50 protein-coding genes and 1 pseudogene (2 of these 51 only partly in view) are annotated in these 57671 nt (G+C 35.1%); 21 read left to right on the forward strand and 30 right to left on the reverse strand.

The window, feature by feature from the left end; all coding sequences use genetic code 11:
- From ACKXGU_RS12750 to ACKXGU_RS12795, 10 genes and pseudogenes are all read right to left on the reverse strand, one after another.
- Positions 1 to 459: the 5' end (the start) of a T9SS type B sorting domain-containing protein gene (locus ACKXGU_RS12750; RefSeq protein WP_463465664.1), read on the reverse strand. Its footprint begins 1935 nt before the window's first position; the window shows 459 of its 2394 coding nt (coding positions 1-459); its start codon is at positions 457 to 459; its stop codon lies off the left edge, out of view.
- Positions 460 to 469: 10 nt separating this feature from the next.
- A complete protein-coding gene (locus ACKXGU_RS12755) occupies positions 470 to 2923 on the reverse strand; it encodes a T9SS type B sorting domain-containing protein (protein WP_463465665.1) in 2454 nt (817 codons plus the stop codon).
- Between the two features lie 4 nt (positions 2924 to 2927).
- Positions 2928 to 6227 carry a T9SS type B sorting domain-containing protein gene (locus tag ACKXGU_RS12760; RefSeq protein WP_463465666.1) on the reverse strand — a complete coding sequence of 1100 codons (3300 nt, stop codon included), beginning with the start codon at positions 6225 to 6227 and terminating at the stop codon, positions 2928 to 2930.
- Positions 6228 to 6254: 27 nt separating this feature from the next.
- Positions 6255 to 7082: an ABC transporter permease gene (locus ACKXGU_RS12765; RefSeq protein WP_463465667.1), complete on the reverse strand. Its 828-nt coding sequence runs from the start codon at positions 7080 to 7082 to the stop codon at positions 6255 to 6257.
- A 19-nt stretch (positions 7083 to 7101) separates the two neighbouring features.
- Positions 7102 to 7999, reverse strand: a pseudogene (locus ACKXGU_RS12770) (ABC transporter ATP-binding protein).
- Positions 8000 to 8127: 128 nt separating this feature from the next.
- The gene (locus ACKXGU_RS12775; RefSeq protein WP_463465668.1) at positions 8128 to 8643 is read right to left on the reverse strand and encodes an IS1096 element passenger TnpR family protein; all 516 of its coding nucleotides are present in this window, start codon (positions 8641 to 8643) and stop codon (positions 8128 to 8130) included.
- Positions 8644 to 8679: 36 nt separating this feature from the next.
- On the reverse strand, positions 8680 to 9696 hold the full coding sequence (locus tag ACKXGU_RS12780; protein ID WP_463465669.1) for a COX15/CtaA family protein: 1017 nt from the start codon (positions 9694 to 9696) through the stop codon (positions 8680 to 8682).
- On the reverse strand, positions 9683 to 10147 hold the full coding sequence (locus ACKXGU_RS12785) for a GNAT family N-acetyltransferase (RefSeq protein ID WP_463465670.1): 465 nt from the start codon (positions 10145 to 10147) through the stop codon (positions 9683 to 9685). The genes ACKXGU_RS12780 and ACKXGU_RS12785 overlap by 14 nt, the downstream gene beginning before the upstream one ends.
- Positions 10148 to 11566: a CCA tRNA nucleotidyltransferase gene (locus ACKXGU_RS12790; protein WP_463465671.1), complete on the reverse strand. Its 1419-nt coding sequence runs from the start codon at positions 11564 to 11566 to the stop codon at positions 10148 to 10150.
- Between the two features lie 51 nt (positions 11567 to 11617).
- A complete protein-coding gene (locus ACKXGU_RS12795; RefSeq protein ID WP_463465672.1) occupies positions 11618 to 12190 on the reverse strand; it encodes an L-threonylcarbamoyladenylate synthase in 573 nt (190 codons plus the stop codon).
- 35 nt (positions 12191 to 12225) lie between these two features.
- On the opposite strand from ACKXGU_RS12795, the gene ACKXGU_RS12800 reads away from it, so the two are divergent.
- Together ACKXGU_RS12800 and ACKXGU_RS12805 are read left to right on the forward strand one after the other, a co-directional pair.
- A complete protein-coding gene (locus tag ACKXGU_RS12800) occupies positions 12226 to 13107 on the forward strand; it encodes a polysaccharide pyruvyl transferase family protein (protein WP_463465673.1) in 882 nt (293 codons plus the stop codon).
- 9 nt (positions 13108 to 13116) lie between these two features.
- Complete coding sequence (locus ACKXGU_RS12805) at positions 13117 to 14334, forward strand: glycosyltransferase (RefSeq protein WP_463465674.1); 1218 nt, start codon at positions 13117 to 13119, stop codon at positions 14332 to 14334.
- Positions 14335 to 14337: 3 nt separating this feature from the next.
- Here the strand turns inward: ACKXGU_RS12805 and ACKXGU_RS12810 are convergent, their stop codons facing one another.
- On the reverse strand, positions 14338 to 15291 hold the full coding sequence (locus tag ACKXGU_RS12810; protein WP_463465675.1) for a hypothetical protein: 954 nt from the start codon (positions 15289 to 15291) through the stop codon (positions 14338 to 14340).
- 121 nt (positions 15292 to 15412) lie between these two features.
- Between ACKXGU_RS12810 and ACKXGU_RS12815 the strand changes: the two genes are divergently transcribed.
- Entirely contained in the window at positions 15413 to 16288 is an 876-nt protein-coding gene (locus ACKXGU_RS12815) for a hypothetical protein (RefSeq protein WP_463465676.1), read from the forward strand.
- A gap of 9 nt (positions 16289 to 16297) precedes the next feature.
- A complete protein-coding gene (locus ACKXGU_RS12820) occupies positions 16298 to 17056 on the forward strand; it encodes a lipopolysaccharide kinase InaA family protein (protein ID WP_463465677.1) in 759 nt (252 codons plus the stop codon).
- Here the strand turns inward: ACKXGU_RS12820 and ACKXGU_RS12825 are convergent.
- Positions 17036 to 17809, reverse strand: coding sequence for a glycosyltransferase family 2 protein (locus ACKXGU_RS12825; protein WP_463465678.1), 774 nt, complete (start codon positions 17807 to 17809; stop codon positions 17036 to 17038). The two genes, ACKXGU_RS12820 and ACKXGU_RS12825, sit on opposite strands and share 21 nt — an antisense overlap.
- A gap of 9 nt (positions 17810 to 17818) precedes the next feature.
- Positions 17819 to 18883, reverse strand: coding sequence for a glycosyltransferase family 9 protein (locus ACKXGU_RS12830; RefSeq protein WP_463465679.1), 1065 nt, complete (start codon positions 18881 to 18883; stop codon positions 17819 to 17821).
- A gap of 95 nt (positions 18884 to 18978) precedes the next feature.
- On the opposite strand from ACKXGU_RS12830, the gene ACKXGU_RS12835 reads away from it, so the two are divergent.
- Positions 18979 to 19740 (forward strand): glycosyltransferase family 2 protein, encoded by a 762-nt coding sequence (locus ACKXGU_RS12835; RefSeq protein ID WP_463465680.1) that lies wholly within the window; start codon positions 18979 to 18981, stop codon positions 19738 to 19740.
- A gap of 1 nt (position 19741) precedes the next feature.
- Here ACKXGU_RS12835 and ACKXGU_RS12840 read toward each other — a convergent pair whose 3' ends face one another.
- Positions 19742 to 20557: a 2,3,4,5-tetrahydropyridine-2,6-dicarboxylate N-succinyltransferase gene (locus ACKXGU_RS12840; protein WP_463465681.1), complete on the reverse strand. Its 816-nt coding sequence runs from the start codon at positions 20555 to 20557 to the stop codon at positions 19742 to 19744.
- Between the two features lie 290 nt (positions 20558 to 20847).
- On the opposite strand from ACKXGU_RS12840, the gene ruvX reads away from it, so the two are divergent.
- The 5 genes from ruvX (at position 20848) to mazG (ending at position 23747) form a co-directional block, all read left to right on the forward strand.
- Positions 20848 to 21258, forward strand: a complete 411-nt coding sequence (gene ruvX, locus ACKXGU_RS12845; RefSeq protein WP_463465682.1) for a Holliday junction resolvase RuvX — start codon at positions 20848 to 20850, stop codon at positions 21256 to 21258.
- A 189-nt stretch (positions 21259 to 21447) separates the two neighbouring features.
- A complete protein-coding gene (locus tag ACKXGU_RS12850) occupies positions 21448 to 21693 on the forward strand; it encodes a hypothetical protein (RefSeq protein WP_463465683.1) in 246 nt (81 codons plus the stop codon).
- A 117-nt stretch (positions 21694 to 21810) separates the two neighbouring features.
- Complete coding sequence (def, locus tag ACKXGU_RS12855; protein WP_463465684.1) at positions 21811 to 22401, forward strand: peptide deformylase; 591 nt, start codon at positions 21811 to 21813, stop codon at positions 22399 to 22401.
- A 52-nt stretch (positions 22402 to 22453) separates the two neighbouring features.
- Positions 22454 to 22873: a DUF5606 family protein gene (locus ACKXGU_RS12860; protein ID WP_463465685.1), complete on the forward strand. Its 420-nt coding sequence runs from the start codon at positions 22454 to 22456 to the stop codon at positions 22871 to 22873.
- Between the two features lie 94 nt (positions 22874 to 22967).
- A complete protein-coding gene (gene mazG, locus ACKXGU_RS12865) occupies positions 22968 to 23747 on the forward strand; it encodes a nucleoside triphosphate pyrophosphohydrolase (protein ID WP_463465686.1) in 780 nt (259 codons plus the stop codon).
- A gap of 246 nt (positions 23748 to 23993) precedes the next feature.
- Here the strand turns inward: mazG and ACKXGU_RS12870 are convergent, their stop codons facing one another.
- From ACKXGU_RS12870 to ACKXGU_RS12900, 7 genes are all read right to left on the reverse strand, one after another.
- Positions 23994 to 25985, reverse strand: a complete 1992-nt coding sequence (locus ACKXGU_RS12870; RefSeq protein ID WP_463465687.1) for a DUF349 domain-containing protein — start codon at positions 25983 to 25985, stop codon at positions 23994 to 23996.
- 96 nt (positions 25986 to 26081) lie between these two features.
- On the reverse strand, positions 26082 to 26819 hold the full coding sequence (locus ACKXGU_RS12875; protein WP_463465688.1) for a shikimate dehydrogenase family protein: 738 nt from the start codon (positions 26817 to 26819) through the stop codon (positions 26082 to 26084).
- Entirely contained in the window at positions 26812 to 27831 is a 1020-nt protein-coding gene (locus ACKXGU_RS12880; protein ID WP_463465689.1) for a DUF368 domain-containing protein, read from the reverse strand. Before ACKXGU_RS12880 ends, ACKXGU_RS12875 begins: the two co-directional genes overlap by 8 nt.
- Entirely contained in the window at positions 27832 to 28842 is a 1011-nt protein-coding gene (locus tag ACKXGU_RS12885; RefSeq protein ID WP_463465690.1) for a DUF368 domain-containing protein, read from the reverse strand. It lies immediately after the preceding gene.
- A 51-nt stretch (positions 28843 to 28893) separates the two neighbouring features.
- The gene (locus ACKXGU_RS12890; protein WP_463465691.1) at positions 28894 to 30282 is read right to left on the reverse strand and encodes a tetratricopeptide repeat protein; all 1389 of its coding nucleotides are present in this window, start codon (positions 30280 to 30282) and stop codon (positions 28894 to 28896) included.
- A 141-nt stretch (positions 30283 to 30423) separates the two neighbouring features.
- On the reverse strand, positions 30424 to 31605 hold the full coding sequence (locus ACKXGU_RS12895; RefSeq protein WP_463465692.1) for an aspartate aminotransferase family protein: 1182 nt from the start codon (positions 31603 to 31605) through the stop codon (positions 30424 to 30426).
- 2 nt (positions 31606 to 31607) lie between these two features.
- Positions 31608 to 33428 (reverse strand): OstA-like protein, encoded by a 1821-nt coding sequence (locus ACKXGU_RS12900; RefSeq protein WP_463465693.1) that lies wholly within the window; start codon positions 33426 to 33428, stop codon positions 31608 to 31610.
- 166 nt (positions 33429 to 33594) lie between these two features.
- Here ACKXGU_RS12900 and ACKXGU_RS12905 point away from each other — a divergent pair, with 166 nt between their 5' ends.
- The 4 genes from ACKXGU_RS12905 (at position 33595) to ACKXGU_RS12920 (ending at position 36602) form a co-directional block, all read left to right on the forward strand.
- Positions 33595 to 34410 carry a hypothetical protein gene (locus tag ACKXGU_RS12905; RefSeq protein ID WP_463465694.1) on the forward strand — a complete coding sequence of 272 codons (816 nt, stop codon included), beginning with the start codon at positions 33595 to 33597 and terminating at the stop codon, positions 34408 to 34410.
- A 57-nt stretch (positions 34411 to 34467) separates the two neighbouring features.
- Entirely contained in the window at positions 34468 to 34569 is a 102-nt protein-coding gene (locus ACKXGU_RS12910; protein ID WP_463465695.1) for a DinB family protein, read from the forward strand.
- A 128-nt stretch (positions 34570 to 34697) separates the two neighbouring features.
- Positions 34698 to 35990: an APC family permease gene (locus tag ACKXGU_RS12915; RefSeq protein ID WP_463465696.1), complete on the forward strand. Its 1293-nt coding sequence runs from the start codon at positions 34698 to 34700 to the stop codon at positions 35988 to 35990.
- A gap of 9 nt (positions 35991 to 35999) precedes the next feature.
- Positions 36000 to 36602 carry a class I SAM-dependent DNA methyltransferase gene (locus ACKXGU_RS12920; RefSeq protein ID WP_463465697.1) on the forward strand — a complete coding sequence of 201 codons (603 nt, stop codon included), beginning with the start codon at positions 36000 to 36002 and terminating at the stop codon, positions 36600 to 36602.
- A 37-nt stretch (positions 36603 to 36639) separates the two neighbouring features.
- On the opposite strand, the gene ACKXGU_RS12925 is transcribed toward ACKXGU_RS12920, so the two are convergent.
- The 4 genes from ACKXGU_RS12925 to ACKXGU_RS12940 all read right to left on the reverse strand — a co-directional run bounded on the left by ACKXGU_RS12925 (position 36640) and on the right by ACKXGU_RS12940 (position 41155).
- Positions 36640 to 37911, reverse strand: coding sequence for an adenylosuccinate synthase (locus tag ACKXGU_RS12925; protein ID WP_463465698.1), 1272 nt, complete (start codon positions 37909 to 37911; stop codon positions 36640 to 36642).
- Positions 37912 to 37923: 12 nt separating this feature from the next.
- Positions 37924 to 38376 (reverse strand): Fur family transcriptional regulator, encoded by a 453-nt coding sequence (locus tag ACKXGU_RS12930; protein WP_103051826.1) that lies wholly within the window; start codon positions 38374 to 38376, stop codon positions 37924 to 37926.
- Positions 38377 to 38403: 27 nt separating this feature from the next.
- On the reverse strand, positions 38404 to 40617 hold the full coding sequence (locus tag ACKXGU_RS12935; RefSeq protein ID WP_463465699.1) for a RelA/SpoT family protein: 2214 nt from the start codon (positions 40615 to 40617) through the stop codon (positions 38404 to 38406).
- A 79-nt stretch (positions 40618 to 40696) separates the two neighbouring features.
- Positions 40697 to 41155, reverse strand: a complete 459-nt coding sequence (locus tag ACKXGU_RS12940) for an SRPBCC family protein (protein WP_463465700.1) — start codon at positions 41153 to 41155, stop codon at positions 40697 to 40699.
- 162 nt (positions 41156 to 41317) lie between these two features.
- Here ACKXGU_RS12940 and ACKXGU_RS12945 point away from each other — a divergent pair, with 162 nt between their 5' ends.
- The 5 genes from ACKXGU_RS12945 (at position 41318) to ACKXGU_RS12965 (ending at position 48987) form a co-directional block, all read left to right on the forward strand.
- Positions 41318 to 43261, forward strand: a complete 1944-nt coding sequence (locus tag ACKXGU_RS12945; RefSeq protein WP_463465701.1) for a peptidylprolyl isomerase — start codon at positions 41318 to 41320, stop codon at positions 43259 to 43261.
- A complete protein-coding gene (locus ACKXGU_RS12950) occupies positions 43262 to 44119 on the forward strand; it encodes a peptidyl-prolyl cis-trans isomerase (protein WP_463465702.1) in 858 nt (285 codons plus the stop codon).
- A 10-nt stretch (positions 44120 to 44129) separates the two neighbouring features.
- Positions 44130 to 45524, forward strand: coding sequence for a peptidylprolyl isomerase (locus ACKXGU_RS12955; RefSeq protein WP_463465703.1), 1395 nt, complete (start codon positions 44130 to 44132; stop codon positions 45522 to 45524).
- Positions 45525 to 45526: 2 nt separating this feature from the next.
- The gene (locus tag ACKXGU_RS12960; RefSeq protein ID WP_463465704.1) at positions 45527 to 46480 is read left to right on the forward strand and encodes an AAA family ATPase; all 954 of its coding nucleotides are present in this window, start codon (positions 45527 to 45529) and stop codon (positions 46478 to 46480) included.
- 236 nt (positions 46481 to 46716) lie between these two features.
- A complete protein-coding gene (locus tag ACKXGU_RS12965; RefSeq protein WP_463465705.1) occupies positions 46717 to 48987 on the forward strand; it encodes an aconitate hydratase in 2271 nt (756 codons plus the stop codon).
- Between the two features lie 71 nt (positions 48988 to 49058).
- On the opposite strand, the gene ACKXGU_RS12970 is transcribed toward ACKXGU_RS12965, so the two are convergent.
- The 4 genes from ACKXGU_RS12970 to ACKXGU_RS12985 form a co-directional block, all read right to left on the reverse strand.
- Positions 49059 to 49637 (reverse strand): porin family protein, encoded by a 579-nt coding sequence (locus tag ACKXGU_RS12970; protein WP_463465706.1) that lies wholly within the window; start codon positions 49635 to 49637, stop codon positions 49059 to 49061.
- 72 nt (positions 49638 to 49709) lie between these two features.
- Entirely contained in the window at positions 49710 to 50672 is a 963-nt protein-coding gene (locus ACKXGU_RS12975; RefSeq protein ID WP_463465707.1) for a hypothetical protein, read from the reverse strand.
- Positions 50673 to 50863: 191 nt separating this feature from the next.
- A complete protein-coding gene (locus ACKXGU_RS12980) occupies positions 50864 to 51055 on the reverse strand; it encodes a hypothetical protein (protein ID WP_463465708.1) in 192 nt (63 codons plus the stop codon).
- A 76-nt stretch (positions 51056 to 51131) separates the two neighbouring features.
- Complete coding sequence (locus ACKXGU_RS12985) at positions 51132 to 54671, reverse strand: T9SS type A sorting domain-containing protein (protein WP_463465709.1); 3540 nt, start codon at positions 54669 to 54671, stop codon at positions 51132 to 51134.
- A gap of 365 nt (positions 54672 to 55036) precedes the next feature.
- Between ACKXGU_RS12985 and gmd the strand changes: the two genes are divergently transcribed.
- Together gmd and ACKXGU_RS12995 are read left to right on the forward strand one after the other, a co-directional pair.
- The gene (gene gmd / locus ACKXGU_RS12990) at positions 55037 to 56152 is read left to right on the forward strand and encodes a GDP-mannose 4,6-dehydratase (RefSeq protein WP_463465710.1); all 1116 of its coding nucleotides are present in this window, start codon (positions 55037 to 55039) and stop codon (positions 56150 to 56152) included.
- Position 56153: 1 nt separating this feature from the next.
- Positions 56154 to 57104 carry a GDP-L-fucose synthase family protein gene (locus ACKXGU_RS12995; RefSeq protein WP_463467435.1) on the forward strand — a complete coding sequence of 317 codons (951 nt, stop codon included), beginning with the start codon at positions 56154 to 56156 and terminating at the stop codon, positions 57102 to 57104.
- A 61-nt stretch (positions 57105 to 57165) separates the two neighbouring features.
- Here the strand turns inward: ACKXGU_RS12995 and ACKXGU_RS13000 are convergent, their stop codons facing one another.
- On the reverse strand, positions 57166 to 57671 hold the end of the coding sequence (locus ACKXGU_RS13000) for a nucleotidyltransferase family protein (RefSeq protein ID WP_463465711.1). Its footprint extends 538 nt past the window's final position; 506 of the gene's 1044 nt are visible here — the last part of the coding sequence; its start codon lies beyond the right edge, outside the window — the gene reads right to left on this strand; it ends in the stop codon at positions 57166 to 57168.

Here is a 57671-nt window from a genome sequence, read left to right on the forward strand (position 1 = left end):
CGTTTCCAGTAAAATATTCTTATTACCCGTAATTGCACCCAATCCACTGTCAAAAGACATATTGACTTCTGAATAATGGAGGCCACCAGAACCACCTCGATCATCGACCGTAAAAATATAATAGATGTCCACGTCGTTAGGTTTAGGTACTATGAGTGCGGATTGTGTACTGGATTCATCACCAAGTAAACCCGTTCCGTTTTGCATAACTTGGTGGTTTTTGTTCCAAACGGTAATGCCATCAGAATAAAAGAGGAGATTGCCTAATCTATCTGAAATGGTTGAGCATCCTTCCGTAGTTATTAATTGACCATCTGTTTCGGGTATTGGGTAACCAAAATTAAAGTTTAATCCAGCATTTTGGCCAAAGTACCAATTGGATGCTTCATTTTGAGCTTGAATTTTTGCAATGAAAATTACAAAAGCCAATAATATGCTATATTTTAATTTTATTTTCAATTTGATGCTATTAACGTTTTAATGTGAAATGGTCTTTATATGAACGCCCATCCTCTAAAGTTATTTCAAACCAATAGTCACTTACCGGTAAGGTTTGTCCATTAAATGTACCATCCCAACCTTCGCCAAGTGGCGATAACTCTTTTACAAGCTTACCATAACGGTCAAAAATCAAAATTTTGGAATTAGCCTGAAACACAGATGTTACACCTTTAATATTCCAGGTATCATTAATACCGTCACCATTTGGTGTGAAAAATTTAGGAAAACCAATAACAAATACATCAGCATAGGTATAGCCACAACCATTTTTAATGTCTCTTACGTGAACAGTATAAATACCTCCCAGAACATTGTGAAAAATATTATTTGTTTGAAACGGGGTGAAACTTCCGTGTTCATCAAACAGGGCGTATTCATATTCTCCTTCACCAGATGTTATGATAGTTACTGTATTGTTGTCTGAAGCATCATCTACTTCAATGGATTCAATGGTCGCAAGATTAGAGGCTTCCACTGTTACTGTTCTTGTTTTGCTGCATCCAGTTTGGTTGTTTGTGACTTCAACAGAAAAAATACCTGGTTGATTCACATCAATAGACGGGGTATTCTCACCTGATGACCATTGAAAACTATAATTTAGGTTATCCGAAATGTCTGCATCTATAGTAATAGTTTCTGGAAACGTATTAAGACAGTAATACTTTAAATCTTCAATTATGATATTTGGTAGCTCGTTGATAATCAATTCAACTTCAGAAATGCCGTAACAGTCATTGTCATTTTCAACTCTTGCATAGACTATTTGGTTATAGGCAGTAGTATTGGTATAATTAGAACCAATTGGGTTTATTTCAGTTAGCGCATCCTCCAAACTTTGATAATATTCAATGGTTGGTGTGCCTGGAACTCCTGAAAGTATATCGGCTTCAGCATTGGTTAAATTAAAACTGTAGAAACCATTTTCATTCCCATCATCGTCGCAAACTATAATTTGTGTATTATTGGCAGTGGTGCTGCTAATTCGCAAAATGAGTTCTGATATACCAAAACATTGGGTATCATTATCAATTACCTGAACGTATATTGTTTGGGGATTTGTCGTGTTTGCAAAATTAGTTTCATTATCAATAGCATTTGAGTCATTCAATGCATCTGCAAGCGTTAAGAAAAATTTAGTGCTTCTATTTGCTAGGTTGCCAGTTAAAATTGGATTTGAATCCGATAAATTAAAATTGGCCGAATTGGAATCGCTACATTGTAATTGCTCATCATTAAAAGCATCGGGTACAGGTATGACAATAAGGTTTAGCGTTGTTGTGCTATAACAATCAGGATTGGAAGTATTTTCAATTCTAACGAAAAGGGTTTGTTGGTTAGAAATGGTATTGTAAAATGAATTGTTGACATCATTGATACCTAAATTCGCATCATTTTGAGAAATATGATAGGACACATTCAGATCTGCCGCATTTTGGCCATTTAGAATCTCATTGGTTGATACAGTTAAATCAAATGTGGTTTGACCATTATGGTCATTTCCATCACTACGGTTGTCACAAAGACTATAATCTGATGGTTGATTAAAAGCAGGCCCTGAAGAAACCGATAGTTCAAAAGGAATAACTTGAAAACATCCTGTTATATTGTCCGTAATTTTTGCAAAAACTTCTTGAGGGTTTGAAGTATTGGAGTATAGACCTATTATGGGGTTGTCGTCAATATTGGCATCCGACTCTGTTTCAAAATAAGTAACAGTAACATTTGATTGAGATCCAATAATACCAGGTGTATTAACTGTTAGATCAAAAAGGTCAATTCCATCATCAAATGGAGCAGTTGTATCACAATTTTCCAAATTCAATGCAGTTGCGTTGCCAGACTCATTTACTGGTGGGCTAGCAAATTGAGCCGAGCCAATCCATTCAAGATTAAAGGGGCTATTGCCAATGGGTCTATCAATGACTATATAGTAAGTCTCACCTGCTAAAACATCGAGCCATCTCACAAAACTATTGCCATTGGCACCTGGTCCTTCGGAAGTATCTGTTTGATTACCATCCATACCAGTCAGATTATTTCCTTGATTAGCGGCAAGCGGGTTTGTTGTGGAACAGCGTATAGCTTGCTGAAGATTACCACAGTCCTGATTTGGACCAAACACAAAAAAATCATAATCTTCACTAATGTTGGTGCTATCAGGTGTTAGAATAAAGCCCAAAGTACCGTCTGTGACCAAAGTAACTTTTAACCATAAGCTATTATTCTCTTGACTACTACAATTGTTTAAGCCCCAAAGTTCTTGTGTGCCAATGCCGTTAACATCTAAATTGATTTCGGAATCACCACAAACTGTTATAGCATTAACACAGTCTGTTGGTTGTTGGGCGTAAAGCACGACATTTGAGAAACAAAAAGCAGCTATTAGTAGTGAAGAAATGGGTGTTTTAATTTTTTTTTTCAAGATGTTAGCGCTTTAGAGTAAAATGACTTTTAAACAGGCGGCCATCTTGCAATTGAACTGTAAACCAGTAATCACTAACAGGTAGTTGTTGACCGTTAAATGTACCATCCCAACCTTCGCCAGTTGGGCTTAATTCTTTCAGTAATTTACCGTAACGGTCAAAAATCAATATTTTGGAATTTGGTTGAAACATACTTGAAACACCTTTGACATTCCATCTGTCATTATTTCCATCACCATTGGGTGTAAAGAATTTAGGAAAACCAATTACTGAAACTAATTCCTGAACAATGCCACAATCATTTTTTAAATCTCTGACATGAACGGTGTAAATACCTGGAGGAATGTTCGTAAAAACATTGTCGGTTTGCCAGTAAACAAATAACCCATTTTCATCATAAAGGGCATAATCATATTCACCCTCTCCAGAAACAAAAACAGTTATGGAGTTATTGGGGGAAGCATCGACGATATCAAACGATTCAAAAGTAGCCACATTTGAAGGTTCAACAGTAATATTTCTGGTTTTTGAACAACCAAAACTATTTGTAACGGTTACTGTATAAACTCCTGTTTGATTAATTCCAATTTCATAAGTGTTCTGACCAGAAGACCAATTGTATGTATAGTTGTTTGGGTTATCATTTAACACACCGGCATTAATTTGTGTTGTAATTGGAAATTCATTTAAACAATACAATAAAGAGTCATCTTCTTCCAATTCTGGTAGTGGATTAATTGTTAATAGAACCTCTCCAATACCATAGCAAGCATTGTCATTTTCAACTCTTGAAAAGATAGTTTGACTGTAGGCTACTGTATTGGTAAATGGAGAAACCAATTCATTTTGTTCCAATAGTGCATCATTATAGGATGCATAATAAGAGATAGGGAATGTAAGGCTACTTGCGGCTTGAATGTCTAAAGTAATCGCATCTAAGTCAAATGTATTAATGCCGTCTTCAGAATCCAATTCGTCGCAAACTGAAGGCACTGTATAATCATCAATTTGTGTAGTACTGACTTCCAGAGTTAATTCCGAAATGCTATAGCAGTTTGTATTATTATCAATAACTTTAGCATAAACTGTTTCTGGATTAGCAATATTATTATAGCCCAAGGCGGTCAACATACCAGATCCACCTTCAGCGTCCGATACCGAAGAATAAAACTCAATAAATACGGAGCTGGAATTTCCTGTGATATCACCAAAAGCTTCATTGAGGTTGAATGATGTAAATCCATCAATAGTACCATCCACGTCACATTGAATCAATTCTGAATCAAAGGAAGGTGGTATGGGGTTAACAACGATGGTAAAAGATGTTGTGTCAAAACAGTCCTCCATGTCATTGTTTTCTATCCTTATAAAAACTTCTTCCTGAAACGGTGTTTGATTATAGTACATGAAAGGTAATGCATTATCACCATTTTCGGCATCAATTTGAGAACTGTGATAGGTAATATTAAATTCTGCTGGATTTTGCCCGTCAAGGACTAAATTATCGAAATCTTGTAAGTTGGTGAAAACTTGACCGTTCGTATTATCACCGTCATTAGTGTTATCACAAACTTCCTGTATTGGTACTGTATTAGCTGTAGGTGTATTAAAAACCTCAATATCAAAGCTTATGATATCATAGCAATTAATATTACCATCATTATGAATTCGTGCAAAAATAGTCGATGGGTTATTGGTATTCGAGTATAAACCCAAAATTTCATTCTCGTTGTTCTCGGCATCTAATAATGATTCATAATAATGCACACTGTAAACCGTAGGATCCTGTAAGTTTATAATTTCATTAGTTTTACTAGTTAAATCAAATTCCCATGACCCATCATTATTGTCATCACAAACAAAGAAACCGTCTACTTGATTAGCCATAGGTATTTCAAAATATTCAACGATTGCTTCGCCTTCCAAACGTTCACAATCTGTTGTGTTTAAGTCAATAACAAGCTCGTAGGTTCCCGGTACATTTATTATGAGATCAAAATCTGTTTCAGTTAAGATACGCCCATTCAAAGACCAGGTATAAGTCGCTCCAGGAATATCGTCAGCTATTAGTGTGTATTCATCACCTGTGCAAAGCGGAAGATAAGTAGATTCTTGTCCGTTTCTGATAATATCTATTTTTTCAGTAAAAAAGGATGCTATAAATGGAGGAAGGCCTTGTGTCGAGTTATTGGGTCCTAAAGAAACACTACTGTCTAAATAATCACAATTTAACCCCAATTCATTTGGGTTGTCTATAACACTTAAAAGAGGCAAGCCAATGTCATAAGTTTGAGCCATTGATCTATAAATCTTGCCATCAGGGCCAAGCTGGAGAGCGCTTCTGTAAAGGTCTCTGTTATCAATAATTTGACCTGTACCACTAACATTCGCAGCTGTCAGGTCATACTGTACCAATACTGAATGATGATTGCTTGGAATATCATCTCCAGCACCAAATAAATCATTGGAAGCAGTAGCATACAGAACTTGACTATTTGGTGAAAATTCAACACCATATGGTTGATTATTGCTACTGGGTATTGTTAATTGACGCGCATTGCTTACGCCTCCAGTTTGTGTATCAAAATCAAACAAATACAATCCTCGGTCAACCACGGCACAGGCTAATTTTGTTCCATCGGGAGACAATTTTAAATAGCCTCGCATGTCAAAAAAGCTTAAGCTGATAAAATTGGAAATTACGGCAGTAGTATTAACGCCTTGGTCAGTTACCTCGAAAGCATGAAAGGTGTTCATACCTGAAGTTGAAACTCCATTAAGATCAGATAGTGCTACTACCCAAATAGAACCGGTATCACAATCTTTAAGAACAGCTGCAATTTTTTCGGCACATTGGTTCAAAAGATTGATGTTTTTTAAAATAACTTCGCCGCGTCCATTATCGCGAGTCATGTCTACCACCGAATACTTTAATCCATTGGAAAGTTGGTTAGAACCTACTGTAAAAATGTAATAAATATCAGGGTCTTGAGGCTTTGGAATAACAATGGCCGATTGCGTACTAGAATCATGACCCAATAGCCCATTTCCATTGAGCATGATATTATGCTCTTTATTATAAACGGTTGTGCCATCCGTATAAAACAATAAATTTCCATCATTATCAGAAATCGAGGAACAGCCTTCTTTGGTATTTAATCTGCCATCATCTAATGCCGTAATATTGTTATTATTGTCAAATTGAATGCCTGCATTTTCACCAAAGTACCAATTGGCAGCTTGTCTCTGTCCAAAAGTGGTGAAAAAGCATAAGAAAAACGTATAAAAAAGTAGTCTTTTCATTCCTGATAGCAATAGCTACCAAATATATTACAAATCTCGCTTTTTTAATAATCTATACGATAAAAAGATGAATAAAGCTGTCCAACCTAAAACGATAACAATTTCATACCAATGAACCGCATAATCATAAATTAAGTCTGTTTTTTCAGGGAACTTGGTGATCATGATTCTTTGAAAGGGCTGATCAATAAGTTTATACATGGATTCAAGCGGTAAATAATTCTTGATTTTAAAGGCCGTTTCGGTATCGCCAAAGGTCTCATAGGCTCCCCAGAATATTAACCATTCAACTATGTAAAGTACAAATAAAAATGCCAGTGCAAATGCTGATCGTCTTAATAGCATGCCAAAGAATAAACACAAACTAAAGAACCCAACTAATTTGACAAAATAAGCTAATAAAAAACTGGTTTCTCTAAAAATAATATTTACTTCAGTGTAACTGGAGTAGTAAAGACCAATAAAGAATGATGCTACGGCAATTAAAATCGTCGCTAAAAGAGAGAAAAAGACTATGGTATAGAATTTTGATAAAATGAATTCCTTTTTGCTCAAACCATCAATGAGATTTTGTTTTATGGTTTTATTGCTGTATTCATTGCCAATCATACTCACAACAACTATGGCGAAGAAAAATTTAAAATAGGAGGCAAAGAATGTCGTAATATGCCAAATAATCGGAAAATTGAAAATACCAAGTTCGCCCAATTCCAACGTGAAAAAACCAAAGAAATTGATTTTTATAGACGATAAAACCAATACTGTAAATGGTAAAATAAACGATACAAAAATGAGTATTTTACTGGTTCGGTTTAATAATAACTTTTGTAACTCTAGGTTTAGAAGTCGTAACATAAATGAGTTTTTTGATTGATTAGTTGTTGTCGGTAAGTTGTAAGAACTGTTCTTCCAAACTTTCTTTGCGTTTGACGAGGTGTGTCAATACAATGCCATTTTCAAACATCAGCTTGTTGACGTCCTTGGCATCCATAGGCTCGTTCTAAAAAAGCCGTAATGAGTTCGTCCTCAATTTTAATCTTCCCGAACATCTTTTTGGCTTCCAAAAATTGAACTAAACCATCTGTATTTTCTGCCTTCAATTCTAAATAACCATGACTTGAAATCATTTCGTCAACTCGACCAGAATATAATTTTTCGCCCTTGCGCAAAACAACAACGTGTGTACATACTTTCTCTACTTCATCTAATAAGTGGGAAGCCAATAAAATCGTAGTGCCTTTACTAGCAATCTCTTTGATTAGAGATCTAATTTGGTGAATACCTTGCGGGTCTAATCCATTTGTTGGTTCATCTAAAATTAATATTTCTGGATCATTCAATAGGGCAGATGCTATGGCTAATCGTTGTTTCATCCCCAGCGAGAATGTTTGAAACTTACTATCTTTACGTTCCAGCAATCCAACAATCTCTAATTTCTCATCAATTTTTGAATAATCAACACCTTTGATTTTACAAACCAATTTTAAATTTTGGTAGGCAGACATATAGGGATAGAAATTAGGCCGCTCTATGATTGCACCAACTTTCTTAAGCGCATCGTGTGTGGTTGTGTTCCCATCAAACCAATGAAAGTCGCCACTGGTCTTATTGACTACATTGAGGACTATGCCTAATGTTGTAGACTTTCCACTGCCATTAGGGCCTAAAATACCATAGACATTGCCTTTATTGATAGTAAACGATAAATCTTTGACAGCCGTTAAATAGCCAAATTTTTTAGTCAGATTATTAATGGTTAGAATAGTATCCAATATATATATGTTTGTATACTGAAACGATCAGTATGGGTTGGTATTGTAAGTATGACGAGTTATTGCAGAAATTGTTACATGAATAAATAAAAAAAGCATTCAATTTGAATGCTTTTTTGTTTGTTTATCTAATTCCAATTTTCATCAAAATCCAAACTATCATAATCGTCAATGTCGAGGTCATCTTCAAATTCATTATAATCATCAAAATCGTCTGCCTCAAAGGATTTTTCTGGCGCTTGGTCAGGTATTTGGCCATGTACAAACATCAGGTTTGGGTAGTCGGTTCCCTCTGCTTCTTCAACAATTTCAGCCAACTCCACATAGAATGTCCACATACTCAAAAAATCATAGACATAGATTAATTTGGTTTGAGCTTCATGCACCGTATCACTCAAAATGGTTTTACTCATGAGTTTTACAGGATTCAGTCCATCGCTCATATCAAACAAGGAAATTTCTTCACCTTGATTCCATTCATCATCAGAAACATAAAATGAAGCCATTTCATTGCCATCAAAACCAAACGATTGTGTAATGGCATTATGTAGATCTTCCAAAGTGTCTGTTTCACGGATTTCTAGATCCCTGAAAACGTCATCTTCAGTGTCATTGTCAAGTATAATTCTAAAGCGGTAAATCATATGCTAAATTATGTTGCAAATGTAACTAAATTTAAGTTATTTACTGAATCGGTGCAAGGTAAATGTCATGGCACTTAACAGAAAAAATGCACCTACCTGATGCGCTATTCCTAACCAAACTGGCACGGCATAAATTAATGTCAATACACCCAATAGAAATTGAAGTCCCACTAAAAGAAATAAGGCATTGATGCCTTTTAATTGATAAGCTGTAAGGGTTGTTTTTTTTGCCTTAAACCAAATAACAAGAATAAAAATAACGACGACATAAGCCAGGGTTCTGTGTACAAATTGCACACCACTTTTACCTTCAAAAAAGTTTTTAATTACGGGTGATTGTTCAATGTAAACTGTTTCATGTATGAGTTTGCCTTCACTCATAAATGGCCAAAAATTATGAATAAATCCAGCATCAAGCCCTGCGACAAAAGCACCGTAAATAATTTGAATCAATAGGACTACCATTCCTATTCGTATGAGATTTCGCAATTTAATATTAACCTCTTTTTTTGATGGAAACATCAGGTCCAGTGCTACCCAAAAGGTATATGCAAAAGTGATAAAAGCAGTAGTTAAATGTGCCGCAAGTCTAAAGTGGCTTACGTCAGGCCTGTCAACCAGACCACTTTTTACCATATACCACCCTAAAAACCCTTGAAAGCTGCCCAGAACCATTAAAATCAAGGACTTTTTTATGGTCGGTTTGGTCAATTGCTTTTTAATGAGGAAATACATGAACGGAATGAAGAATACCAATCCAATAAATCTACCAATCACACGGTGTAGCCATTCCCAAAAATAGATATCCTTAAAGTCTTCTAAATCAAAATGATTATTTAGTTTTTGATATTCTGGATATTGTTTATATAAATCAAATGCTTCTTGCCATTCAACCTCATTCATTGGTGGAATAGTGCCGGAAATAAGTTTGTAATTGGAAATGGATAGGCCTGAATGTGTTAAACGCGTAATGCCACCAACTACCACCATTATAAAGATGAGTGCACAACCAGTTAGCAACCAGTATATTACATGTTTGTTATCTTTTTTCATTACTTAATGTCTTTTTAAAACACATACTATTATCCATATTGGCATATTGACCAAAATTAGGAATGACCTGATAATTATTCTTTTTGTAAAATTGAACCGCTTCAATTTGGCGTTTGCCTGTTTCCAGAATTGTTGCGTTGAAGTTTAATTCTTTCGCCCAGTTTTCCAATTCTGATAGAATTTGAGCAGCAATACCCAAATTCCTGTAATCAGGATTGGTGTACATACGTTTAACTTCGACTGTTGAGTCATCATACTTTTTGAAAGCACCACATCCGACAGGAATATTGTTTTTATACGCAACAATAGTATGTTTCAACACATCAATATTATTGAATTGATTGTAAAAGTCATGCTCATCACCGTCAGTTACTTTTAAATAGGCATCCAACTCTTTAACCAATTGTTTGAAGTCTTGATTTTCCGAATTTGTTCGAACAACATTTACCATCTAACCAACTTTTTTTAAACCTAATTTTTCGCCTTCAGCAATCATGAGGTCATAAGCGGCATCATAATCATTGGGAATATCACCTTCTAAAATAGCTTCTTTTATAGCTTCTTTTATAATACCAATTTCCCGTGATGGGTTTAAGTTAAAGGTCTTCATAATTTCTTCACCCGTAATAGGTGGCTGAAAATTGCGGACATGGTCCCGTTCTTCGACTTCAACAATTTTCTGACGAACAATCTGAAAATTATTGTGATATTTTTTGAATTTTTTAGGGTTTTTAGTTGTGATATCGGCTTCACAAAGAGTCATTAAATCATCAACGTAGTCACCAGCGTCGAAGACCAAGCGACGTACAGCAGAATCTGTTACCTCGTCATTAACCAAAGCTATGGGGCGCGAGCTCATAAGTACCATCTTCTGAACAAACTTCATCTTGTCGTTTAGTGGCATTTTTAAACGTTTGAATAAACGGTAAACCATTTTTGAGCCTTCAAACTCATGTGCATGAAAGGTCCAGCCAATTTTTTTATGAAACCGTTTCGTTGGTGCCTTGCCAATATCATGCAAAAGTGCTGCCCAACGAAGCCATAGATTGTCAGTATTTTCACATATGTTATCCACCACTTCCAGTGTATGATAAAAATTGTCCTTATGACGTTGCCCTTCAATTTCGTCAATGCCCTTTAATGCTGTTAATTCAGGCATTATTATTTGTAATAAACCCGTCTTTTCCAATAGGATAAAGCCAATAGAAGGTTTCTCGCTTTCAAGAATTTTGTTAAGTTCTACGACAATACGCTCATTGCTGATGATTTTTATGCGCTCACAATTTCTGGTAATCGCTTTAAGCGATTCGTCTTCAATTAGAAACCCTAACTGGGTTGCAAAACGAATGGCTCGCATCATTCTTAATGGATCATCGCTATAAGTGATGTCCGGGTTTAGAGGTGTTCGGATAATCTTATTTTCTAGGTCCTTCATGCCATTGAAAGGATCCAATAAATCACCAAATTTTGATTCTGCCAGATTTAAAGCCATAGCATTAATCGTGAAATCCCGTCTATTTTGGTCATCATGTAAAGAGCCATCCTCAACAATTGGATTGCGACTATGTTCGTGATAACTTTCTTTTCTGGCACCCACAAATTCAATCTCGATATCATCAAATCGCAACATGGCTGTTCCGTATGTTTTAAACACCTGTACTTTGGGATTTGTCGGAAGATTTTTAGCTACTTGTTTTGCCAATGCGATACCACTGCCAATGGCTACAATATCTATATCTTTTGCAGTGCCTCTGTTTAATATATAATCTCTTACAAATCCGCCTATAGCGTAGCTTTCAACTTGTAATTCTTTAGCAGATTGCGATACGATTTGAAATATGGGATGTTGTAAAGCTTCTTTGTAATTCATTTGAAACAAAAATCCAGCTATATATGGATTTCGATGCTTGAAATTTCTAAATTATTCTCTAATGACTTGAACAGTACCATCTCCATTCAACTTAATAATGGAAGATGGTCGTGTGTCTGTTTTTATATCGGGCAAATTTACGATATAGTCTACACCTTTTAAAATTCCTTCAGATATTTCTTTGAAGCTTTTTGGAGATGGTTCACCACTGATATTGGCCGAAGTAGATACCAAAGGTTTGTTGAATTTACTAATCAAATCATGAGCAAACCCAGAATGAGCTATTCTGATAGCTATTGAGCCATCTTCAGCTAATAAATTTTGAGCAAAGTTACGAGGTTTGTTATAGATAATAGTTGTAGGTTTTTTTGCTTCTCGAATAATTTCTACAACCTCTTCAGAAATGTATTCAACATAGTTTTCAAGCATTTTGAAATCACTTACCAAACAAATGAGCGCTTTACTTTCAATGCGTTTTTTTAAAGTATAGATTTTGGAGACAGCTTTCGGATTTGTGGCATCACATCCAATGCCCCAAATAGTATCACTAGGGTAGAGTAAGGTGTCATTGGAATTTAAAACCTTTAGCGCATTAATGATTTCTTGGGTAATCGAACTGTCCACTTAATTTAATATATTTGGGCGCAAGATAACTATAAATGCAATTAATATCCTACATTTCAAAAAGCGGTAACGTTGGTGATGATTTAAACGATTGGCTTTGGCCTAAAGTTTTTGGAGAAAAGTTTCTAATGGCTCGTCAGGACACGGCTTTTTTTGGAATAGGTTCCATTTTGATAAAGGACTCTCATTTTATTGAAAGAGCTCATCAATTTCCTAAAAAAATTATTTTTGGTACGGGTTTGAGATCCATCAATGAATATATCGAATTGGATGAATCTTGGGAGCTTTATTTTTTACGAGGGCCATTCGGTTCTTTAAAATTAACAAATGATCCATCACATTTTATTTCTGATGGGGCTTACTTTATAATGTTGTTGCCGGAATATCAAAGTTATTTGAAAGAGCCAAAAAAATACCCCATTAGCTTTGTGCCTTATTTTCAATCCATAGAAAAAATAGATTGGAAAAAAATATGTGATAAAATGGGTTGGCATTTAATATTGCCAACGCTGGATGTTGATACGTTTATCAAGGAGATAGCAGCAAGCGAACAGGTTGTTTCAGAAGCCATGCATGGAGCTATTTTTGCTGATATATTGCGAGTGCCATGGAAACGTTTTCGCTTTTATGCACATCACTACGAAGGAGAACAGGTATCTGAATTTAAATGGAACGATTGGTTGTTTTCTATAGAACATTTTAAAAATGAATTTATTGAGGCTAGACTTAAAAAAGACAAAGGGCTTTATAAATTTTATAAACGCAGAAGTCGTTTAAAAAATGAAAAGCATATTTTGGAAGCATTTATAAATCATGAAAATGTAGATTTTAGCTTGTCTTCGAAACTGGTGGTATCCAGAATGATTTCAGAAATGGAAAAAGCCAAATCGAAATTGGTTGCCTATTTGAATTCTTAATTTTCCCGAATGAAAACCAATTTAAAAATACAAATCAAGAATATTTTTTTTGCCAATAAGCTTAAAAAGAAAAAGAAGTATTTGGATGTAAATTCTATAGATACTCAAAGACCGGTTGTTCTAATCGTAGATAATTTAATTCCTGAATTTGATAAGGATTCTGGTTCCAGACGCCTTTTTAAACTTATTCAGTTGATGCTGAAGAACAATTATTCGGTGGTGTTGGTTGCAGATTTAAAAGAATACAAATATCACAGTGATTATATTGATAAATTTCGTGAAAAGGGTGTATTTGTCTATGAACCTTATCTTGATGAAAAAGGTAAGTTTGTTTCAAAGGCTGGTTTTATCAAAAGATTAGCTCATAAGATAGATTTTGTATGGTTACATCGACCGGATATCTTTAAAGGTTATTATCGCTATATAAAATCTGCTCTTCCAGATGCTACGGTAATTTTTGACATGGTTGATTTTCATTATTTGCGTTTAAAACGGGAATATGAGTTGGAACCTAAAAAGGAAACTTTAAATCTTGCGAATGAGTACTTAAGGATGGAGTTGGACAATTGCCAAAAAGCCGATAAAATTGTACTCATTTCAACGGGAGATAAAACCGCTTTAAAGCAATATGATGTCGATTTATCTATAGCTGAAATTTTAAGCAATGTACACCAGTATATAGATCAAGAAAATTTTGTGCCCTTTGAAAAACGACATGAACTTTTATTTATTGGTGGATTTAAGCATACACCCAACGAAGATGCTGTTTTATTTCTACATCAGGAAATCATGCCCAAAATTTGGAAAGTTCATCCAGACTTGGTAGTTAACATTATCGGTAGTTATCCAACAGAACCCGTTTTAAAACTAGATTCACCATTGTTTAAAATTCATGGTTTTGTTGATGATGTAGCACCATTTTTTAAAACAGCCAAGGTTTTTGTAGCGCCACTTCGTTATGGTGCTGGAATCAAGGGGAAGATAGGTCAAAGTTTAGAGTATAGTCTGCCTGTTGTTACAACAGATGTTGGAGCAGAAGGTTTTAATTTTTCGCCTTTTCAAGACATTATGATTGCAGACAACGCTGAAAATTTTGCAAACAATGTTCTTCAAATTGTATCCAATGAAACGTTGTTTTACGATTTAAGTAATCATTCCAAAACTATTTTGGAACCTTTTTCTTTGCAAAAAACTGAAGAGAATTTACTTAAAATATTATCTAAATAAGGTTTAGTTTTTTAATTCGAAAACCGTATTTACCCAATTATCTATCGTGTATTTGTAGTAGATGTTTTCAGGTAAAGGAGCATAAGGTGTATTAAAAAAATCTGAATCCAAGTTTATATTATTTTCATCTATTACTAGAATATTATTTGGATTATAAAAGTCATATTGCGCCACAGTTTTGTTGGTTGTAATTAGCTTTCTTTGATAAGCCAATGACTCAAAAACTCTAAAACTCAATCCATTGTGACCAGGTCTTATTAAATCCAAGAATATCCTAGAGTCATCTAAATAAGCTTTTAAGGTGTCTGGTCTAATTTCTTCTCGTTGATATGTGATTCCTGAATGCAGATTTTTTGGTTCATGTTTACCGACCAAAATAAAGTTGAACGAGATATTTAGAGCCTCAAGCTTTGAGGCAATATTATTTAAAACAGGCGACCTGTCATCAGCAGTCATGACTATAAAAACATCTTGTTTGAAAGACTTTTTTAAGTCTTGTTTTTCTTGATAAATGTAGTTTGAAAGATGTTTAAAATGAAATTGTTCAACATCATCTAAATCAAAAGAGTAGATGTCGTCAAAAATACCGTTGAGTAAATGGTCAATGGGAAATCGTTTACAGCTATCGTAAATGTAGGCAATGTAATGGTCAGTCTGCTCGTTTACAAACTGGTGGGTACTCAAATCTAAAGAATCTGGTCTGATGCATAATATATGATCTTGCTTCCCTAATTTTTTAAGATGTTTCATTACATATTCCTGTGATTTAATACGCTTGATATTTGATTTGGTAAATGTTTTTCTAAAAAAATTTGAAACCCGATCAATTATACCTTTGTATTCATACCTGAAGTTGCTAATGTCGATATGGCTAGCATCAATTCCTTTTTGTTTTAATGCTTCAACAATGTGTTTGTCATAATCCCAATAATCAAAACTTATTAAGCAAATTTTCATACAAAGTGGATAGTAAATAATAAATAATGCGTGTCAAAAGTAGTAATTTTATATCTAAACCTTTCTTATTAAAGATGTCGTATATTTGAACTCGGTTATTTAACGCAAAATCCTAATTACCTTGAAAAAAATACAGGTTGGTTTTTTAGTTTCCTACGACTATGAACTGCTAAAAAATGCAATTCCTTTAATATATTCTGAAGCTGATACGGTTTTTTTGGCAATCGATATTAATAGAAAAACTTGGAACGGTGCCGATATTACGATTGACGACTCTTTTTTTGAATGGATAAAAACCTATGATGTTGACCATAAGATTAAAATCTACGAAGATGATTTCTTTGTGCCCGAATTAAGAACCATGGCTTGCGAAGTTCGCGAACGTAAAATGTTGGCAGGGCAAATGGGAGAAGGAAACTGGATCATTCAATTGGATGCTGATGAGTATTTTATAAATTTTGAAAAATTTGTTCGTTTTTTAAGGAGTAAGAATCATTATCTTGATAATCCAGAAAAGCATAAGATCCAAATAAAACCATTTCATGTAACACTTTACAAAAAACTGGATAGCGGCTATTTGTATATCACAAATACAACCAAAACAGTGGTTGCAACCAATTTTCCAGATTATGTGGATGGCAGAAAAACAACAGGCCGTGTTCACTATGTCAATGCATTAATTTTACACGAATGCTTATCTCGTGATCGTGAAGAATTGGTTACGAAACTGGAGAACTGGGGACATAATGTTGATGTCGATTTTGAGGGTTTCATGAAAAAATGGGATAGCGTTAATAAGGATAATTACCAAGACTTTGAAGGGTTTTATTATATAGAACCTATGAAGTGGAAACATCTAGACTATATTGAAGGGAATGATTTTCAGGAACTCTTTGAGAATTTTAAAGAGCAAAAAGAAGAAGAACTTTACAAATCGAGCAGTTACATTTTAAAGAAGAATTTAGGTCAGTATATTAATTACTTTTTTAAAAAGTAATCCGTTGCTATGAATTGGAAAATTAACAAACAGTTTCAGGACAAGGAGTCAGCACTCTTGAAAATCATTAATGAATTTGATATTTCAGGACAAAATTTTGGAAATCAGGAACGGAATTCGCTAAAACTATTTGATTTTGAAGGAATTATAGTAAATGTTAAATCCTTCAAAATACCCAATGCAATTAATCAAGTTGTGTATAGGTTTTTTAGAAAAAGCAAAGCTCAACGCTCCTTTGAGTATGCTAATAGATTACAGGAATTGGGTATAGGTACACCGCAACCCATTGCATACTTTGAATCAAAAACACCTTTGTTGTTTAAAAAGAGCTATTACATGAGTGAGCAATTGAATTGCGAGTATACGTATAGAGATTTGACTTTTGATTTCAACATTCCAGATTACGAAGCTATTTTACGGGCATTTACGCGATTCACGTTTACATTGCATGAAAACCATGTTTTGTTTTTGGACCATTCACCAGGTAATACCTTGATTAGAATCAAAGATGATGGATTTGATTTCTTTTTAGTTGATTTAAATAGAATGGAATTCAAGCACCTAAACCTTAATGAACGCATCAAAAACTTTGCACGTTTAACCACTCATAAGCAAATGGTGGAAGTAATGAGTGATGAGTATGCCAAATGTATGAATCAACCCTATGAGAAAGTGTTTGATTTAATGTGGCAATACACAAACGACTTTCAAGAGAAATACTATCGAAAAAAGCGTTGGAAAAACAGACTACTTTTCTGGCGTAGCTGACAGGCTGTTTAATCTCTGTAACTCCTTATACCTATGGCTTACTTCGAAGGCATTAAGTTTGGAAATGTCATAGCCAATTTTACCATCAAGAATTCCTAGTCTCATGATATAATGATTAAAAAACCGATATAATGGTTTGACTTTTGATTTGAAAAAGGAAACTGTTTCGCCTTTTTTATGAAGCTCCTTGGCTTTTAAGGTAGCATATTGAGCCATCTTACTTTTGTAATGATCATAATCCCTGAAACTATAATGCAGAATTTTATGTTGTAATGTTGCGGTATTTCCATCAACTATTAAGCGCTCATGCACAGGCCTGGAATCGTCATAACGACATTTGGAAGTTTTGAAAAGTCTAAAGGATTTAGCTGTTTGAAATCCGCTAAATTTTATAGGTTTCTTCCCAAAAAAATACTGAAATTTACAGTAGTAAGCCGATAGGTCTTCGGAAGGTTTTTTTAAAACGTCCAGTATTTCCTGATTTAATCTCGGTGGAATTCGTTCATCTGCGTCAATAAAAAGTACCCAATCGTGAGAAGCCTTTTGGAGGGCGAAGTTTTTTTGATCCGGAAAATTTTTGAATTGACGTTGGTAAGTCCTTACGTTGTGATGACTCTGAAGTTTTTCAAATGTACCATCGTTACTAAAACTATCTACAAAAACAATCTCATCCGCAAAATCAATGTTATTGATCAAATCATCAATATGAATGCATTCATTATATGTGATAACTAATGCTGTTAATTTAGACATCGCCAATTATTAAGTAGTAATAGTTTTAAAAAAAGTATACAATTTTTCTTTAATACCGTCTATAGGATATTCTTCAAAATATTTAAAGGTGTGTTCTTTAATGTATTGCTCATCGTACTGTTGGTAAATTTCGGGCTTGAGATCTTTCAAATGAATGGAGACATTTCTATCATCCTCAAAAATTTGCCATGTTTCCTTATCAACACTAGGAGAAAAAAGGGAGAAAGTTGGGACGTTTAGAGCCTTTGCCATATTTACAGCCCCGCCTTCATTACCAATGAGTGCCTGACATTGTGAAAGTAACCCCAAAAATGATCGCAAACTTTTGGCATATAAATCATAATAAATATGTGATTGTGTTTCGGGTTTACATAAATCGTAAAGCTTTTTGGCTTCTTCGGTTTGTTTGGGGATATAGTTGAAAAGTAAATTGGCTTGCGTTTGCTGAACAGTGTAATCCAATAGTTCAGCCATTTTTTCAAGTGGGTAGGTTTTATACCACTCACTTCCCAAAACACCAATCATAAACGTAGGATTATTGGGTTTTAATGGAAATTTACCCAATAAATTTTTTGCCTCAAGAACTTCATTATTGGTTAGGAAAATTTTTGGCTTGTAATCTGTTATTTCTTTGTCGATTAGTGGAGATAACAGTTTAATTCGGTTTATAATTGCCAACCCTATTTTGGAATTTGTTCCATTGTTTAATCGTTCAATATTATAATTGTAGAAAATTCTTGAATACCCTTTTTTATATGAAATTTTGTTCTTGGCCCCAGAAAACAGGGTTATTAAGTTGGTTTCCAGTTTGCTGTAAACATCAATAACGGCATGGTAATGTTTGGATCTAATTTTAAAAATAAACTTAAATAACGCGCCATAGTTTTTTCGAGTCTTTTCCTTTAAAACAATAATATTGTCAATGTTAGGGTTGTTTTTTAGAACATCAACACAATTTTCATAACACATAAAATCAACAATAGCATTAGGATACTCCTTTTTTATGTTATTCGATATAATAGTAGATGTTAAAACATCACCTATGCGTTTTTGTTGAATGACTAAAAATTTCATTTCGGGAATTTAGTTGCTAAAATATACAACTACAAAATAATATAAAGATGTTAAGAAGATAATTTAACTACTTTTGTAAAAATTCTGAATAATTCATGGCAATAAGCGGACTGGTCATAGCCTATAATGAAGAAAAGAACATTGGAAAATGTGTTCGTGCACTTTTTGAGGTTTGTGACGAGGTTATAATAATTGATTCCTTTAGTAAAAACCGGACGGTTGAAATAGCCGAAAACGAAGGTGCTAAAGTTATCCAACAGGAATTTTTAGGAGATGGACCACAAAGAACTTTTGGATTGCCCTATTGCCAGAATGATTGGATTCTAAATTTAGATGCTGATGAATTTCTGGACACAGATGCCATTAGGTTCATAAAAGAAAAAAAATATCTGGAAGGTAATTATGATGCGTTTGCATTCCGAGTTAAAAATTATCTAGGTGATGAACTGATTGATTTTTCAGGTTGGTATCCAGACAGCAAGGTGCGTTTTTTTAATAAGAAAACGGCCAAGCCTTCAGATGCTGCAGTTCATCAAAAAATATTGACTACCAATGAAAAAAAGGTAGCTGTTCATATTCTACATTATGGTTGGGATTCTTTAGAGCAACTCATAGCCAAAAAAAATCAATACTCAACATGGCATTCACAACAGCTCTTTGATCGTGGTAAGCGTATAAATAGTTTTAAGCCATTGTTGAATGGAACAGTGGCATTTATCAGATGCTACTTTTTTAAAAGAGGTGTATTTAATGGGTTAGATGGAATAACTCTGGCCATGGTACAAGCTTTTTTTTCATATACAAAGTATGCCAAATTACTCAAGCTTCAACGAAAAGAACGTTTATCCAAACCCTAGATTAAACAGCTACATCATATTTACGTAAAGCGTCATTAAGTGATGTCTTTTTATTGGTGCTTTCTTTTCGTTTGCCAATAATTAGAGCGCAAGGGACATTGTAATTACCAGCAGTAAAAGTTTTGGTATAGCTACCTGGAATAACAACTGATCTGGCAGGAACAACTCCTTTCATTTCTTTTGGTTCATCTCCAGTAACATCAATTATTTTAGTTGAGGCTGTTAAAACAACGTTGGCGCCTAAAACGGCTTCCTTTTCAACGCGAACACCTTCAACAACTATACATCTAGAGCCAATGAATGCGTTATCCTCAATAATAACTGGGGCAGCTTGTAGTGGTTCTAAAACACCACCAATGCCAACACCTCCTGATAAATGCACATTTTTGCCTATTTGTGCACAACTTCCAACTGTAGCCCAAGTATCTACCATAGTGCCTTCATCAACATAAGCACCTATATTGACATAGCTGGGCATCATGATGACACCTTTTGAGATATAAGCGCCATGACGAGCTACAGCGTGGGGTACAACACGTATTCCTTTTTCTTGATAACCGGTTTTTAAGGGGATTTTATCATGATACTCAAAAATACCAACCTCAAATGTTTCCATTTTTTGGATGGGGAAATATAAAACAACTGCCTTTTTTACCCATTCGTTTACTTGCCAACCGGATTCCGTTGGTTCAGCAACTCTTAGGGTACCAGCATCCAATAAGTCTATAACATTTCTAATACTGTCGATAGTTATCTTGTCGGTAAGTAAGGAACGGTCTTCCCAAGCCTTTTCAATAATTTGCTGTAGTTGTTTCATAGAAATAGTTTGAAATTTTAATCAAAATGCAAATATACTTCTACTATTTGACATTAATGAGTTGTGATGTTAAAAACATGTGACTTAATTGCTATTAAGGTGTCTATATTAATAGTAGGTAATGATAATATTTCAGTTACATACGATTTGGTTGGTTGATAGTTTGGATAAAAACATTGATTTGGGCTAAGTCAATTAATGAAAAAAATATCCGACTATCACATGTAGACTCCTTTGCAATTTTGCAGGGGAGTTTTTTTTGACTGTTATAAGTTGTAATTTTGCAGTCTATGGGAAGATTGTTGGCAATAGATTATGGTAAGGTTAGAACAGGCATTGCCATAACCGATGAATTACAAATAATAGCTTCGGGTTTAACAACCGTACTGACTAAAGACCTTATTAGTTTTTTGAAAGATTACATTGATCAGGAAAATGTTGATCTTTTTTTGGTTGGAGAGCCTAAACAGATGAACAATCAGCCTTCTGAAAGCGAAACACTAATTATTAAGTTTTTGGAAAAGCTCCAAAAGGCAATTCCTAACATTCCTGTTGAGCGTGTTGATGAGCGATTTACATCTAAAATGGCTTTTCAAACAATGATTGATAGTGGATTATCAAAAAAGAAGCGTCAAAACAAAGCGCTCATTGATGAAATTAGTGCCACTTTAATTCTTCAAAATTATCTGAATTCCAGGTGAATTTTTGGTCTTAATATTTAGACCATCGACGAAATGCACGCTGTGAAGGTCGAAAAACAGTACGTTTATCGATGAAATGCACAGTTTCATCATATCATCGAGTTTTCGTTTTGTTTCATCAAATTTTTTGGGGTTTAGCTTGTTGTCGAACATATATTTGTCCTGTATCTAATAACAAAGATCAAGACAATGAAACAATTTTTATTTATATGTGTTTTTGCCGCTTTAAGTTTTTCAGGACTACAAGCCCAATCTGATTATCAAGTAGTTACTTTAGAGAAAAAGACTGAACATATCACTAAAGAAAACGTTTCTAAAAAGGCCGATGATAAAGTGGCTGCTAAAAAGAAAGATATTTTGAACGCTAAAATAAACTTGAAGCTTAATGGACAAGAAGGTTTATTCTTAGTAAACGATAGACGCATAGTTTGTTAATATTCAACAAATTTTTATATCCATAATTAGAAGAAGCTCCTTTATTTAAAGGAGTTTTTTTATGCATTTAAGTTATAAGAATTGTATTTTTGCGACCAATAAAAGAAAGTTATAATAATGGTATTACCAATAGTCGCTTATGGCGATCCTGTTCTAAAGAAAAAAGGAAAAGAAATAGCCAAAGATTATCCAAAACTACATGAGCTTTTAGACAATATGTATGAAACCATGTATCATGCGTATGGTGTTGGTTTGGCTGCGCCTCAAATAGGGTTGGATATTCGCTTGTTTTTGGTTGACACAGCTGCTTTTGCTGAAGATGCTGATTTGAATACAGAAGAACAGGAGTATTTAAAAAATTTTAAGCGAACATTCATCAATGCTAAAATTGTTGAAGAAACTGGGGATGAATGGGCCTTTAATGAAGGTTGTTTGAGTATTCCAGATGTCAGAGAAGATGTTTTTAGAAAACCAACCATTACTGTTGAATATTTTGATGAGAATTTTGAAAAACATGTAGAAACCTTTGATGGATTGGTAGCGCGAGTCATCCAACATGAATATGATCATATTGAAGGTATTTTGTTTACCGATAAACTATCTAGTTTGAAAAAACGGTTAATCAAAGGGAAGTTGTCCAATATCTCGAAAGGGAAAATTAATGTGGATTACAAAATGCGTTTTCCTAACTTAAAAAAGAAACGATAATATTTGTTTTACAATAGCAAACAAAAGATATTTGCGCACTTAAAAAAATAATATGAGTTTAGATAAAGTTTTATCAATAGCGGGTAAGCCTGGTTTGTTCCAAATGATTGCACAAACACGTACTGGTTTCATAGCAGAATCATTGATTGATAAAAAACGGGTATCCGTTGGGATACATCACAATGTGAGTATATTGAGTGAAATTGCTATTTATACCTTGACTGAAGAGAAACCGTTAAGAGAGGTTTTTGCACTTATTAAAGATAAAGAAAATGGGCAGGAAACGCCAATCAGTCATAAAGACAGCAAGGATAAATTAGAAGAATATTTCTTTGAAGTTCTGCCAGATTATGATGAAGATCGAGTCTATGCCAGTGACATCAAAAAAATTATTCAATGGTACAATTTGCTCCAAAAACACGACCTTTTGCATTTAGATGAAGATGTGGTAGCAGCCGAGGAAGAAGAATAACACCCATTATAATTCATAAAATCCAGTTTTAAACTGGATTTTTTTATACACCTTACTGAAAATATTAATTGTATTTTTAACAAAACTTCAAAATATGAATTCCAGAGCAGACCAATTGAAAGCTTTTGATAGATTGTTGACCATTATGGATGAACTCCGGGAACAATGTCCATGGGATAAAAAGCAAACTATGGAAACCCTGCGTCATCTTACCATTGAAGAAACTTATGAACTTGGGGATGCTATTTTAGATAATGATCTCGATGAGATTAAAAAAGAACTGGGCGATGTATTATTGCATATCGTTTTTTATTCCAAAATAGGTAGTGAAACCAATGATTTTGATATAGCCGATGTCTGTAATACGATTTGTGATAAATTAATTAATAGACACCCACATATTTACGGTGACGTTACTGTGGAGAATGAAGAAGATGTTAAGCGTAACTGGGAGAATTTAAAACTAAAAGAGGGTAAGAGCAGCGTGCTTGAAGGAGTTCCTAAAAGTTTGCCAGCACTAGTTAAGGCTAATAGAATCCAGGATAAAGTAGCTGGAGTAGGGTTTGATTGGGAAGAGCCTAATCAAGTTTGGGAAAAAGTAGAGGAAGAATTAAAAGAATTGCAGGAAGAGATTAAAATTGGAGATAGTAATGCTATTGAGAATGAGTTTGGAGATGTTATGTTTTCAATGGTCAATTACGCCAGATTTTTAAAAATTAACCCAGAGAACGCATTGGAGCGAACCAATAAAAAATTCTCAAAACGTTTTCAATATTTAGAATCAAAAGCTAAAGCCTTGAACAAAAATTTAAAGGATATGACGCTTCAGGAAATGGACGTATTTTGGGAAGAAGCCAAGCAATTACCAAAATAGGTGATTAAAAAAATATAATTTTTAAGTGAAAACATCCAAATACAAAATCTGAACGTATATACTACCAAATGACAACTTCATAAGTAGGTTAATAGCATAATCACAAGAGAGTAATCTCGAATGTCATTTTGGTAAAGGTGGTTGTAATAGTTGGGAAAAGCAACCCTTTAGTTAGTTTAGTTAGAACTAAAATCCCGCTTAAGTTAAACCTTAAGCGGGATTTGGTTTTTTGAGTCATTATATTATCTAATATAAATCCTTAATTTTTCTCAATTTGGTTTTCCAAAGGTCCAATGATTGCTTTTGCTTTTCAATATTTTGGTGGACTTCCTGTACCAAAGGATTGTCGTCATCTACATTACTAAAAAATTGTAGATTGTTTTCCAGTTGGTTTATTTCTGCTTTGACATCATTGATTTTTTTTCTGATAAACGATCGCTCGTTGTCCAAATGTCTTGGGTCTTTGGCATTGTTTAGGGAGTCTAATTTGGTTTCAAATTTAATAAGTTCAGCCTCTTCATGGTTGATATCTAACTTTTTGAAGATTGTATCCAAAACTTTGTTTAATTTTCCTTCAACATATCGCTTATTAGGAGGTACATTACCAATGTCTTTCCATTTTTCAACATACCCTTTTACCTGCTCTAAATCAGTCTCTTTTTTTCCGGAAAGTTCTATATTTTTTAAATCATCCAAGAGTTTAACTTTTTGAACATATGCTTCATTACCTTCTGCATTTTCAGCATCTTTTAGGGCATGAAGTCTGTCAAAGTAATGGTTGCAGGCAGTTTTAAATTGCTTCCATATTTTATCGCTATTCTTTCTCGGAACGTGTCCAATTTTTTTCCAATCACTTTGGATTTTTTTCATCAATGTTGTTGTGGTCTGAAAATCTTCACTATCCTTATTATCTTCAGCAATTTTGATTAAATCCAATTTCTTTTGAAGGTTATCGTATTGCGATTTTTTGAGATTCTTGTAAAACGCATTCTTGTTTCTGTTGAAGGTTCTGACTGAATCCTTAAAACTGGCCCAGGTAGCTTCGTTTACTTTGATGGGAACTTTTCCGGCCCCAAAAAAATCATTGCGAAGTGCCTCCACTTCCTTGATAGCATTTTGCCAAGCATTGTGTGAAGTGGCACCTTTATCAGCAATTGCTTGAATTTTTGAGATTATGTCGTGTTTAATCTCTAGGTTTTTTTCGTAAATTTTATCTAATTCAGCAAAGTATGCCTGACGCTTATCGTTAATTTTTTTGGTGGCTGCTTTAAAGCGATCCCAAATGTCTTCGCGATGTTCTTTTCCTACTGGGCCAAGCTCTTCTTTCCACATTTTGTGAAGGGCTTGTAACTCTCTGAAAGCTCTATTATGATTGTCATCTTCTGCCAGTTCTTCGGCGCGCTCGATAATTTTTAACTTCTGTTCTAAATTATGCTTGAAATCTAAATCACGAAGATCTCTATTCAAGTGTAAAAAGTCGTAGAACATTTCAACATGATGGTGGTAACTATTCCAGGCATTGTTATATTTATCCCTTGGTATAGGTCCTGCATTTTTCCAACGTTCTTGTAACTCTTTAAAATGCTTGTAGGTTGTGTTTATATTTTCTTCAACATTAAAAAGACCTTTAATTTCTTCAATTATTTCCAGCCTATTGGCTAAATTTTCTTTGAGGTTTTTCTCTATGTTCTTATAATGTGCATTTAGTTTGTCACGATATTCAGCGTAAGTTTCCTTGAATTGCTTTTGAACTGGACTAGAATAGTAAAAATCTATTTCATTCCCACCATCGTTCAAGAACTCTTCTTTTTTCTCATCAAGTAATGAATTGAATTTTGATTTGAATTCGGATCGTAAATTTTCTACATGAGACCTAATAGCTTGAACTTTCTCACTCTTCACAAGTTTTTCAAGCTCGCTGACCAATTCATCAAGAGACATTTTATCGTAATCCTTGTGCTCTATATCGTGCCTGTCTTTGTTACCTTCATCTTCAGCATCTTCGGCGTTGGATTCGTCTATTTCATTTAGAACAGATTCATCGTCATCAACATCAGGGTCTTCTGACTTTTCTGAAGGTTTGTCAGAATCAATACTTGGAGTGTTTTCAAGGACCGGTTCTTCTTGAACTTCTTCTGGAGCATCAGTTGTTTCTTGCTCTATGTCTTTTACAGGTTCGCTAATTGCTTTTTTTTCTTCTTTTCCGTCTGCTTGTTGCAGGTTATCATGCTCTGACATTTTACTAAATGTTTAGGTTCGTTATACTACTGAAGTGTTAAAGATAACAACAACTGCAATATTTACAAAGGCTTGAACGATTTTTAATGATATTGTCTAATTGTTCCAAATATTCCAAGCTTTTTTAGCTTGGTACTTTAGCATATTAGAACCGTTAATGATAGTAGCTTTTTGGGCTAGTGCTTTTTTTAAAAAAAGGGTTTGTTCAGGATTGTAAATGAGATCGAACGCTATATGATTTTTCCCGATACCATTGTAGGGAATATTTGGAAATTGATCAACATTTGGATAGGTACCCAATGGGGTACAGTTTATAATTATTTGGTGGGTACTGATAATATCTTCTGTGAGTGCTTTGTAAGTTAATTGTCCTTTTTTTGATGGTTTTCTGGAAACAAACTGATAGTCAATATCCAATGACTTTAAAGCAAAGGCAATGGCTTTACTGGCACCACCTGTGCCTAAAATTAATGCGCGTTTGTGCTTAAACTTCAAAAGAGGTTTTAAGGCTTTTTTAAAACCGTAATAATCGGTATTATAACCTTTAAGCTTACCATTTTTAGTAATTTTTATGGTATTGATGGCGCCAATTTTTTTGGCTTTTTTGTTCAAGGTATCCAAATAGGGGATGATTTGTTCCTTATAGGGTATGGTTACGTTTAAACCAATCAATTCAGGATTGTTGGCAATAATACTGCGGAATGTGTCTAAATCTTCAATATCAAAATTGCTGTAAGAAGCATCTACAATACCTTCTTTTTCAAATTTTCTTTCAAAAAAGTTTTTAGAAAAAGAGTAGGCGATATTCTTACCAATCAAACCGAATTTACGCATAACGTTTTCTGGTTTTTTGTCCGTAAATTTCAAGTGCCAGAACAATTAATATTCCCAAAATAACAAACCCTATGGCGAATCCTGTTTCAGAATTCCATTCGGGCCTATAGCGTTGGTAGTTTTCTATAATTTTTTCTCCAGAAGAGTCCAAAGCAAATGTGCCATTTTGGTTGAGCTTAAAAATAGTTTTTTTCCATGGCCATACAACACCCAGAGACCCAACAATAAAGCCGATAATGGACGCAATTGTAATGCTTTTATAGTGTTTCAAAATATAGTTTAAAACATGCGAAAATGTTACCAATCCGGCGATCGAGCCTAACGTAAATACGGCGAGAACTTTCAGCATACGTAAGCGTTCAGAATTGTCCAAAAACCCAAAATCTCCTTTAATGATTTCAATAAAAGTATCATAAAGGGCGTTTACGGAATCAACTAAAAGCAATACATAATTACCCAATAAAATTAAAATAAATGATCCCGAAAACCCTGGTAAGGTCATACCAGAGACACTAATCATTCCACAGAAAAAAACAAACCATAAATTGTCATTTTCCTTGGCTGGATCTAAAAAACTAATACTCACACCAAGTATAATGCCTATTGCCAAGGATAGATATGTTTTGTAGTTCCAGTCTTTAAAATCTTTGCTGATGTAATAAATGGAGCCTATAATCATTCCAAAAAACACGCTCCAAACATACAATTCATAGTGAATAATAAGATAGTCCAATAGTTTGGAGACACTGAAGTAGCTAATTATCATCCCCAAAAAAAGCAGACTTAAAAAACGGCCATTGATGTATTGGAAAAAGCTCTTGAATCGACCATTAATAAGTAGTTTAAATGCTTTACGATTGACCTTTTGAAGGGAATAAATAAATTCTTCATAAAAACCAGCAACAAAAGCAACGACACCACCAGAAACTCCGGGCACTTTATTGGCAGCTCCCATTCCCAATCCTTTTAGGACTAGAAAGACTTTATCGGTGAATGTGCGTGTACTTTGCATTTACTGTGATTTTTTACCAAGTCGCTCCAAGATGAAAATCGTTAAAAACCCTACTATCATAAGCGCTATTGCTAGGAGCCATTGCGAATCGATTTGATTGTTCAGCTCTGAATAGCGAACAGCTAAAATGCTTTTTTCACTAACAACTTTGTACGACTCAAAATCGGCTATTTGCTGTTGGTATAACGTTAAGTTGCCCAGTTCGGATATGTCAGAAAAAGGCATGATTTTACCACTGGACTTTTCCATAACGGTTTCAGTCAGTTTCCATGGCCAGACCTTGTTCAATGACCCAAAAATAAAGCCTGTCAGTAAAGCCAAGGTTAGGTTGTGGTAATGTTTGAACAACCATTTTAGTAAATGGCTAAAACTTAACAAACCTACCAAGGCACCAGTAGCAAAAATGGCGATACGCTTAAAATCAAAATCATGAAGGGCATCGCTTAAGGTTTTGTAGGCACCTAATATGACCAGAATAAATGAACCGGATATACCAGGCAGAATCATGGCACAAATAGCAATAGCTCCAGCTATGAACAAAAACAATGGCGTTTCGTTACTCGCCGATGAAGGTATAAGAGTAATATAATAGGCTACAATGGTACCAATAACTAAAGCTGTTAGGGTAGCTGGTGACCACTTGGTGATCTGCTTTCCAACAAAATAGATACTGGCTATGATGAGTCCAAAGAAAAATGACCATATTAAAACAGGATGGTATTCAATGAGGTACTTTGCCAGCCTCATAAAGGATACGAAGCTTACAATGATACCTAGGAGTAAAGCGATTAGAAAATTACCATTTAAAGCTTGCCAGAACGATTTAAAACCTTCTTTTCGGAGTTTTTTTAACAAGTTTAGATTTATACCGCTTATGGTAGAAATTAGCTCCTCATAAATACCAGAAATAAAGGCAATAGTTCCGCCAGAAACACCAGGAACAGCATCAGCTGCACCCATAGCCAATCCCTTCAGCGAAATCAAAAAATAATCTGAAAAACGTCTTTGCATTTTGGATTTTTAATAAAATCCAAAGGTAGTCAATTTAAGTTACAAGAATACTTACAACTTTGCTTTTAAGAGCGTTTTAACTTGGCTCTTTTCGTATACTTGAGGAAACAATTCCTCAATAATCAGGGCAAATTCTGCATTAAAGCGCATTCCGTTTTTTAAGTGGTAGGAACCCTTTTCTGTTTCGTGCAAGGTATAATATAAACCAGCCAACCTAAATTCTATTTCAGCATTTTCCGGGTAAAATTCAGCTGCTTGTAAAAAATTATAAACAGCGGCTTCGTGTTCTCCAATTTTCAACAGAATGTCACCCCTTGTTAGCCAGGTACTCAATTCATAGTTGCCCAATTCCAAAGCTTTTTTATAGCCGTTTTCAGCTTCTTCCCAATAGGATAGACGCTCATTTATTTGAGCATAGAGTTTCCAATAAACAACATTTTCGGTATCAATATTCAAGGCTTTGTTTATGTAGTACAAGGATTTTTTATAATTCCTTTTCTTCATGTAAAACTTGGTAATGGCTATCCAACCTTTATCCAAAAGTGGATCTTCCTGAACGGTTTTCTTGTAATATTGGACTGCCAATTCCATGTTTTTGAGTTTTTCATGGCAAGAACCAATTCGTAGCAGGGCAAATGAGGTTGGGTCATCCAGTTTTAACGTGATACTGTAATTTTCAATGGCATCTTCATAGCGCTTTAATTTTTCCAACACTTTGCCTTTTTCTAAATAAGCCCCAATAAAGGTATCTTCGGAAATAATAGCAAAATCATAGGCTGCCAACGCTTTTTTATAGTCCTTGAGTTCGTAATACTGCTTGCCTAACTGATGCCAGGCAACTTCACAATACGGATTGCTATCCAAAAACGTATTTAAGTACGAAATGGCATCTTCATGCTGTCCCAAAAAGTCAAAACAATAAATCATATTGTGTAATGCAGCATAATCATGTAAATCAGCTTCAAGGCACTTCATAAAATAGGTTTTGGCATCTTCAAACTTATCCAAAAACAAATATTCCATACCGATTAAGGAGTAGATGTCTATAACATCATCGGTTAGATCAAGGGATTGTTTCAATACCTCTATGGCCTTTTCGTGGTCATCCCTTTTAGACAGGATGTTGGCTTTTTGAATGTAAATCTCTTCATTATGCGGGTCGATAACATGCAATTCATTGATTAGCATGTCTGCCTTATCCAAATCATTTTCAAACACATAGATTTCTACCTTAAACAATTTTAAATTGACGGATGTTGGATGTTGTGAAAGCCCTAATTTAATGGCTTTTTTAGCGAGTGCTATTTTTCCTTGGTTGAGGTAGTGGTGAATGATATTTTCAAATTCTTCTGAATCAAAAAACAAAACATGGTTTGTTTTTAACATGGATTCGAATCGGGTAAGTGGCAAATTGTTGTTGTCGTTGGGACGTAACTCCATAGGCACATTTATATGATTTTCCTTGAATAAATGTAATGTTCTATATGGCTAATTGCAGTTAAAAATCCAAATGTTTTTAACAAAGTAATCAACAGTAAACATTGGATTAATGGTTTGCTGCTGATTTTCAGCTGCTTGAATTTAGTTTTGTAGACTATCTAAAATAGAGGTGATGATTTTGCAGCCTGCAATCAATTCGTCATTTGAAATTGTCAAAGGTGGTGTTATGCGGATGGCTTTGGGCTCAAACAACAACCAAAATAGAATGAGTCCCTCGTCTTGTGCTTTTAAAATAACTTTGTTTGTCATTTCAGCTGAAGGCGTCATAGCAGCCAGCATCAAACCCTTACCACGAATTTCAGTAATTAAAGGATGTCTTAAGTGTTCTCTAATGAGTTTTTCCTTTTCTAGGGTTTGAATCATTAAATCACTTTCAACTACTTCGGATAGTGTTGCCAATGCAGCGGCAGCAATCACCGGATGACCACCAAAGGTTGTGATGTGACCCAGTTTTGGATTGTTGGCCAATAAACTCATTAACTCACCAGAAGTGGTAAAAGCACCAATGGGCATACCACCACCTAATCCTTTGCCTGTTACCAAAATATCGGGCACACACTTATAGTGCTCAAATGCAAATAAGGTTCCTGTACGTCCAATACCCGGTTGTATTTCATCTAAAATTAATAAAGCACCAACAGCATCACAGCGGTTTCTTATCAATTCCAAATAGTTGTTTTTAGGCTCAATAAAACCAGCACCTCCTTGAATGGTTTCTAGTATGACACAGGCCGTTTTATTGGTGATGTTACTAATATCTTGAATATTATTGAACTCAATAAACCGGACATCAGGAATCAGGGGTCTAAAAGCTTGCTTGCGTTCTTCATAACCCATAACACTCATGGCACCCATAGTATTGCCGTGATAGGCGTGTTTGGCAGAAATGATTTCACTACGACCAGTGGCACGTTTCGCCAATTTAATAGCACCTTCAATGGCTTCAGTGCCAGAATTGGTTAAATAGGTTTGCTCGAGGTTGTCCGGTAAATGTTTGGCCAATAATTTGGAAAGTGCTACTGCAGGTTGCTGCACATACTCCCCATAGACCATAACGTGTAAGTATTTATCCAGTTGTTCTTTTATGGCCATAACCACTTTGGGATGTTTATGTCCAAGTGTACAGGCCGAAACACCTGCGACAAAATCTAAATAAGCTTTACCTTTTGTATCATAAATATAGGAACCTTCGGCGTGGGAGATTTCCATAGCCAACGGGTGGGTTGAGGTTTGCGCCTGATATTTAAAGAAATCGTCCTTCACTTTTAATTATTATCCTTTTCAAGCGTGGTTTTGCTACCGTCTATTGTTTGTAAGGCTCGTTTATCTATAACCTCTTTAGGAATGTTTCTGGAAACCTTGGAAGGCTTTTTTTCTGTTTTTGGTTTGTCTTTAGAATTTTTGTCCTCTTCAGCTTTTTTAATACGTTCCATCATGGCGTCATCAAAAAACTCTTCCTGTGGAACATATTCTTCTAATCCTTTAATTTTTGGTAATTCCAAAGGTGGATCATCATTAAACAGATCTTTCACGCTTTTTGGACGTTCATTGTCACGCCACACAAAACCACGCAATAATCTAGAATTTTCAGGAAACTGAGATTCTGGTGTGGTGACCGCATCGGGTTGTTTATAACGAATAAACTGCGAAATAGCACCATCTTCAAAAAACACTGAAATACTTCCCGATCGGGCTTTGTCTATACCAAAGAGTTCATTGTTTTCATTTCGCGCATAAAATATGGACTCCGCATTTTTATTGATATCTACTTGTTTCAAATTGTTCTGCTCATCAAAAAGACCAACTAGTGTTTTACCTTTTATTTGATTGAACCCATTGTCACTCAAGGTATCTTTACTAACAATAAAAGCATTTTCAAATACCAGTAAAGAATCAAGTTTTTCGGTTTCGGGATTGGATTTAATGTGAATGGTATCACCAGTCATTTGATTCTCTAAATTCCATAATATGGGATCACGGCGTTTGGCAAAAGCGTCTTTAGAGGATAATCGAGACAGGTTGATTAGCTCTGTGAGTCCAGTAGCATGGTTAACGTGCACAGAATCGGCTTTACCACTCATGTCAGATTTATAGAACTTGGCATTTCTAAAGGCTCGGGTAATACGCTTTTCAGGTTTGCCTGTGACCATCAAGGTGTCGGCATGCATGTATATAGAATCGTTTTCCTGGACCGTTATAGCTAAAGCACGCTTGGTAATGAATACGGAATCTTTCGCCTTATATATTTCGGCGTAATGTCCTTTAATGACACTCTTATTGGTGGTGTCGGTTACTTTGATGTTGTTGGTAGCCGAAGCAAAATTCCGGTTGTTGTCAAAATACATGCTATCGCCTTCAAACACCCTGTAATCGTATTCAATTTTGGTATTTTTCATACCATAACCTGTTTTACGTTCGGTGTCATAAAAGCCGCGTTCGCAATAGGTCTTGCTTTCAGAAGTCACAATAGTTGATGGCCCGAAAAGATAGGCATGTCCTGTTTCCGAATAGAAATCCAATTGATCGGTATTGATGGTGTAATCGGGATTGACCAATACCACCTTATTAACAAACTGGTATTTCTTGCTGTTCATATAATAACGCCCAATATTACTGGTAATGGTGCCCGAAGAATCCCGAACCACACGACCACCACTTTTATAAAACGATTGCTGTTTAACCCGGTCAAAAAACAAGGTATCTGTGGTTAGGGTGGAGTTAGGTTCGGTAAGCACCACGTCACCACTGGCAAAGGCCAGTTTGGTCTTGCCGCTGTACTCCACGTATTTGGCGTTCATATTAATGGTGTCGCCTTGTTTCATGCGGACGTTTCCGTAAGCTTCCACAAAGTTCTCATTACTGTAGAGGTTGGCTTGGTCGCACCACATATCGACGCCTTCGTGAATCACATGTACCTGACCCGAGTCGTCACGTGTCATGACCTTAAGGCCTGGGGCTTCGGCTTCTTTAAACTCCAGAAACCCACCATAGACAATTTCAATACGCTTTTGGTCTTGAGCTTGTAAGCCCAGTTGCCATAGTAAGATGACCAAGAAGGTGGTAAGTATGTTGCTGTTTAATTTCAAACGCTAGATTTTGGCTCAAAAATAATGATAATATTGGTGTAGCGTGATGCATTAGGAATTTTTTAATAGAAATGACCAGTTGCCAAGTATAATCAGGTGTTCTTAAATTGCTATTTTTAACTTATTTTAGAGAAATAAACATGGTGAGTAATGAACGTAATTGTGTTTGTCAAACATTGTAGCAAATATGAGAATCCTGCTTCACATTATAATTTTTACCTTTTTAACAATTATAACACAAATTGGCGGGGTTGTGTATATAGTTTCAATTTTGCTCATTAAGAGAAGTTTAAAGAAACAGAGAATAAAACGGATTGGAGCTTTTGTTGCGCTTTATTTGATTGCTACATTTTTGATAGTTCCAAATGTTGCACCGATTTTTGGACGTGAAAAAATAAAAGAAACAGAATTTTTAAAGGCACATTCCATTTTTTATAAGCTTGCAAATAGAAATTATGTTAGACCTGAACTAAACGAAACCCTCCATCAAGTTGCAACTGAATTTGAACATCAGAATAAGGGAATTAAAATGGTCTACCTTGATGCGAACTTTCCGTTTATTGATAAATTTCCACTTTTACCACATTTAAGTCACAATGATGGAAAGAAAATTGATGTTTCGTTAATCTATAAAGACCCAAATGGACATTTGACAAACAGAAAACCTTCAATTAGTGGATATGGTGTCTATGAAAATCCAACTCCTAATGAATACAATCAAACTGAAATTTGTAAAAAAAATGGACATTGGCAATATGACTTCCCCCAATATTTGACTTTAGGGACAATTAACAAGGACATAGTATTTTCAAAAATAGGAACTCGGGATTTAGCTAAAATAATTTTGAAACAAAGTCAAATTGGGAAAATGTTTATCGAACCACATTTAAAAACACGACTGAATTTAACTGACGAAAAAGTGAGGTTTCACGGATGTCAGGCAGTTCGTCATGATGATCATATACATTTTCAATTAAAATGATAAGGCACCGATTGGTATTATGCGTAATTGATTGCTTTTAACTTTCAATTTAAATTTTTGTTATTACTCACAGACCATATTACCCATCACAGAGCACAAATGTTGGTTTACATGCGGCTCAATGGTTTGAAACCACCAAGGTATGTATTGTATCAGTAACATATTCAGAATGACCTTACCCTGATGACTTTTAGCTTTTGACTTTCAGTTTTCACAAATATTAATTTAATATATTCGTGTAGTAGCTAATGGGCTATAACCAACCCTTAACTTAAATTGAAAGACAAATGGCTCAATCTAAAAAAATAGGCCTTAAGGATGCTATTTCGATTGGTATAGGTGGTATGGTTGGAGGTGGTATATTTGCTGTGCTTGGATTAGCAGTATCCTTGGCTAAAGGAGGTACACCAGTTGCTTTTTTATTTGCGGGTATTCTGGCACTAATTACATCATATAGCTATGTAAACCTCTCAAAAAAATATCCAGATAGAGGCGGAACGGTTAAGTTTATAAATCAGGGTTTTGGAAAAACTGTTTTTAGTGGTGCCGTAAACAATTTGTTATGGATAAGTTATATTGTCATGTTGTCGCTTTATGCATCGGCATTTGGGTCATATGCACCTAACCTTTGGGAGATTACGCAAAACAAGACTATTGACTTTCATATTTATGCCAGTGCCATAATTGTAATAGCAACTGCTATTAACTATTACAGTATTGCGGTAGTGGGTAAAATAGAATCTTATGCTGTAATCATTAAACTCATTATTCTCATTGGTTTTATTGGAGTAGGTGCCTATGGTTTGATGGGTAACTCTAATCTTTCTCAATTATCTATTGCAAACTGGGAAAACCCTATTAAATTATTTGCGGGTGGCATGGTCATTTTTGTTGCTTATGAAGGGTTTGAGCTTATAGCCAATGCTGCTCCCGATATTACCAATTCGGAAAAGAATATTCCAAAGGCTTACTATTTCTCGGTCGTTTTTGTCATTCTCTTGTATATTATCATTGCGCTTGTAACGGTAGGATCACTACCTTTTGATCAGATTGCCAAAGCACAGGATTACGTCTTGGCGGAGGCCGCAAAGCCTATGTTGGGTCAAACAGGTTTTACTATTATAACTATTGCGGCGCTGATTTCAACTTTTTCAGCTATCAATGCGTCCCTTTACGGTGGAAGCAAGGTTAATTATGAAATTGCAGAAGATGATGAACTACCGCACCATTTTCTGGCTAAATTCTGGAACCAACCCATAGGACTTATGATAACGGCTGTAACGACGCTTGTTTTGGTAAACGTTTTACAGCTTGAAAGTATTTCTACGGCTGGGAGTATTGGATTTATACTCATTTTTGGTATCGTTAATTTTGTAGGTTATAAATTGGCAACACCAATGCAGACTAATAAAATCATACCATTTTTGGGTTTTGTACTTTGTGCTATAGCCTTGGTCATTCTTGTCAATCAACAATTGCAATCGAATTTAACCGGAATTTTGGTTTCGGTAGGAATCATACTCTTTTGCTTTATAGTGGAATGGTTTTACAAAAAGAGCGAAGCTAAAAACACAAATTAAGCTGTATTCATGAGTGCTGATAAAGACAAAGAAACTTTTGAAACCTGGAACAACATAGCATCTGTGTATGAGGATAAGTTTATGGACTTGGATGTGTATAATGATACATACGATTACTTTTGTAATACCATAGCAAAACCAAATGCCAAAATATTGGACGTGGGTTGTGGTCCTGGATATATTGTAAAGTATTTACTTGCCAAAAAGCCTGATTATAGAATTTTGGGTATTGATACTGCGCCCAATATGATTAAGCTGGCAGAGAAGAATAATTCTATGGCAAGTTTTGCTGTTATGGATAGCAGAAACATTGGTAGTTTAACAATGACCTTTGATGGAGTTATTGCTGGGTTCTGTTTACCATACTTATCACAAACCGAAAGTCAAAATTTTATTTCAAATGCTTATGATTTATTGAATGAAACAGGCTTGATTTATATCAGTTTTGTTGAAGGCAATCCACAACAATCTGATTTTAAAGCAGGAAGTGGTGGTCGTGTTTACTTTTATTATCATCAATTAGATGAACTTAAAAAGACACTGACAGAAACAGGTTTTTCGGAAATAACAGTTTTTAAGGTGAATTATAAAACATCAGAACACCACATTTGATGTGCATACAATAGTGACAGCAATTAAAAAATAAATATTACCTAAAAATAGTCTGCTTTCTGTCTGGCCCCACCGAAACAATAGTTATAGGTGTTTCCAATTCTTTTTCCAAAAAGTCAATGTAAGCGTTTAACGCATCTGGTAATTGCGATGCTTCAGACATCTCCGTTAAATCTGCTGCCCAGCCTTTAAATTCGGTGTAGATAGGCTCTACGTTTTCCGGTTCTATATTGTAAGGTAAATGCGTGATGGTCTCACCTTTGTATTTGTAAGCCGTGCATACTTTTAAGGTTTTAAATCCAGATAACACATCGGCTTTCATCATCATGAGCTGGGTAACACCATTGACTTGACAAGCGTATTTTAAAGCAACCAAATCCAGCCAGCCACAGCGACGAGGTCTTCCGGTTGTGGCACCAAATTCATGACCTACTTTCGCCATGGTTTTGCCATTATCGTCAAACAGTTCTGTTGGAAATGGGCCAGAACCTACGCGTGTGGTGTAGGCCTTAAAAATCCCAAAAACATCACCAATTTTGTTTGGAGCAATCCCTAATCCCGTGCAAGCGCCAGCAGCTGTTGTATTACTGGAAGTAACAAATGGATAGGTTCCAAAATCGATATCTAACAAAGACCCTTGGGCACCTTCGGCTAAAATGGTTTTTCCATCTTTTTGTGCTTGGAAAATATATTCTTCAGAATCAATTAATTTTAAGGATTTTAAAACTTTTACAGCTTCAAAGAATTCGTTTTCCAATTCCTTCAAGTCATATTGAATTTCAACATTGTAGAAGTTGATCATAGCCTCGTGCTTATTCGCTAGAGCACGATATTTATCTTTCCAGTCAGCTAATTCCAAATCGCCAACACGAAGGCCATTTCTACCGGTTTTATCCATATACGTCGGGCCAATACCTTTAAGCGTTGAGCCTATTTTGGCTTTACCTTTAGCAGTTTCGCTGGCAGCATCCAATAAACGATGGGTTGGTAAAATGATATGAGCCTTTCTGGAAATGTAAAGTGATTTTTTATAATCAACCTGTTGTTCAGTCAACTTATCCAATTCCTTTTTAAAAATCACAGGGTCTATTACGACACCATTACCCACTAAATTGATAGCATCCTCATGAAAAATACCTGAAGGAATAGTGTGAAGCACGTGTTTCATACCATTAAAAACAAGTGTGTGTCCCGCATTGGGTCCGCCTTGAAAACGTGCAATAATGTTGTATTTGGAGGTGAGTACATCGACAATTTTTCCTTTGCCTTCATCGCCCCATTGTAATCCTAGTAGTAAGTCTACTGCCATCTGTGAAATTGGTTATTTAGTTGATTTTCGGTTGCCGTAAAAGTAGAGTGAGTGATTTTTAATTTCGATATCAAAGACCTCTTCAATGGTTTTTTTGATAGATTGAATCCGTGGGTCGCAAAATTCAATAACTTCACCAGTATCGGTTAAAATAACATGGTCGTGCTGTTTATCAAAATACGACTTTTCATAATGTGCCTGATTTTGTCCAAACTGATGCTTGCGTACCAAGCCACATTCCAAAAGCAATTCAATAGTGTTGTACAACGTAGCACGACTCACCCTGTATTTTTTGTTCTTCATGTTGAGGTATAACGATTCAATATCGAAATGCTCACTGCTGTTGTAAATTTCTTGAAGAATGGCGTAGCGTTCAGGTGTTTTGCGATGTCCTTTTTCAGTTAAAAAGGCCGTGAACACGTTCTTTACTATCTCCTGGTTTTTTGTATCGGTTTTAACACTCATAATTTCGCTGCAAATTTACACTTATTTTTAAACTCTGGACACTTTATCGATACCATTAATTTTTTTTAAGTTGTCCATGAGCTTTTTAAGCATATTGTTGTTCTTGACAATCACATTAATTTTTCCAGAGAAAATACCGTCATCACTTTCAAAACTGATACTTTTCATGTTGACATGCATGTTGGATGAAATGACCTTGGTGATGTTGTTTACCAATCCCAGATTGTCGATACCCGATAGTCGTATTTGCGCGGCAAATTCCTGTTGTGACGAATCTATCCACTTGGCCTGCATAATGCGATAGGCATAATTAGATTGCAAACTGACGGCATTCGGGCAATTTTTCTTGTGGACTTTAATACCATCATTAATGGTTAAAAAGCCGAAAACAGGATCGCCAGGAATGGGATTGCAACAATGGGCAAATTTATAATCAAGTTTCTCTTCTTCCTTGCCAAAAACGAGCATATCATATTTGGAGGTGATTTCATCTTTGTCTATTTCTTCTTTTGGAATAGAAGGTTTTCTTGAGATTTTATTCTTGATATAGCTCATCAAAGCATTGCTTCTGGATGAGGCATATTCCTTGAGCATGGTGTTGTCAATTGAACCAACACCAACACGATAAAACAAATCTAGACTGGTTTTTAATTTGAAATGGTTGACCATTTCATTAACCGATCTTTCGTCTAAATTGATTTTGAGCTGTTTTAATTTTCTGCGTAAGACTTCCTTGCCTTCTTCAGCAATTTCCTTTTTATCTTCTTTTAAAGCTGATTTGATTTTACTTCTGGCTCTTGCTGTTGTGGCATAATCTAACCAGTTTGAATTGGGCTTGGCGTTTTCAGCAGTTAAAATATCAACGCGGTCGCCACTTTTCAAGACATGACTCAAGGGCACCAATTTGCCATTTACCTTGGCGCCACGGGTTCTCATACCGACTTCTGTATGAATACTAAAGGCAAAATCCAATGGGGTAGCACCTTTAGGCAAGGATTTCAAATCGCCTTTTGGGGTAAACACAAAAATTTCTTTGGAATAGAGATTGAGCTTAAATTGCTCTACAAAGTCTACGGCGTCTATCTCTGGGTTTTCCAATGTCTCCTGAAGTTTGGCTATCCACATATCGATACTATCGTCGTCTTCACCACCTTCTTTGTATTTATAATGTGCGGCATAACCTTTTTCGGCAATTTCATTCATCCGTTCGCTTCGAATTTGCACTTCAACCCATCTGCCTTTTGGGCCAACCACAGTTATATGCAAAGCTTCATAGCCCGTAGACTTAGGCGATGAAATCCAATCACGTAATCGAGTGGGATTGGGCCTAAAATGGTCAGTTACGATGGAATAAATTTTCCACGCCAGAAACTTTTCGTTTTCAGGGTCACTTTTGTAAATGATTCGTACGGCAAATTTGTCGTAAACTTCATCAAACGAGACACCTTGATTGAGCATTTTTCGGCGAATGGAGAAAATGGATTTTGGACGGCCTTTGATTTCGTAATCCAAATGTTCTTTGTCCAGAGACGTGGAAATAACTTTGCTAAATTCCTTGATGTAATTATCTTGTTCTTCCTTACTCTCCTTAATCTTGTTTAAGATATCATTATAAACATCCGGCTCGGTATATTTTAAGCCTAAATCTTCAAGTTCGGTTTTAATATTATAGAGTCCAATTCTATGAGCCAGTGGCGCATAAATATAAAGAGTTTCCGATGCAATTTTGACTTGCTTGTCTGCGCGCATGGAATCCATGGTTTGCATGTTGTGTAATCTGTCGGCTATCTTGATGATGATAACCCGGACATCATCATTAAGCGTTAGAAGCATTTTTCTAAAATTCTCTGCCTGCATGGATACGTCCATGTCTTTTTTAAGGGAAGAAATTTTTGTTAATCCATCGACAATTCGAGCAACAGTCTCACCGAACATCTTCTCGATATCTTTGAGAGTATAATTGTCATTGTCCTCTACAACATCATGAAGTAAGGCTGCGGTAATGGAAGTAGCATCCAAACCGATTTCCTGCGCTACTATTTTGGCAACGGCAATAGGGTGAAATATATAGGCTTCACCAGATTTTCTACGCTGATCTTTATGAGCATCGACAGCTACATCAAATGCCTTGCGGATTTGCTTTTTGTCTTGTGCAGAAAGCGTTCTATAACTTACGCGAAGCAGTTCTTTGTAAGCTTGGGCAATTGCAGCATTTTCCTTTTCAATATCTATTTCTGTCATATACTAAAATTACTAAAACATAATGAACTAACAACGCTTTTTGTTAAGTTAAAACTATAAATTTTCGATTTTTTTTGGTTTATTTTTTTGGAGCAACCGAGATGCCTTTTTCAGCAAAATTTTTGAAGTCCTCTAGATATTTTTTTGATTGTTTTTTAAAGGCTCCTGGCATTAAAAGAGTCATCATTCGAAGCATAAAGCTTGTGGGTAGGAATTCGCTTTTTGATGTCCATTTGGTTCTATTCTCATCCAGTTCTTCAAAGAAATTTTCCTGAAGGTTGTGCATACCTTTTGTATCGTATGTAACATGAAAAGCGTGTGGTAAATCTTGAAAGGTAATGGTTTCAATTAATTCCATTTCCCGCTTTCCCATTTTATACACAAGTTTCATTTTGGAACCTATTTCACCTGGAACACCGGATATATGGTCGTAGTCAATTAAACCGCGTTGCCAATGCTTCATATTATCAGGGTTGTCCAATTTTTTAATGAATTCTTTCAGAGGAACGTTCACTATTATTTCTGTGGTGTAAATCATAACGGATACTATTAATGAAATTTAAATATACGTTATTTTTGAATTTTAATTTTACTCTGATAATCCAATACTAAAAAACTTTATGAGTCGTTTGTTTTTACATCTTGTATTATAGGCTATTATTCCTATTTTTGCATGAATTGAAAAAATCAATATATACTTATGACTAAATATATTTATGCTATCCTAATGGTGTTTGGCTTGTCTGTAGTAAAGGCACAGACAACTGATTCAGATGTGTTGTTTACAGTTGCGGGCGAACCCGTTTATGCGTCCGAATTTATTAGGATCTTTAATAAGAATTTGGATTTAGTCCAAGATGAATCTCAAAAAAACGTAGATGAATATTTAAAGCTCTTTGTTAATTATAAATTGAAGCTTAAGGAAGCTAAGGAGCAAGGCCTTGATGAAAAGCCTTCCTATATCAGGGAATTAAGTAATTATAAAAAACAATTAGCTAAAAATTATCTTACCGATTCTAAAGTAACTGATGAACTTGTCGCTGAAGCTTATGAGCGCATATCAAAAGAGGTTAATGCAGATCATATCTTAATTAGGCTTGATGAGAATGCCTCACCAGAAGATACACTGGCTGCTTACAATCAACTTTTGAAATTTCGAGATCGCGTTGCCAAAGAGGGTTTTGAAGATGTTCAGAAAGACGTTCATAACGGTAAAACAATCTATGCCGAGAATTTAGGTTATTTTTCTGGTTTTAAAATGGTTTATCCATTTGAAACAGCTGCCTATAATACACCTGTTGGAGAAATTTCTATGCCATTTAAAACCCGATTTGGATACCATATCGTTATCGTTAACGATGTTCGTCAGTCGAGAGGCGAGCGGTCTGTTTCCCATATTATGGTAAGTGAAAATAAGGACGATTCCTCAATAGCTGAAACCCGAATTAACGATATTTATAATAAGTTACAACAAGGCGAATCGTTTGAGTCATTGGCTAAACAATTTTCAGACGATAAAAGTTCTGCCCAAAATGGTGGAAAACTATCACCATTTAGTGGCGGACAGTTGAGTTCTAGTGAGTTTGAAGAGCAGGCATTTGGTTTAGAGAACGTTGGAGACATTTCCAAGCCTTTCAAAACCGAATTTGGATGGCACATCATTAAACTAAACGACAAAAAAAGTATTGAGACTTTTGAAGCCATGAAGCCCGAATTAGAAGCTAAAGTAAAAAAAGATTCTAGGTCCCAATTAATAAATACTTCACTTGTAAACAATCTTATGGCACGTTATCAGGTAAGTTATGAGCAACCTGCGCTATCGTATTTTCAATCTTTGTTGAGTGATGAGTATTTTGTTGGTAGATGGGTTTTGCCAAACGATTTTCAAGGAGAAAAAGATCTTGTAGCCATCGAAAATAAGAAATTAAGCTACAATGATTTCGGACAGTTTTTACTTAAAAGCCAAAGAAGGGCTACTGCTAAGAAGTCTTTCGATAAGTTGGTTGAAGAAAAGTACAAGGAATTTCTAGATGCTAATTTGGTACAGTATCAGGAAGAAAATTTAGAAAATGAAAATGATGATTTTGCTCATATAGTTGCAGAATATCGAGATGGATTGTTGTTGTTTGATTTAATGGAAACCGAGATATGGAATGCTTCTAAATCGGATTCTGTTGGTTTGGATAATTTTTATCAAGCGAACAAAAATAAATACCTCTGGAATGAGCGGGTTGAGGCTCTTGTGGCTTCTTCGTCAAACAAGGGAACAATAAAACAGGTGAAACAAATGTTGGAAGATGGAAAATCTGAGGAAGCAATCAAAAGTGCATTAAATTCAGATGGGAAAATACATGTGATCTTTACTTCAGGTATCATGGATAAAGAGCACCAGGCCTTGCCTCAAGATTTTGGTTATAAAACCGGTGTTTCAAAAATATATCCTTATAATGATGCCTATATTGTGGCATTGGTAAACAAGGTTTTGCCGAAAGAACCGAAAGCTTATGAAGAAGCCAAAGGGCAAATAATAAGTGATTTTCAAGTTCATAAAGAAGAACTTTGGTTGCAGGATTTAAGGTCTCAATACCCGGTTGTCATAAACGAAGAAATTCTGAATAAAGTAAAAAAACAAATTAACAACTAATTGAAACAGTCTGGTTTTTTGGTCATATTGTTAACTGTTTTGACAACTTCATGTAATTATTTTTATAAGCAGGAAGATGACAGAAAACCATTGGCTCGTGTTAATGAGAATTATCTTTATCAAGATGATGTCACTCATTTATTTACCGAAAATATATCTGAAGAAGATAGTATAATCAGACTCACCAACTTTATCAATAAATGGGCGGCTGAACAGTTGTTGGTTGATGGGGCTAGACGAAATTTAAGTGATCAAAAACTCAAGCGTTTTGATGATTTGGCCAATCAGTATAGAAATGAACTTTATTCAACAGCTTATCTTGAGGCTTTAGTGACCAGAAATATAGATACTTCGGTTTCTCTGTTGGAAGCAGAATCTTATTATAACGATAACAAGGACATTTTTAAGCTCAATGAGGATCTTATTAAATTTCGATATATCAACATTGACGAGAATAGATTTGAATTACCCGATTTGAAAACTAAATTCACTCGGTTCAATGAAGATGATAAGAAAGAGCTGGATTCCATTGCTATTCAATTCAAGTCTTATTCACTTAATGACTCCATTTGGATAAAGGTTACTCAAGCCATTGATAAAATTCCTGTAATCACAACTGAAAACAAAAATGAATTGTTAAAAAAATCTAATTTTATACAACTCAAAGATTCATTAGGATTATATTTGATGCAAATAAAAGATGTGCTTGAGCGGAATAGTTTGGCGCCATTGGAGTATGTCAAACCCACCATTGACCAGATAGTCATAAACAAGCGAAAATTAGAACTTATAAAAGAATTAGAAAAAGATATAACTAAGGATGCTATCAAAAACAAACAATTTGAAATTTATAACTAGAACTTTTTTAATGGCAGCAATCTTTTTGTTGCCTGAAGTCATAAGTGCTCAAGAGATAATTGAAGAGGAAACAAAAGCAGCACCTAAAAAAGTAGATAGTGTTCTGACATCTGGAGCCCAGAAATTAGATGGTGTGGCTGCAGTTGTGGGTGATTATGTGGTTTTGGATTCAGATATCGATAGAACTATTATTCAATTAAAGGCTCAAGGGGCTTCTTTGGAAGGCGTTACCAGATGTCAATTATTTGGTAAACTTTTGGAAGACAAACTGTATGCTCATCATGCTGTTCAGGATAGTATTGAGGTTTCTGATGCTGAAATTCGCTCTAATGTCGATTATCAAATTCAGCAGTTTCTTGCCCAATCAGGGAAATCAATGGAAGAGCTAATTGCTTTTTATAATAAGCCAGACGAAAAAAGTTTCAGAGATGAAATGTACGAAATCAATAAAAGCAATAAGTTGGCTCTTGAAATGCAAAACAAGATTATTGATGAAGTAGAGGTGACTCCAGAAGAAGTGAGACAATTTTTCAATAACATTCCTGAAGATGAACGCCCAACCTTTGGAACCGAATTAAAAGTATCCCGAATTGTTATTGAACCTCAAGTTTCTGATGAAGAAAAACAACGTGTCATTGACCAACTAAAACAGTTTAAGGCTGATGTTTTGGAAAATGGTGCCAGTTTTAGGTCAAAAGTGGTTTTGTATTCTGACGATAAAGCCTCAATTCCTCAAGGCGGTCTCTATACTTTAAACAGAAAGCAACCGCGAATGGTTAAGGAATTCCGTGAAGTAGCATTTTCGTTGCAAGAAGGTGAGATTTCAGACCCGTTCGAAACGGATTTTGGATATCATATAGTTTATTTGGAAAAAATTAGAGGTCAAGAATATGACGTTCGCCATATTCTCTTGATTCCCAAAGTATCTGAACAGGCTATCCAAGAGGCTCGAGAAAAACTGGTAAAAATCAGACAGCGTATAGTTGATGGTGATATTAGCTTTGAAGATGCGGCAAGAGAATCTAGTGATGAAAAAGAAACCAGAAGTGAGGGAGGTTATTTAATCAATCCTTTGAATGAAGGATATAATTTTGAGCTAACTAAAATGGATCCAGAACTTTATGGATTAATTCAAGATTTAAAAGAAGAAGAAGTTAGTTTGGTTCAAACAGATCGTGGGCAGACGGGGAATATTAAATTTCAAGTATTGAAGGTTAGTGACCGAATAGATGAGCATGTAGCTGACTATGCTAGAGATTATTTGAAAATAAAAGAGTTGGCCTTAAGTGAAAAACGTTTTCGAGCTATTGATAAATGGCAGAATGAAAAAATTATGGATACTTACATAAAGGTTAATGGCGAATATAGAGATTGTGAATTCACAGGTAACTGGTTAAAAAAATAAGTATGTCGGACGTAGCTGCTATTGAGGCATTTGTAAAAAAATATCAAACATTAAAAAAGGAAATTGCTAAAGTTATCATTGGTCAGGATGAGGTGGTCAATCAAATACTTATTGCCATATTTTCAGGAGGACACGCATTACTTATTGGTGTTCCGGGTTTGGCAAAAACCTTAATGGTCAATACCATTTCTCAAGCTTTAGGTTTAGATTTTAAACGAATCCAGTTTACACCGGATTTAATGCCGAGTGATATTTTAGGAAGTGAAATATTAGATGAAAACAGAAATTTTAAGTTTATTAAAGGACCGGTTTTTTCTAACATCATTTTAGCTGATGAGATCAATAGAACACCTCCTAAAACACAAGCAGCCTTATTGGAAGCTATGCAAGAGAGAGCTGTTACTGTTGCGGGTCATCATTACAAGTTAAGTCTGCCTTATTTTGTGTTAGCTACTCAAAACCCTATAGAACAAGAAGGAACGTACCCCTTACCAGAAGCACAGTTGGATCGTTTTATGTTTGCAGTTAATTTGGACTATCCATCCTTTGAAGAGGAGGTTCAGGTTGTAAAATCAACTACAACTGATGTTGAGAGTAAAGTGAATCCCCTGTTTACAGCACAAGAAATTATTGATATTCAACATTTAATAAGACGCATTCCAGTAGCTGATAATGTTATTGAATATGCCGTAAGAATGACTGGTAAAACAAGACCAAATAGCCCTGAAGCAACAGATTTAGTCAAAAACTATATAGATTGGGGAGCAGGTCCAAGAGCTTCACAAAACTTGATTTTAGCCGCTAAGACTCATGCAGCCATAAATGGTAAATTTTCTCCTGATATTGAAAATGTTCAAGCTGTGGCAAATTCTATTTTCAAGCATAGAGTCATTAAAAATTATAAAGCTGAAGCAGAGGGAATTTCCGATGAACAAATTATCAAGAGTTTATTTTAATTCGTTCTAAATTATTTTCTATTCTTTTTAAGCTTATTTATTTGTTAATTTATTATTATTTGAACAATAAAATTGACGATTATATAAAATAATTGCTTTTTTGAGTCGTTTTTTTGAAAACATTTTACAATTAATTCTATTTTATTACATATTTTTAAATCTTCTTTATAATTTGTACTTTTGCAATTCCTGTAAAAAGGACTATTGATTAATTGTAAACTTATTAAATTTTATATATGGCATTTGATATTGACATGATAAAGGAGGTTTACGCTAATATGGCAGAACGTGTAGATAAAGCACGAGATGTTGTAGGTAAGCCATTAACACTTTCAGAAAAGATTTTATACTCACATTTATGGGACGGAAATCCTACAAAAGCTTTTGTTAGAGGTAAGGATTATGTAGATTTTGCACCTGACCGTATAGCGTGTCAAGATGCAACTGCTCAAATGGCCTTACTGCAGTTTATGCAAGCCGGCAAAGATAAAGTTGCTGTTCCTACAACAGTACATTGTGATCATTTGATACAGGCAAAAGTTGGTGCCAATCAAGACTTGCAACATGCTCTAAACACCAGTAATGAAGTTTTTAATTTTTTAGAGTCTGTATCAAATAAATATGGTATTGGTTTTTGGAAACCTGGTGCTGGAATTATTCACCAAGTAGTTTTGGAAAACTATGCCTTTCCTGGAGGTATGATGATTGGGACAGACTCGCATACAGTTAATGCTGGCGGTCTTGGAATGGTAGCTATTGGAGTTGGAGGGGCAGATGCTGTAGATGTGATGGCCGGAATGGCTTGGGAGTTGAAATTTCCCAAATTAATAGGTGTAAAGTTAACTGGTAAGCTGTCGGGTTGGACGGCACCAAAAGATGTTATTTTAAAAGTTGCTGAAATATTGACCGTTAAGGGTGGAACCGGAGCCATTGTTGAATATTTTGGACCTGGTGCCACTGCGATGTCATGTACCGGAAAAGGGACAATATGTAACATGGGAGCCGAAATAGGTGCAACAACATCAACTTTTGGTTATGATGATTCTATGGAGCGTTATTTACGTGCTACCGATAGAGCTGATGTTGCCGATGCAGCAAATAATGTGAAAGAATATTTAACAGGCGATGCAGAGGTTTATGCTAATCCGGAGCAATATTTTGATCAGGTTATAGAGATTAATCTATCTGAACTAGGTCCTTTATTAAATGGACCGTTTACGCCAGATTTATCGACTCCTGTGGGTGAAGAAATGAATGAAAAAGCGAAAACTAACGATTGGCCTTTGAAAGTTGAATGGGGATTAATTGGCTCTTGTACCAATTCATCTTACGAAGATTTATCACGAGCCTCTTCAATTGCACAACAAGCGTTGGACAAAAATCTAAAAACCAAAGCTGAATTTGGTATTAATCCGGGTTCAGAGCAAGTTAGGTTTACTGCAGAGCGTGATGGTATCCTTCAGGTTTTTGAAAAATTGGATGCCAAGATTTTTACAAATGCCTGTGGCCCTTGCATAGGTCAATGGGCTCGTTATGAAGACCCTAAAAATGCACCTAAAAATAGCATTGTACATTCTTTCAATAGAAACTTTGCTAAACGCGCTGATGGAAATCCTAATACTCATGCATTTGTGGCTTCACCTGAATTGACAGCAGCTATTGCTATTGCTGGACGATTAGACTTTAATCCATTAACTGATAAGCTAATCAATGAAAATGGCGAAGAGGTTATGTTGGACGAGCCAACAGGATGGGAATTACCTCCTAAAGGATTTGAAGTTGATGATAATGGGTATTTAGCTCCAGTTGCTGATGGTAGTGGTGTTGAAGTTACTGTTGATCCCTCTTCAGAGCGTTTACAGCTGCTTACACCTTTTAAGCCAATTGGTAATTCAATAAAAGACGCTAAATTATTAATAAAGGCCTTTGGGAAATGTACCACCGATCATATTTCTATGGCTGGACCTTGGTTACGTTTCCGGGGTCATTTGGACAATATATCTAACAATATGTTAATTGGTGCTGTAAATGCCTATAATAAGAAAACAAATTTCGTTAAAAATCAATTGACAGGTGATTACGAAGGTGTTCCAGATGTTGCCAGACAATACAAGGCTAAAGGTATATATTCCATTGTTGTTGGTGATCATAATTATGGAGAAGGATCTTCGCGTGAGCATGCAGCTATGGAGCCAAGGCATCTTGGTGTTGCTGCTGTGATTGTTAAATCGTTTGCTAGAATTCATGAAACGAACCTTAAAAAACAAGGTATGCTAGGATTGACTTTTGCCAATGAAAATGATTATGACTTAATTCAGGAAGACGATACTATTAACTTCTTGGATTTGGATAGCTTTGCTCCAGACAAGCCGTTACATATTGAATTTGTTCATAATGATGGGACCAAAGATGTCATTAAAGTGAACCATAGTTATAATCAAGCTCAAATTGATTGGTATAATGAAGGATCAGCATTGAATTTAATCAAAAAACAAAATGCTGTTTAAGAAAGTATATTTATCATAAAAAAAAAGCTCTTGAATTTTCAAGAGCTTTTTTTTTATGAAACAATTAAAATTTAAAATCTAATAATAAATTCAGCTGTGTGTTGAATATAATTTTTCAGATATATATAATCATTAAATCCAAATTTACCCATAGTTTGCAGTCTTAAACCAACATCTTGAAACAACCAAAAGTTAAATCCCAAACCAACATCAAACATTACTGTGTCTGTCCTAAAAACATAGGTGTATCCAAAACCTGCTAATACATAAAGTTCAAAAGGATCAACTCTTGGGTTTTGTTCAAAAATATATTGATCAAAAATAAATCGACCGGTTAAATCAATGGCAAAAAGATTACTAGACTCTTTTACATCAAAATTATTCTGTTTTTTGTCCTTGGTTAACTGATTAATGGTGATAGCTAAATTTGTTGATAAAAAGTCACGCCATTTCCTTTCAATATTGAGAGATAGTGGATTTTTAATATTCCAGTTATCGGTATTAAAAGGTTTTTCAAATCTAAAACCATCGTTATCAATGATGTTTATACCAACACCAATTGTCCAAGGAACATCGGTGTCTAAATTGAAGTTTTGGGAAGAAACCAAAGATGATATAAAAAATAATCCTATAAAAATATATTTATTCATGAATAATGGATTTAAGAGTAAAAATAATATTAATTAAAACATAATCAAATTTAATTTGGCTTAATAAAGTAATTAGCTGTTAATATTTGGTGGACTTAAGAGGGATTTGAATTTGGTTATAGCTTCGTCATTCGTACCATAAGTCAATTTGAAAAAATCACATTGTTCTAGCCAATTCATAAACAAACGTACATGTTTAGGAATTGGTGAAATCCAAGAGTCTGGTATCAATACATTTAATGCATCACTTATATCAATTGATTGTAATGAGGCTTTCGAATCTTCTTTATAATTTATTAAGATAATTTTATTGCATGGTAGGGCTTTGTTTGGCAAATTAATGGGTGCTACATATTTCAAAACCCCTTTTTTGCTGTAAGGGGATTGAAATGTATTATATTTAATACGGTCTGATAATGAATCAATAAGCTCAAAAGCGGTTTTCTTGATTGAGATGGCTGAGGGGAATGGAAATATTTTTAGCGATTTAGAATGCATGGGTGTAAAATCATCAGCCACTAAATGATAACCATAATCCATTAAAATAGCTGACAAAGTGCTTTTTCCTTTCCCAGACTTACCAATCAACATAATTGCTTCTGAATTATTTGAAACCGTTGAGGCGTGGAAAGTAGCCAGCCAATCCGATTCTTTAGTTTGGGTAATCGCGCACAACAATTCGATTGAAAATTTGCCTTGTAATAAATGATAGTCACTTTTTTGATAACTTCCTAAATGAACATTGTTTTTAAAAAAATGAATTACATTGTTTTTAGAATGAATGTGAACAACATTAGTGGCTTTGGTTTTTTCAACTTCTAAATGAGAAAATTGTGGATGGATAAGGCTTTGTTCAAAACTTGATCCATAACAAATTTTAAATACGGTCCCATTAAATTTGTAGAATGAAGTAATAAGATTTGTTTCAACGTCAGGAGAAGGGCTTAAATTCTCAATAGAAATAATAGGGTTCGTTTCGGGGCTATTGACATCTGTCAATAGTTTTTCTATTTCTAAAAAAAAAGCATGTGACATATTATTTGAATATGCTCCATGCTGATTTATTAATTTGTTAAAGTGATTGTGGTTTTTACTGTTTAAAAAACTATCTATTAAGAAAGTGTTTTTATTATCTAATATCAAATATTTATTAGAATCTTTAAACCATAAAATTGTAGCATTATTAATACTGTACCTGCAATGAGGGGCCAAAAAAGATTTCAAAATTACTCACGAAATAAATCTTCAGGATTGCCCTCGCGGTCAAATCCTCCACCTGGATCAGGAGGGGATGTTGCATGTGCTTTTTTTGGGCTTAAAATAATAAAGGTTCCTAGAGTTGTTATAGCAGCAAATCGCCCCATTTTTTTTAGAGCTTCTTTACGTGTGATTTGGTTATTTGAATTGTCTTTATTCATGCAACAAATATATAAATAATTTTAAATTACGTTGGTTGGTTCTATAGATTCAAAAAATCAAATGAGATACCATTATTTACTTTAAAATAATCTTCTTGGTTTTATTAAAACTGTTGTTAGATACAGAAACGGTATAAATTCCGGCTTTTATGCTTGAAATGTCAATTCTGGTGTCATTATTTCCTGGTTCTAAACTAGTTGCCATAATCATACGTCCCTGAATGTCAAATATTTTTACAGCAGTCATATCGGTCAAATTTCCTTTTACAAATAATGTTTTAGGAGACAGAGTAGAATAGATTTGTAATTGATTTGAAGATAAATCATCAACAACAGAAAGTGAATTTTCGGAAAATCTTAAGTAAAAACGCCCAGTTCCGTTTAAGTTTACTGAAGGTGTCAAGCTGTAATCTCCTTCACTTAATAATGTTGAAGTGTTTGCGATTGTATCATCAAGATACACGTCAACAGTTTCAGGCAATGTAGATTCGGTAATTGATAAAGTTATTTCTTGATTTTGGTTTGCATTGACCCCAAGAGGAATGGTGACACCAGAAAAATCCGAATAACGCAATGATTGAATGGCATAGTCTAGGCCAACATTATCTTCCAATAGGTGCGAGAATATAGAAAAATTAGGAGCAAGACCACCAAAAATACTGGAATCGTATCCTAAATCTAATCCTAAAGTGGCGTTGTCGGTGAAATAAAAATCTGTATTGTAACTTTGGTCATTACTTGTTATATGAATTTTTATGTGTTCTATTGGAGGAGGATTGTTTGACAATCTCCCTGGTATAAAATCATCTGAAGTACCCGTAGTCCTCATGCTTGGTTCAAATGCAATAGTGCCATTTGCGACACCAGAAGCTATTAGGAAGCCTTGGCCAGGAGTGATTACAGCATCTGGATTTGCATCGGAATAAGCCTGATTCCAAATTTGCCATCCATCTGTAGCGTCACCGTCATAACCATATATACCTGAACTCACAGTGCTAAATTGTGAACTATTGGCTGATAAAAACCCAGACAGTGATATGTAGGAAGGGTATGGGTTTCCTACCAAATTCCATTCAGGATTGTTGGGCCCTCCAATAACAATAGGAACATTGACTGTGCCTGTTGTTATAGTTCCAGTGAAATTTAAATTACCATTATCGCTGGTCGCAGCTCTGTAACCAACACCTGGTTCTAAAACCACTGAAGCTTCAGCAGGAATAGCTGTGTCGTAAGTTAGGTAGAGCCCCACCGTTTTGTCAAAAGGACCAAATAATTTCTCTGTTGTATTTGAAGGATTTGAAAATAAATTGGAGTTGTTGTTAGCAAAATCCTCAAATATCTGTCCAGTTGCCGGAGCCGAAATAAGGTCGTTTCCGCCAACCGAAGCGTTAGTATTGGTATGTCGACTGTATGTTACGTTGCCAAAAACAGTGCCTTCAACAATAAGACTAGAATACTCGTCAGAATCAGAATCCAAAGTAACATTATCATTACAAATTAAATCGCCATTTATTTGGATTGATTTACCTTTTTCAATCATCATATTGGCAGTGTCATCTACAAACATATTGTTAATGGCAACATCTGATGTTACCGTGTAGGTGCCATCTAATACTAAAGCGTTTAAATTGCCTGTGCTGTTCGTTGGTGCACTAGGAGCCCAAGCGTTATTGTAGTATATCAAACCATCAAAAGCGGCTGTTAAAAGAAAATTATCGAATCCAGTAAAGGTTGTATTGCCATTATTTCCTACACTTACTTCCAAATAAATAGTATTAACAGTATCCGGGACATTTATGTTTACAGATCCTTCAGCGGCACTATTGCCATTGATTAAATCAACAATTCCTTGGCTGATACCATCATAGAAAACCTCATATTGAGCATCGTCATTACTGCCATATCCCGTAATATCAAAATCAAATGATAAATTGACATTAGAGTAAGAACTAATGTCAATGGTGTTAAATGTAATTGTTGCTAAACCAGCGGTTCCATTTCCTTCATCATTAAGATCATGAGATCCTAAAATGTTTTCTGAAAATGAAGGGTTGTCAAGTGGTGTTGCTAAACTGCTGTTAATAATACCATAAAATCCATCAGTTCCCCATCCGTTATCAAAAAATGTTAAATCAGAAGTGTAGGGCCAGTTAGGGGATGTATCATCAAAATCCTGTATTGCTAAAATAATAGTTGGGCCGTTTACAGTGAAAAAGTCACTCAATCCAAATGATATGCCAGCATTAAATGGCGTTGCGGTTAGAACATCGGTGCCTGGTTCAGAGAAAATTAAGTTATCAAAAACAGCTACACCAGCATTGGCGGCAACCACAATAGTGGATGCCCCATCTATTGCCAAAGCTGAACCAATCACTATAAAACCAGTATAATCTAAATCAAGATTGTTATTAACATCTACCCCTAAAACAGTTGGCGCTGGAGTCATTACTTCAAATAAACCAACATCAGAAGGCTCTTGTCCAAAAATCAGTTTTGTCCTTGTAACTTCAATTCGGTTATCATCGCCAACAATTGGTGTGCTTGCTCCACCTGCATCAGAATTAAAAAATGTTGAACCAGCAGTCCCATTTGCAGTAGCATTTGATATATTCAATAACAGCTGTTCATTATCTGTTACCGTATTGGTAAAAGTGGCATAAACACTAAAGGTTTTGGTCCCTCCATCAGGAGCACTGATACCGACACCAGAGTTAATATTGTTAAAGGAAGTTGTAGCTGAAATAGTAGTAGATTCACTAACATTGATGCCATTATCAAAAATAGCCATAGCAGCAATATTATTAGAGCCAGTAACATTGAAGTCCATGTCAGTTAATATTGTGGGTAGTATATCTGAATCGGTAAGATCCGCACCACCATCTCTAATAGAAAACTCCCCAATTTTGAGGGCATTAGAGGTTGTTAATCCGCTTGCTGCCGTGTAGGATAAATAGTTAAAATTGTCAGTTGGGTTGAATCCCGTTGCGACTATAGTTGATTCGGCACTATTTAAACCAGCATTTATGGTTCCTGAAATACGGACGCCTGGATCAGCAACAGAAAAATCAGCCCAAGCTGGATTGCCGGAAATTGTAATAGTAGCACCTGTGTTAATAGCATTCCAAGCGTAAAGCCTAAAAGTAATGGTGCCTCCATCCGTAGAATTTATAACCGGGCTAGTCAAAACATAATCAGTTTCTGTAGTTGTTGCTGTTTGAGATGCTGAAAAAGGTAAGCCAGCCGTAGCAAAACCGTCTAAACTATAAAATATTTGCCAATTAGATGGGCCATTGGAACTCCTAAATAACCTAATATCCATAGCGCTCAAGTCTATATTGTAGCTGGGGTTTGCAGAAATTGACCATTCTATGTATTCATTTGCTAGCTGTGCTGCTGCTTGAGAGTTTGAATCCCATCTTTTAGAACTATAATCATTGCCCGGACTGCTTGTGGCAATACCAACACCTTTCGTAAAACCGATGGCTGAAATATTAGTCGCCGTGCCAGTAATTGTAGGGCCATTGATATTGTCACGATCTATAGTAGCAATAGGACTTTGGGAATAGCCTATAAATCCAAAACAAATTGTAGATAATAAGAAGTAGATTTTTTTCATAATAATTTGATTATATAGCAATTCTAAAATGTATAAAATGAGCCAAACAAAACTCATAACAAATATATGAAAAGAATTTTAGTCTGTGCCGATATATATAATGGAGTTTTAGATATGGGGCAATGTGATTTTAGAGTTATATAATACCTCTTTTGAATATTAATTAAAAACTGAACGACCAAAATTCCTGTTATGATTGAAAATATTAATAGCATATGATTTTGTATCATTCCTTTAAAAAAAACAAATGGGTATGATAAGTATTTAGTTACTAGTATAAAAATAAGAATGACATTATTAGTAATAATTTTTGTTAGATTTGCTACACTTTTAAATTGACATAAAATTACAATGATCGAAAGAATATGAGTAAAACAGCATTTATTACCGGTGTTACTGGACAAGATGGAGCTTATTTGAGTGAGTTTTTATTGAAAAAAGGGTATATTGTACATGGTTTGAAACGACGTTCTTCACTGTTCAATACAGATAGAATAGATCACTTATATCAAGACCCTCATGTAGAGCATCAAAATTTTTATCTGCATTATGGTGATATGACAGACAGTACAAACCTTATTCGTCTGATAAAAGAAATTCAACCCGATGAGATATATAATCTGGCCGCAATGAGCCATGTCGCTGTATCTTTTGAATTGCCAGAATATACAGGAAATGCCGATGGATTGGGTACGTTACGTATTTTGGATGCTGTTCGTTTATTGGGATTAGAAAAGAAAACAAGAATATATCAAGCCTCAACCTCTGAACTTTATGGAAAAGTTCAAGAGGTGCCACAATCTGAAACAACGCCATTTTACCCACGCTCTCCTTATGCGGTAGCTAAAATGTACGCCTATTGGATTACCGTTAACTATCGGGAGGCCTATGGAATTTATGCCTGTAATGGAATTTTGTTTAATCATGAATCGCCAATAAGAGGAGAAACCTTTGTGACGCGCAAAATTACCAGAGCGGTTTCTAAAATAGCTTTAGGTCTTCAGGATAAATTTTATTTAGGTAATTTGGAAGCGCAACGTGATTGGGGACATGCTAAAGACTATGTCCGAATGATGTGGATGATACTCCAGGCTGATGAACCTGAAGATTGGGTTATTGCTACTGGCAAAACAACAAAAGTTCGTGAATTTGTTAGAATGAGTTTTGCCGAAGTAGGTATTGAAGTGGACTTTAAAGGCCAAGGAGTTGATGAAAAGGCTTACGTGGTAAAATGTAATTTACCAGAATATCAATTAGAAATTGGAAAAGAAGTTCTTGCAGTTGACCCGCGCTATTTCAGACCGACTGAAGTTGATTTATTAATAGGAGATGCCACCAAAGCAAAAGAAAAGTTGGGTTGGGAGTGCAAGTACAATTTAGCTGATTTGGTAAAAGATATGATGGCAGGTGATATAAAATTAATGAAAGAGCAACAATATCTTGACAAAGGTGGATTTAAAACCATGAATTATTTTGAATAGTATCCAGAAAAATTCTAAAATATATATTGCAGGCCATCGCGGTATGGTAGGTTCGTCCGTATGGCGTGCTTTGGAAGCGAAGGGTTATTCAAAATTAGTAGGTAAAACAAGTGATGATCTTGATTTACGAAACCAAAGTGCGGTTAAAGATTTTATAAATGACGAACAGCCTGAAGTAATTATAGACGCAGCGGCTAGGGTTGGTGGTATTTTGGCCAATAATGATTACCCATACACTTTTTTGATGGAGAATTTGCAAATACAAAACAACCTTATTGATGCAGCCCTCAAAGCCGATGTGCAAAAGTTTATTTTTCTGGGAAGTTCCTGTATTTATCCAAAGTTTGCGCCACAACCGTTAAAAGAAGACTATTTGTTGACGGATAGCTTAGAACCTACCAATCAATGGTACGCCATTGCAAAAATAGCAGGGGTGAAAGCTTGTGAGGCTATTAGAAAACAGTATGGTAAGGATTTTGTGAGTTTGATGCCCACTAACCTGTATGGCCCAAATGACAATTTTGATTTACGAAGTTCTCACGTTTTACCTGCAATGATTAGAAAATTCCACGAGGCCAAATCAAATGATGGACAGGTAAAGTTATGGGGCAGTGGTACGCCACTGCGTGAATTTTTACACGTAGATGATTTGGCGGAAGCAGTTGTTTTTGCAATTGAAAATGCCATGACAGAGCATTTGTACAACGTGGGTTCTGGAAGGGATATTACTATAAAAAGGTTGGCAGAAACTATCCAACAAATTATTGGTCATTCAGGGGGAATTGAATGGGATAGTAGTAAGCCAGACGGAACACCTAGAAAACTAATGGACAGTTCTAAATTAAATGATTTAGGCTGGCAGGCTAAAATTCCCTTGGAGGAAGGTATAGCTAATACATATCAATGGTTTTTAAATAATTTAAGCGGGCTCAAACAAATCGAGTTAAATTGATTTTTTAGATTTAATAAATGGCCCCTGAAAATTACATTTTATTAATGTAATTGCCGCTCTATTACTCTCTTGAAAATATGTTTGAGAGAATGTGTTTCCTATAACTTTTATTAAATGCTACCAGATAAAAACGATTTGTTATGTTTTTATAGGTGTATTTTGTCTTATAAAGGAAATTTCCCAGTTGCCTGTTGTTTAAGGAAAGGTCATAATAGATTTTGGTCATTTTTGTCTTAAATGACTGATTGAAAACTTCAATTTCTGAAAAATGAATATTTGCCAATGCTATGAAACTAGCACTATACTTTTCTTGGTCTATTTTTTTTAGTAAGGTTTTATTGGACTCAATATTTAGAACCAGACAATCATAAATGTATTTGAAGTGAACGGTGTTATAATAATAGCCAAGACTGTTTATTTGATAGGATATAATTGAAGACCGGATTAAATCCTCTTGATTTGGAATGGCAATTCCGTCAACGTCTCTTTTGTTTGATAAAATGGTATGACTATCGATCAAATAGGCGTGCTTATCATTTACTATGTTTTTGTGTAATTCAATTGCAG

The sequence above is a fragment of the Hanstruepera sp. CR43 genome, from assembly GCF_055227665.1.

Excerpts from the sequence above, each read along its gene's own strand:
- ruvX (WP_463465682.1), top strand. The coding sequence starts at position 20,848 with ATGGGAAGATTGTTGGCAATAGATTATGGTAAGGTTAGAACAGGCATT.
- ACKXGU_RS12820 (WP_463465677.1), top strand. The coding sequence starts at position 16,298 with ATGAATTGGAAAATTAACAAACAGTTTCAGGACAAGGAGTCAGCACTC.
- ACKXGU_RS12840 (WP_463465681.1), bottom strand. The coding sequence starts at position 20,557 with ATGAAACAACTACAGCAAATTATTGAAAAGGCTTGGGAAGACCGTTCC.
- ACKXGU_RS12980 (WP_463465708.1), bottom strand. The coding sequence starts at position 51,055 with ATGAATAAAGACAATTCAAATAACCAAATCACACGTAAAGAAGCTCTA.
- ACKXGU_RS12765 (WP_463465667.1), bottom strand. The coding sequence starts at position 7,082 with ATGTTACGACTTCTAAACCTAGAGTTACAAAAGTTATTATTAAACCGA.
- ACKXGU_RS12860 (WP_463465685.1), top strand. The coding sequence starts at position 22,454 with ATGAGTTTAGATAAAGTTTTATCAATAGCGGGTAAGCCTGGTTTGTTC.
- ACKXGU_RS12975 (WP_463465707.1), bottom strand. The coding sequence starts at position 50,672 with ATGTCACATGCTTTTTTTTTAGAAATAGAAAAACTATTGACAGATGTC.
- ACKXGU_RS12965 (WP_463465705.1), top strand. The coding sequence starts at position 46,717 with ATGGCATTTGATATTGACATGATAAAGGAGGTTTACGCTAATATGGCA.
- ACKXGU_RS12790 (WP_463465671.1), bottom strand. The coding sequence starts at position 11,566 with ATGAATTACAAAGAAGCTTTACAACATCCCATATTTCAAATCGTATCG.
- ACKXGU_RS12985 (WP_463465709.1), bottom strand. The coding sequence starts at position 54,671 with ATGAAAAAAATCTACTTCTTATTATCTACAATTTGTTTTGGATTTATA.
- ACKXGU_RS12885 (WP_463465690.1), bottom strand. The coding sequence starts at position 28,842 with ATGCAAAGACGTTTTTCAGATTATTTTTTGATTTCGCTGAAGGGATTG.
- gmd (WP_463465710.1), top strand. The coding sequence starts at position 55,037 with ATGAGTAAAACAGCATTTATTACCGGTGTTACTGGACAAGATGGAGCT.
- ACKXGU_RS12880 (WP_463465689.1), bottom strand. The coding sequence starts at position 27,831 with ATGCAAAGTACACGCACATTCACCGATAAAGTCTTTCTAGTCCTAAAA.
- ACKXGU_RS12785 (WP_463465670.1), bottom strand. The coding sequence starts at position 10,147 with ATGGTAAATGTTGTTCGAACAAATTCGGAAAATCAAGACTTCAAACAA.
- ACKXGU_RS12960 (WP_463465704.1), top strand. The coding sequence starts at position 45,527 with ATGTCGGACGTAGCTGCTATTGAGGCATTTGTAAAAAAATATCAAACA.
- ACKXGU_RS12825 (WP_463465678.1), bottom strand. The coding sequence starts at position 17,809 with ATGTCTAAATTAACAGCATTAGTTATCACATATAATGAATGCATTCAT.
- mazG (WP_463465686.1), top strand. The coding sequence starts at position 22,968 with ATGAATTCCAGAGCAGACCAATTGAAAGCTTTTGATAGATTGTTGACC.
- ACKXGU_RS12800 (WP_463465673.1), top strand. The coding sequence starts at position 12,226 with ATGCAATTAATATCCTACATTTCAAAAAGCGGTAACGTTGGTGATGAT.
- ACKXGU_RS12810 (WP_463465675.1), bottom strand. The coding sequence starts at position 15,291 with ATGAAAATTTGCTTAATAAGTTTTGATTATTGGGATTATGACAAACAC.
- ACKXGU_RS12850 (WP_463465683.1), top strand. The coding sequence starts at position 21,448 with ATGAAACAATTTTTATTTATATGTGTTTTTGCCGCTTTAAGTTTTTCA.
- ACKXGU_RS12875 (WP_463465688.1), bottom strand. The coding sequence starts at position 26,819 with ATGCGTAAATTCGGTTTGATTGGTAAGAATATCGCCTACTCTTTTTCT.
- ACKXGU_RS12890 (WP_463465691.1), bottom strand. The coding sequence starts at position 30,282 with ATGGAGTTACGTCCCAACGACAACAACAATTTGCCACTTACCCGATTC.
- ACKXGU_RS12915 (WP_463465696.1), top strand. The coding sequence starts at position 34,698 with ATGGCTCAATCTAAAAAAATAGGCCTTAAGGATGCTATTTCGATTGGT.
- ACKXGU_RS12945 (WP_463465701.1), top strand. The coding sequence starts at position 41,318 with ATGACTAAATATATTTATGCTATCCTAATGGTGTTTGGCTTGTCTGTA.
- ACKXGU_RS12925 (WP_463465698.1), bottom strand. The coding sequence starts at position 37,911 with ATGGCAGTAGACTTACTACTAGGATTACAATGGGGCGATGAAGGCAAA.
- ACKXGU_RS12970 (WP_463465706.1), bottom strand. The coding sequence starts at position 49,637 with ATGAATAAATATATTTTTATAGGATTATTTTTTATATCATCTTTGGTT.
- ACKXGU_RS12760 (WP_463465666.1), bottom strand. The coding sequence starts at position 6,227 with ATGAAAAGACTACTTTTTTATACGTTTTTCTTATGCTTTTTCACCACT.
- ACKXGU_RS12920 (WP_463465697.1), top strand. The coding sequence starts at position 36,000 with ATGAGTGCTGATAAAGACAAAGAAACTTTTGAAACCTGGAACAACATA.
- ACKXGU_RS12870 (WP_463465687.1), bottom strand. The coding sequence starts at position 25,985 with ATGTCAGAGCATGATAACCTGCAACAAGCAGACGGAAAAGAAGAAAAA.
- ACKXGU_RS12935 (WP_463465699.1), bottom strand. The coding sequence starts at position 40,617 with ATGACAGAAATAGATATTGAAAAGGAAAATGCTGCAATTGCCCAAGCT.
- ACKXGU_RS12940 (WP_463465700.1), bottom strand. The coding sequence starts at position 41,155 with ATGATTTACACCACAGAAATAATAGTGAACGTTCCTCTGAAAGAATTC.
- ACKXGU_RS12930 (WP_103051826.1), bottom strand. The coding sequence starts at position 38,376 with ATGAGTGTTAAAACCGATACAAAAAACCAGGAGATAGTAAAGAACGTG.
- ACKXGU_RS12835 (WP_463465680.1), top strand. The coding sequence starts at position 18,979 with ATGGCAATAAGCGGACTGGTCATAGCCTATAATGAAGAAAAGAACATT.
- def (WP_463465684.1), top strand. The coding sequence starts at position 21,811 with ATGGTATTACCAATAGTCGCTTATGGCGATCCTGTTCTAAAGAAAAAA.
- ACKXGU_RS12775 (WP_463465668.1), bottom strand. The coding sequence starts at position 8,643 with ATGATTTACCGCTTTAGAATTATACTTGACAATGACACTGAAGATGAC.
- ACKXGU_RS12830 (WP_463465679.1), bottom strand. The coding sequence starts at position 18,883 with ATGAAATTTTTAGTCATTCAACAAAAACGCATAGGTGATGTTTTAACA.
- ACKXGU_RS12805 (WP_463465674.1), top strand. The coding sequence starts at position 13,117 with ATGAAAACCAATTTAAAAATACAAATCAAGAATATTTTTTTTGCCAAT.
- ACKXGU_RS12955 (WP_463465703.1), top strand. The coding sequence starts at position 44,130 with ATGGCAGCAATCTTTTTGTTGCCTGAAGTCATAAGTGCTCAAGAGATA.
- ACKXGU_RS12780 (WP_463465669.1), bottom strand. The coding sequence starts at position 9,696 with ATGAAAAAAGATAACAAACATGTAATATACTGGTTGCTAACTGGTTGT.